The 54,360-nt window shown below is 71.0% G+C and carries 56 protein-coding genes and 1 pseudogene (2 of these 57 running past the window's edge); 30 read left to right on the top strand and 27 right to left on the bottom strand.

From position 1 onward, the window contains the following. From NL112_RS03130 to NL112_RS03115, 4 genes and pseudogenes are all read left to right on the top strand, one after another. Positions 1-275 (top strand): annotated as a pseudogene (locus NL112_RS03130) (glycosyltransferase family 2 protein) (its annotated part extends 1,147 nt beyond the left edge of the window); the annotation flags it as partial. A gap of 35 nt (positions 276-310) precedes the next feature. Then, complete coding sequence (locus tag NL112_RS03125) at positions 311-1,459, top strand: GAF domain-containing sensor histidine kinase (protein ID WP_255151175.1); 1,149 nt, start codon at positions 311-313, stop codon at positions 1,457-1,459. Positions 1,460-1,693: 234 nt separating this feature from the next. After that, on the top strand, positions 1,694-2,230 hold the full coding sequence (locus NL112_RS03120; protein ID WP_255151174.1) for a hypothetical protein: 537 nt from the start codon (positions 1,694-1,696) through the stop codon (positions 2,228-2,230). A gap of 46 nt (positions 2,231-2,276) precedes the next feature. Further along, positions 2,277-3,338, top strand: a complete 1,062-nt coding sequence (locus NL112_RS03115) for a pyridoxal-phosphate dependent enzyme (protein ID WP_255151173.1) — start codon at positions 2,277-2,279, stop codon at positions 3,336-3,338. Here NL112_RS03115 and NL112_RS03110 read toward each other — a convergent pair. Further along, positions 3,335-4,636, bottom strand: a complete 1,302-nt coding sequence (locus NL112_RS03110; protein WP_255151172.1) for a tRNA(Ile)(2)-agmatinylcytidine synthase — start codon at positions 4,634-4,636, stop codon at positions 3,335-3,337. The two genes, NL112_RS03115 and NL112_RS03110, sit on opposite strands and share 4 nt — an antisense overlap. 160 nt (positions 4,637-4,796) lie before the next feature. On the opposite strand from NL112_RS03110, the gene NL112_RS03105 reads away from it, so the two are divergent. Further along, entirely contained in the window at positions 4,797-5,756 is a 960-nt protein-coding gene (locus tag NL112_RS03105) for a transcriptional regulator (protein ID WP_255151171.1), read from the top strand. Here NL112_RS03105 and NL112_RS03100 read toward each other — a convergent pair whose 3' ends face one another. Then, positions 5,757-7,142 (bottom strand): aryl-sulfate sulfotransferase, encoded by a 1,386-nt coding sequence (locus NL112_RS03100; RefSeq protein WP_255151170.1) that lies wholly within the window; start codon positions 7,140-7,142, stop codon positions 5,757-5,759. Positions 7,143-7,229: 87 nt separating this feature from the next. Between NL112_RS03100 and NL112_RS03095 the strand changes: the two genes are divergently transcribed. Then, on the top strand, positions 7,230-7,487 hold the full coding sequence (locus NL112_RS03095; protein WP_255151169.1) for a DUF7536 family protein: 258 nt from the start codon (positions 7,230-7,232) through the stop codon (positions 7,485-7,487). Here the strand turns inward: NL112_RS03095 and NL112_RS03090 are convergent, their stop codons facing one another. Then, complete coding sequence (locus tag NL112_RS03090; RefSeq protein ID WP_255151168.1) at positions 7,488-8,690, bottom strand: potassium channel family protein; 1,203 nt, start codon at positions 8,688-8,690, stop codon at positions 7,488-7,490. A 158-nt stretch (positions 8,691-8,848) separates the two neighbouring features. Here NL112_RS03090 and citZ point away from each other — a divergent pair, with 158 nt between their 5' ends. Together citZ and NL112_RS03080 are read left to right on the top strand one after the other, a co-directional pair. After that, positions 8,849-10,000, top strand: coding sequence for a citrate synthase (citZ, locus tag NL112_RS03085; RefSeq protein ID WP_255151167.1), 1,152 nt, complete (start codon positions 8,849-8,851; stop codon positions 9,998-10,000). Between the two features lie 41 nt (positions 10,001-10,041). Further along, positions 10,042-10,557, top strand: a complete 516-nt coding sequence (locus NL112_RS03080) for a YqaA family protein (protein ID WP_255151166.1) — start codon at positions 10,042-10,044, stop codon at positions 10,555-10,557. Here the strand turns inward: NL112_RS03080 and NL112_RS03075 are convergent. Further along, positions 10,554-11,930 (bottom strand): MATE family efflux transporter, encoded by a 1,377-nt coding sequence (locus tag NL112_RS03075; RefSeq protein WP_255151165.1) that lies wholly within the window; start codon positions 11,928-11,930, stop codon positions 10,554-10,556. The two genes, NL112_RS03080 and NL112_RS03075, sit on opposite strands and share 4 nt — an antisense overlap. A 73-nt stretch (positions 11,931-12,003) precedes the next feature. On the opposite strand from NL112_RS03075, the gene NL112_RS03070 reads away from it, so the two are divergent. Beyond that, on the top strand, positions 12,004-12,393 hold the full coding sequence (locus NL112_RS03070) for a gamma-glutamylcyclotransferase family protein (protein WP_255151164.1): 390 nt from the start codon (positions 12,004-12,006) through the stop codon (positions 12,391-12,393). Next, positions 12,390-12,899, top strand: coding sequence for a GNAT family N-acetyltransferase (locus NL112_RS03065; RefSeq protein ID WP_255151163.1), 510 nt, complete (start codon positions 12,390-12,392; stop codon positions 12,897-12,899). The genes NL112_RS03070 and NL112_RS03065 overlap by 4 nt, the downstream gene beginning before the upstream one ends. Before the next feature lie 269 nt (positions 12,900-13,168). On the opposite strand, the gene NL112_RS03060 is transcribed toward NL112_RS03065, so the two are convergent. Then, entirely contained in the window at positions 13,169-13,717 is a 549-nt protein-coding gene (locus NL112_RS03060; RefSeq protein WP_255151162.1) for a CDP-2,3-bis-(O-geranylgeranyl)-sn-glycerol synthase, read from the bottom strand. Between the two features lie 127 nt (positions 13,718-13,844). Here NL112_RS03060 and NL112_RS03055 point away from each other — a divergent pair, with 127 nt between their 5' ends. Then, positions 13,845-14,675 carry a proline dehydrogenase family protein gene (locus NL112_RS03055; protein ID WP_255151161.1) on the top strand — a complete coding sequence of 277 codons (831 nt, stop codon included), beginning with the start codon at positions 13,845-13,847 and terminating at the stop codon, positions 14,673-14,675. On the opposite strand, the gene NL112_RS03050 is transcribed toward NL112_RS03055, so the two are convergent. Then, positions 14,672-15,310 (bottom strand): DUF502 domain-containing protein, encoded by a 639-nt coding sequence (locus NL112_RS03050; protein WP_255151160.1) that lies wholly within the window; start codon positions 15,308-15,310, stop codon positions 14,672-14,674. The two genes, NL112_RS03055 and NL112_RS03050, sit on opposite strands and share 4 nt — an antisense overlap. A 115-nt stretch (positions 15,311-15,425) precedes the next feature. Here NL112_RS03050 and hemL point away from each other — a divergent pair, with 115 nt between their 5' ends. After that, entirely contained in the window at positions 15,426-16,772 is a 1,347-nt protein-coding gene (gene hemL, locus NL112_RS03045) for a glutamate-1-semialdehyde 2,1-aminomutase (protein ID WP_255151159.1), read from the top strand. A gap of 251 nt (positions 16,773-17,023) precedes the next feature. Here the strand turns inward: hemL and NL112_RS03040 are convergent, their stop codons facing one another. Continuing rightward, the gene (locus NL112_RS03040) at positions 17,024-17,281 is read right to left on the bottom strand and encodes a glutathione S-transferase N-terminal domain-containing protein (RefSeq protein ID WP_255151158.1); all 258 of its coding nucleotides are present in this window, start codon (positions 17,279-17,281) and stop codon (positions 17,024-17,026) included. A gap of 169 nt (positions 17,282-17,450) precedes the next feature. Between NL112_RS03040 and hemC the strand changes: the two genes are divergently transcribed. From hemC to NL112_RS03020, 4 genes are read left to right on the top strand one after another with little or no spacing between them, the layout of a single operon-like run. Next, complete coding sequence (gene hemC, locus NL112_RS03035) at positions 17,451-18,515, top strand: hydroxymethylbilane synthase (protein ID WP_255151157.1); 1,065 nt, start codon at positions 17,451-17,453, stop codon at positions 18,513-18,515. Next, positions 18,512-19,282: a uroporphyrinogen-III C-methyltransferase gene (cobA, locus tag NL112_RS03030; RefSeq protein WP_255151156.1), complete on the top strand. Its 771-nt coding sequence runs from the start codon at positions 18,512-18,514 to the stop codon at positions 19,280-19,282. Before hemC ends, cobA begins: the two co-directional genes overlap by 4 nt. Positions 19,283-19,288: 6 nt before the next feature. Next, positions 19,289-20,026, top strand: coding sequence for a uroporphyrinogen-III synthase (locus tag NL112_RS03025; protein ID WP_255151155.1), 738 nt, complete (start codon positions 19,289-19,291; stop codon positions 20,024-20,026). A gap of 38 nt (positions 20,027-20,064) precedes the next feature. Beyond that, positions 20,065-21,225, top strand: coding sequence for an MFS transporter (locus tag NL112_RS03020; protein WP_255151154.1), 1,161 nt, complete (start codon positions 20,065-20,067; stop codon positions 21,223-21,225). Positions 21,226-21,228: 3 nt separating this feature from the next. Here NL112_RS03020 and scpC read toward each other — a convergent pair whose 3' ends face one another. From scpC to NL112_RS02990, 6 genes are all read right to left on the bottom strand, one after another. Beyond that, positions 21,229-22,680: a succinyl-CoA:acetate CoA-transferase ScpC gene (gene scpC / locus NL112_RS03015; protein ID WP_255151153.1), complete on the bottom strand. Its 1,452-nt coding sequence runs from the start codon at positions 22,678-22,680 to the stop codon at positions 21,229-21,231. Then, on the bottom strand, positions 22,677-23,228 hold the full coding sequence (locus tag NL112_RS03010; protein ID WP_255151152.1) for a MaoC family dehydratase: 552 nt from the start codon (positions 23,226-23,228) through the stop codon (positions 22,677-22,679). Before NL112_RS03010 ends, scpC begins: the two co-directional genes overlap by 4 nt. Before the next feature lie 40 nt (positions 23,229-23,268). Continuing rightward, positions 23,269-24,222, bottom strand: coding sequence for a WD40/YVTN/BNR-like repeat-containing protein (locus NL112_RS03005; RefSeq protein WP_434084193.1), 954 nt, complete (start codon positions 24,220-24,222; stop codon positions 23,269-23,271). 81 nt (positions 24,223-24,303) lie between these two features. Further along, positions 24,304-25,026, bottom strand: a complete 723-nt coding sequence (locus NL112_RS03000; protein WP_255151150.1) for a helix-turn-helix domain-containing protein — start codon at positions 25,024-25,026, stop codon at positions 24,304-24,306. A 40-nt stretch (positions 25,027-25,066) separates the two neighbouring features. Further along, the gene (locus NL112_RS02995; protein WP_255151149.1) at positions 25,067-25,783 is read right to left on the bottom strand and encodes a DUF5828 family protein; all 717 of its coding nucleotides are present in this window, start codon (positions 25,781-25,783) and stop codon (positions 25,067-25,069) included. Between the two features lie 51 nt (positions 25,784-25,834). Further along, positions 25,835-26,467 carry a response regulator gene (locus tag NL112_RS02990; protein WP_255151148.1) on the bottom strand — a complete coding sequence of 211 codons (633 nt, stop codon included), beginning with the start codon at positions 26,465-26,467 and terminating at the stop codon, positions 25,835-25,837. Positions 26,468-26,561: 94 nt separating this feature from the next. Here NL112_RS02990 and upp point away from each other — a divergent pair, with 94 nt between their 5' ends. Beyond that, positions 26,562-27,236 (top strand): uracil phosphoribosyltransferase, encoded by a 675-nt coding sequence (gene upp / locus NL112_RS02985; protein WP_255151147.1) that lies wholly within the window; start codon positions 26,562-26,564, stop codon positions 27,234-27,236. Positions 27,237-27,589: 353 nt separating this feature from the next. Here the strand turns inward: upp and NL112_RS02980 are convergent, their stop codons facing one another. Continuing rightward, entirely contained in the window at positions 27,590-28,201 is a 612-nt protein-coding gene (locus NL112_RS02980; protein ID WP_255151146.1) for an IMPACT family protein, read from the bottom strand. Between the two features lies 1 nt (position 28,202). Then, complete coding sequence (gene trpY, locus NL112_RS02975; RefSeq protein WP_255151145.1) at positions 28,203-28,706, bottom strand: TrpY family transcription regulator; 504 nt, start codon at positions 28,704-28,706, stop codon at positions 28,203-28,205. Between the two features lie 253 nt (positions 28,707-28,959). On the opposite strand from trpY, the gene NL112_RS02970 reads away from it, so the two are divergent. Beyond that, a complete protein-coding gene (locus NL112_RS02970; protein WP_255151144.1) occupies positions 28,960-29,517 on the top strand; it encodes a cysteine hydrolase family protein in 558 nt (185 codons plus the stop codon). Positions 29,518-29,611: 94 nt separating this feature from the next. Further along, entirely contained in the window at positions 29,612-31,066 is a 1,455-nt protein-coding gene (locus tag NL112_RS02965) for a cytochrome P450 (RefSeq protein ID WP_255151143.1), read from the top strand. Between the two features lie 72 nt (positions 31,067-31,138). On the opposite strand, the gene fer is transcribed toward NL112_RS02965, so the two are convergent. The 3 genes from fer to NL112_RS02950 all read right to left on the bottom strand — a co-directional run bounded on the left by fer (position 31,139) and on the right by NL112_RS02950 (position 34,006). Beyond that, positions 31,139-31,528: a ferredoxin Fer gene (gene fer, locus NL112_RS02960; protein WP_255151142.1), complete on the bottom strand. Its 390-nt coding sequence runs from the start codon at positions 31,526-31,528 to the stop codon at positions 31,139-31,141. 87 nt (positions 31,529-31,615) lie between these two features. Then, positions 31,616-32,740 (bottom strand): inorganic phosphate transporter, encoded by a 1,125-nt coding sequence (locus tag NL112_RS02955; protein WP_255151141.1) that lies wholly within the window; start codon positions 32,738-32,740, stop codon positions 31,616-31,618. Positions 32,741-32,815: 75 nt separating this feature from the next. Further along, the gene (locus NL112_RS02950; protein WP_255151140.1) at positions 32,816-34,006 is read right to left on the bottom strand and encodes an inorganic phosphate transporter; all 1,191 of its coding nucleotides are present in this window, start codon (positions 34,004-34,006) and stop codon (positions 32,816-32,818) included. Positions 34,007-34,135: 129 nt separating this feature from the next. On the opposite strand from NL112_RS02950, the gene hisA reads away from it, so the two are divergent. After that, entirely contained in the window at positions 34,136-34,861 is a 726-nt protein-coding gene (gene hisA, locus NL112_RS02945; RefSeq protein ID WP_255151139.1) for a 1-(5-phosphoribosyl)-5-[(5-phosphoribosylamino)methylideneamino]imidazole-4-carboxamide isomerase, read from the top strand. Here the strand turns inward: hisA and NL112_RS02940 are convergent. Together NL112_RS02940 and NL112_RS02935 are read right to left on the bottom strand one after the other, a co-directional pair. Then, positions 34,852-34,980 (bottom strand): hypothetical protein, encoded by a 129-nt coding sequence (locus tag NL112_RS02940; protein ID WP_255151138.1) that lies wholly within the window; start codon positions 34,978-34,980, stop codon positions 34,852-34,854. The genes hisA and NL112_RS02940 overlap by 10 nt on opposite strands. A 47-nt stretch (positions 34,981-35,027) precedes the next feature. Beyond that, positions 35,028-35,165: a hypothetical protein gene (locus NL112_RS02935; protein ID WP_255151137.1), complete on the bottom strand. Its 138-nt coding sequence runs from the start codon at positions 35,163-35,165 to the stop codon at positions 35,028-35,030. A 201-nt stretch (positions 35,166-35,366) separates the two neighbouring features. Between NL112_RS02935 and NL112_RS02930 the strand changes: the two genes are divergently transcribed. After that, a complete protein-coding gene (locus NL112_RS02930; protein ID WP_255151136.1) occupies positions 35,367-36,710 on the top strand; it encodes a tryptophanase in 1,344 nt (447 codons plus the stop codon). Here NL112_RS02930 and NL112_RS02925 read toward each other — a convergent pair whose 3' ends face one another. Continuing rightward, positions 36,711-37,514, bottom strand: coding sequence for a hypothetical protein (locus NL112_RS02925; RefSeq protein WP_255151135.1), 804 nt, complete (start codon positions 37,512-37,514; stop codon positions 36,711-36,713). Between the two features lie 73 nt (positions 37,515-37,587). Between NL112_RS02925 and hisB the strand changes: the two genes are divergently transcribed. After that, positions 37,588-38,175 (top strand): imidazoleglycerol-phosphate dehydratase HisB, encoded by a 588-nt coding sequence (hisB, locus tag NL112_RS02920; protein ID WP_255151134.1) that lies wholly within the window; start codon positions 37,588-37,590, stop codon positions 38,173-38,175. Between the two features lies 1 nt (position 38,176). Here the strand turns inward: hisB and NL112_RS02915 are convergent, their stop codons facing one another. Beyond that, on the bottom strand, positions 38,177-39,559 hold the full coding sequence (locus NL112_RS02915) for a PAS domain-containing sensor histidine kinase (RefSeq protein ID WP_255151133.1): 1,383 nt from the start codon (positions 39,557-39,559) through the stop codon (positions 38,177-38,179). A gap of 47 nt (positions 39,560-39,606) precedes the next feature. Beyond that, the gene (locus NL112_RS02910) at positions 39,607-40,236 is read right to left on the bottom strand and encodes a DUF8528 domain-containing protein (protein ID WP_255151132.1); all 630 of its coding nucleotides are present in this window, start codon (positions 40,234-40,236) and stop codon (positions 39,607-39,609) included. Positions 40,237-40,406: 170 nt separating this feature from the next. Between NL112_RS02910 and NL112_RS02905 the strand changes: the two genes are divergently transcribed. From NL112_RS02905 to NL112_RS02890, 4 genes are all read left to right on the top strand, one after another. Further along, positions 40,407-41,462 (top strand): A24 family peptidase, encoded by a 1,056-nt coding sequence (locus NL112_RS02905; protein WP_350356148.1) that lies wholly within the window; start codon positions 40,407-40,409, stop codon positions 41,460-41,462. Positions 41,463-41,504: 42 nt separating this feature from the next. Beyond that, positions 41,505-41,873, top strand: a complete 369-nt coding sequence (gene hisI / locus NL112_RS02900; RefSeq protein ID WP_255151131.1) for a phosphoribosyl-AMP cyclohydrolase — start codon at positions 41,505-41,507, stop codon at positions 41,871-41,873. Further along, the gene (locus NL112_RS02895; protein ID WP_255151130.1) at positions 41,863-42,987 is read left to right on the top strand and encodes a DUF7118 family protein; all 1,125 of its coding nucleotides are present in this window, start codon (positions 41,863-41,865) and stop codon (positions 42,985-42,987) included. Before hisI ends, NL112_RS02895 begins: the two co-directional genes overlap by 11 nt. A 156-nt stretch (positions 42,988-43,143) precedes the next feature. Further along, positions 43,144-44,007, top strand: a complete 864-nt coding sequence (locus NL112_RS02890; protein WP_255151129.1) for a spondin domain-containing protein — start codon at positions 43,144-43,146, stop codon at positions 44,005-44,007. On the opposite strand, the gene glmM is transcribed toward NL112_RS02890, so the two are convergent. Beyond that, positions 44,008-45,372, bottom strand: coding sequence for a phosphoglucosamine mutase (gene glmM, locus NL112_RS02885; RefSeq protein WP_255151128.1), 1,365 nt, complete (start codon positions 45,370-45,372; stop codon positions 44,008-44,010). It abuts the gene before it with no gap. A 451-nt stretch (positions 45,373-45,823) separates the two neighbouring features. Between glmM and NL112_RS02880 the strand changes: the two genes are divergently transcribed. The 3 genes from NL112_RS02880 to prs are packed head-to-tail and all read left to right on the top strand — an operon-like array spanning position 45,824 to position 48,339. Beyond that, positions 45,824-46,594: a helix-turn-helix transcriptional regulator gene (locus tag NL112_RS02880; protein WP_255151127.1), complete on the top strand. Its 771-nt coding sequence runs from the start codon at positions 45,824-45,826 to the stop codon at positions 46,592-46,594. A 32-nt stretch (positions 46,595-46,626) separates the two neighbouring features. Beyond that, on the top strand, positions 46,627-47,448 hold the full coding sequence (locus NL112_RS02875) for an HVO_0234 family beta-propeller protein (RefSeq protein ID WP_255151126.1): 822 nt from the start codon (positions 46,627-46,629) through the stop codon (positions 47,446-47,448). Between the two features lie 42 nt (positions 47,449-47,490). Continuing rightward, positions 47,491-48,339, top strand: a complete 849-nt coding sequence (gene prs, locus NL112_RS02870; protein ID WP_255151125.1) for a ribose-phosphate diphosphokinase — start codon at positions 47,491-47,493, stop codon at positions 48,337-48,339. A 1-nt stretch (position 48,340) separates the two neighbouring features. On the opposite strand, the gene NL112_RS02865 is transcribed toward prs, so the two are convergent. From NL112_RS02865 to ileS, 3 genes are read right to left on the bottom strand one after another with little or no spacing between them, the layout of a single operon-like run. Continuing rightward, positions 48,341-48,814: a hypothetical protein gene (locus NL112_RS02865; protein WP_255151124.1), complete on the bottom strand. Its 474-nt coding sequence runs from the start codon at positions 48,812-48,814 to the stop codon at positions 48,341-48,343. A gap of 49 nt (positions 48,815-48,863) precedes the next feature. After that, positions 48,864-50,897, bottom strand: coding sequence for a M61 metallopeptidase family protein (locus tag NL112_RS02860; RefSeq protein WP_255151123.1), 2,034 nt, complete (start codon positions 50,895-50,897; stop codon positions 48,864-48,866). Positions 50,898-50,935: 38 nt separating this feature from the next. Beyond that, a complete protein-coding gene (gene ileS, locus NL112_RS02855; RefSeq protein WP_255151122.1) occupies positions 50,936-54,148 on the bottom strand; it encodes an isoleucine--tRNA ligase in 3,213 nt (1,070 codons plus the stop codon). A gap of 95 nt (positions 54,149-54,243) precedes the next feature. Between ileS and NL112_RS02850 the strand changes: the two genes are divergently transcribed. Further along, positions 54,244-54,360 carry the 5' portion of a hypothetical protein gene (locus NL112_RS02850; RefSeq protein WP_255151121.1) on the top strand. It continues 114 nt past the right edge of the window, so 117 of the gene's 231 nt are visible here — the first part of the coding sequence; its start codon is at positions 54,244-54,246; its stop codon lies beyond the right edge, outside the window.

The raw sequence follows: 54,360 nt of genomic DNA, 5'->3' as shown, positions 1-54,360 counted from the left end.
TCGGCGTCCTCAACGTCGAGTTCCTCGTCGCCTTCTTCCTGCTGACGACCGGGTTCGGCGTGTTCCTGTCGTGGTTCGGCGTGTTCAGCGAGGTCTGGAGTTTCAACCGCTACGACGACCCCCGGCAGGTGGTCCGACTGCTGTGGTACGGCGTGCTGGAGAACTTCGGCTACCGACAGTGGAAGACACTCGTCGCGTGGCACGGCCTCGTCGAGTACCTGCGCGGCGTCGACGCCTGGGGCGCGATGGAGCGGTCCGGGTTCGGCGACGGCGACTAAGAGATAAATCCGAAGCGTGTGTCACCGGTGACATGGGCGACTCGGACGCGACCAACTACTTCCAGGACCTCTACGAACTGGGGGCGGACCCAACGCTCCCCATCGAGGAGAAGATACGGCGGGCGATAACCGTCGGCCGCGACCGTCTCGGCGTCGACTACGGCGTGCTGTCGTACACGGGCGGCGGCGAGTACGAGATAATCGACTCGACGGCCGTCGAAGGGGCGTACGTCGCTGGTTCGACCCACGACCTCGACGTGACGTGGTGTCGCCACGTCGTCGACGACGAGGAACTCATCGCGGTGTCGGACGCGGGGAACTCGCCGTTCAGCGACGACCGCGCGCGGGAGACGACCGGCCTGCAGTGTTACATCGGCGCGCCGGTGCTGGTCGACGGCGAGGTGTACGGCACGCTCTGTTACTCGGGGACCGAGCCCCGCGAGGAGCCGTTCGGTCCCGACGAGGAGCGGTTCGTGCGCCTGCTCACCCGCTGGGTCGGCTACGAACTCGAACGCCAGAAACACTACGCGGCGCTGGAGGCACAGAACGAGCGCCTGCTGGAGTTCGCGGGCGTGCTCGCCCACGACCTCCGGAACCCGTTGACGGCCGCGAAGGGGTACACCGAACTGGTCGCGGAGTCGGCGTCCCCGCCCCAACGCGAACACCTCGAGACCGTCGAGGACGCGCTCGACCGGATGGAGCGGCTCATCACCGAGACGCTGTCGCTGGCTCGGGAGGGCGCGGACGTGGGCGAACGGGAGCCGGTGGACCTGAGAGTGGTCGCCCGGCGTGCCTGGGACACCGTCTCGCCGCCGAACGCGACGCTGACCGTCGAGCGCGACCGGACGCTGATGGCCGACGAATCGCGGCTCGAACAGGTGTTCGAGAACCTGTTTCGGAACGTCGCCGAGCACTGCGGCGACGGCGTCACGGTGACGGTCCGGGGCACCGACGAAGGGTTCGTCGTCGCCGACGACGGCCCGGGACTGCCGCCGGCCATCGTCGACTCGCTGTTCGACGGCGACTTCGGCACCGACCGAAAAGGGCTGGGACTGCTCGTCGTCGAGCGGGTCGTCTCCGGCCACGGCTGGGCCGGCCGCGTCGAAGTCGACGACGGCACCACGTTCGTCTTCTCGGGAATCGACGTGGTGACCCAGCCTCCTCCGGAACTGCCCGAGTAGCCCCCCGCCCCAACGCTTTTGCCCCCGGAGAGCGAATTTCTATACGCGTAGAAACAGCCGAAATAAAATCGGCGCCTTTTTGTATCAGTTGCCGAATAGCGGTAGTTGCGACGCTCGCGGGCCGGACGCGTGCGTCGTCGAGACACGGCCACGCGACCAGCCACGTACCGCCCGCCGACGCCGGCCCTCCGTTCCGCCTGCGTCGACCACCGCCCGCACCGACGCCCTGCATCCATGACAGAGAACTCCCCCGCCGCGATGATGGACAGCCTCACCGACCCCGAACCGCTCGCCGACCGAGACGACGTCGACTACCGCGAACGGACCCACCACGTCGACGCCGACGAGTTCCCCGCCGTGCGCGATGACCTCGGCGACACCGCTGGATGGGCCGTGGTCGGCGTCGTGAACGGTGCGGGCCGCATCCTGCTGATGGACGACGGCTCGCACGGCTGGACCCTGCCTGCCGTCCCCGTCGCCTCCGGTGGGGACTGGGTGGCCGCCGCCGAGGGCGTCGTCGAGAGCCTCACGGGCGCGACGCCCGGCATCGGGCGCCCCGAGCGCGTCCGCCGGGTCGACTACCGCGAGAACGGCGGTGGCGGTCACGTCATCGTCCACCACGTCGTGCTCCCCGCGGCGCCGGTCGCTGGCGACCCGGTCGCCGACGACCCGACCGTCGGCTGTGACACCGCCGTCGCCGTCGACTGGGTCGACGCGCTCCCCGACGAACTGGAGGGAGCCGTCGCCGAGGACGCCCGCCTGTTCCTGTAACCGGGCGACCGACACCCACAAACCCCGACGCGCCCCACCCTCGCCCATGCTCGACTGTGCCGCCTGCGCCCGCACGTACCGCGACCGCTGGCGCTGTGCGTGCGGCGCGCCGCTCGACTTCGCGGACCCGCCCCGACCCGACGGCCCGCCCGACGTCGACGCCCGCGATGGACTGTGGGCGTTCGACGAGTTCCTGCCCGTCGACCGCGAGGTGACGCTCGGCGAGGGGTTCACGCCGCTGGTCGACGCGTCCGACTGGGACGCGACGTTCAAACTGGAGTACGTGTTCCCGACGGGGTCGTTCAAGGACCGGGGGGCGACCACGACGCTGTCGCGGGCCGCTGAACTCGGCGTCGACCGCGTCGTCGAGGACTCCTCGGGCAACGCTGGCGCGGCTATCGCCACCTACGCGGCCCGTGCCGGCATCGACGCCACCGTCTACGTCCCCGCGTCGGTCAAGCAGTCGAAACTGCGAGCCATCGAGCGGGCCGGCGCCGACGTGGAACGGGTCGAGGGGACGCGCGCCGACGTGACCGACGCCTGCATCGACGCGGTCGAGTCGGGGGAGGGCTGGTACGCCTCCCACGCGTGGAACCCCGCCTTCTTCGCCGGCACTGCGACGTTCGCCATGGAGGTGGCCGCACAGCGCGGCTGGTCCGTTCCGGACGCCATCGTCACGCCGCTCGGCCACGGAACCCTGTTTCTCGGTGCCTATCGCGGCTTCCGCGCCCTCCGGGAGGCAGGCTGGACCGACCGGATGCCCCGCCTGCTGGGCGCGCAGGCGGCCGGCTACGCGCCCATCGTCGAGGAACTCCACGGCCGGGCGGCGGCCGCCGGCGACAACGCGACCGCCGACGGCATCCAGATTCGGGACCCCGTCCGGAAGAGGCAGATTCTCGACGCCATCGAGGCGACGGACGGCGATGCCATCGCGCTCGACGCGGCGGCCGTCGAGTCGGCGCTCGACCGCCTGCACCGCGGCGGCTTCTACACCGAACCGACCTGCGCGGTCGCGCCCGCGGCGCTCGACGTCTATCGGGAGCGTGGCGTCCTCGACGCCGACGCGGACGTGGTCGTCCCCCTCACCGGGTCGGGGCTGAAGAGCTAGCGCTCCGGGTGGGTCGGGGCATCGAACCCGCCGCGGACGAGCGGCTTGGCGACGTGGCGGCGCGCGCTCGGCGGCACCTCGTACCAGCCCGGTTCGAGCGCACGGTCCAGTTCGCGTTCGACCTTGCCGGGCGCCGAGGTGCCGCAGTCCCGACAGCGGTAGCCCTGATTCCGTCCCGCCGAACTCATCGACCGCCCGCAGTCGGGACACGTCGGCGTCACCAGTTCCGCCCGGTCGAGCGCGCGGACGCCGAACTTCTCCAGTTTCAGGGTGCCGTCCGCGAGTTCGCCACAGACCGTCAGGTCGTCGCCGACCCGGAGCGCCCGCACCCTGTCGCGGAACCGGCCGGTCGGTTCGAACGCCGCCGCGTCGACCGTCGCGTCGCCATCGCGGAGTTCGAGGAAGACGTGACCGCCGCGCCGGGTCTCGGGTGCACCCGAAACGGTGGCGTCGAGTCGGTAGCTCCGCCCCTCGCGTGCACCTGAAACGGTGGCCTCGGCGAGGTGGGCGTCGGTGCCCTGGTTCGTCACGAACGTCTCGCGCCGCTCGACCGGTTCGCTCTCGACGGCCGCCGCGCAGGCGCGGGTCGCCTCCGGGTCGTCGCCCCTGATGCCGTGGAGCACCGGGCCGGGCGTGTGCGGGACACAGACCGTCTCGCGTTCCACCCGGTCGACGGTGTCCCACACCGCCGGGTAGTGGTCGTCCGCGGCGGCGAACACGCTCCGGGCGTCCACGTCCCGGTCGGTCCCCCACCGGTCGCGCGGGCGGTAGGAGATGGTCTCGTACGTCGGGTCGGCGTCGTCTCCGAGGCCGGGCGCGGTGCCGTCCCGCTCCCACGCTCGCCACGCGCCGACGGCCGCGAGCGCACCGACGACGCCCTGCCCCGACTGCCACGCCTCGACGCGGTAGCCGGCATCGGCCGCGAGCGCGCGGGCGTCGTCGGCGTCCAGCAACTCGCGGAGCGCCCGCTCCGACCAGTCGGCGACGGCCTCGGGCACCGCCCCGGGGTCGCCGGGCGCGACGACCAGCCCCGGGTTCGTGCGGTCGTCGCCGGCCATCGCCTCCTCCGCGACCACCTCCTCCGCGACCGAAAACGCCGTCTCCGGGTCGGCGTCGGTGTGGACCGCAAGCGCCGCGTTCCCGCGGGTCTTGTACGGGACCGCGGGGTTCAGACGGACGAGAAGCAGGCGCTCGACGCTGGCACGGGCGCGCAGTCGCTCGGCGACCAGCGCGGCCGCGTACGTCGTACACATCCCCTGGGTCCGGGAGTCGGTGTCGTCGAGGCCGATGACCGTCATGCGGTTCGGATACCGGAGATACGCCGACGCCGGGCAAGGCGGTTTCGGCTCGCGGCGCCCGCCTCACTTAGGTGTATCGCCAGCGGTCCCGTCAATCGCCCGAAGGCAAGGTTTCGGGCCCCCACAACGTATATAACCGAGAAAACGATTATGTACGCCTATGTCCCGGGAGGCACTCGTAGGGAACATCACCGCGATGCTCGGGGACGCGGGGTTCCTCGTCAGCGACCGGTGTGCCGTCCGGCCCAAGAGCTTCGATTTGGCCGCGCGGCGCGACGACGACGTCCTCCTGGTGAAGGTGCTCGCGAACATCGACGCGTTCGACGCCGCCACCGGCGCCGAGATGCGGCGGCTCGGCACCTATCTCGGCGCCACGCCGCTCGTGCTCGGGCTCCGGACCCGCGACGAGGAGCTCAAACCCGGCGTCGTCTACTTCCGACACGGCGTGCCCGTGCTCTCGCCCGACACCGCCGTCGAACTGTTCGTCGAGGGCGTCCCGCCGCTCATCTACGCGGCGCCCGGCGGGCTGTACGTCAACATCGACGGCGAGGTGCTCGCGGACGCCCGCGAGGACCGCGAGTGGTCGCTCGGCCAGCTCGCCCAGGAGCTCGGCGTCTCGCGGCGCACCGTCTCGAAGTACGAAGACGGGATGAACGCCAGCGTCGAGGTGGCCGCACAGCTAGAGGAGCTGTTCGAGCAGGAGCTGTCCGCGCCCGTCGAGGTACTCGACGGCGCCGAGGAGGTCCGCGACGGCGAGCCCGAGCCGGACGACCCGGAGCCCGACCCGACCGACGAGGCGGTCGTCACCGTCCTGACGCGGGTCGGCTACACGGTCCACCCGACCCAGCGCGCGCCGTTCAAGGCCGTCTCCGAGGACGCCAGCGAGTCGATGCTGACGGGCCACTCGGAGTTCACCCGCACCGCCGAGAAGCGCGCTCGCATCATGTCCTCGGTCGGGGAGGTGACCCGCACCCGGTCGGTGTACGTCGTCGACCGGACGAACCGCGAGAACGTCGACGGGACGGCGCTCATCGAGCGCGAGGAGCTCGCCGACGTCGAGGACGCCGACGACCTGCGCGACCTCATCCAGGACCGCATCGACCTTGAGGAGCCGGCCTGACTACCGGGCCAGCCGGCGTACGCGCCGCCGTATCTCGCCGCGGTGGAGCGCCATCTCCGTCACGCCCCAGCCGACGAGCACCAGCCCCGCAAGCACCGTCGTGACGAACGCCCACCCGCCCATCCAGATGGGCTTGGCCCACGGCGTGACGTGCGACCACGTTCGCGACAGGTCCGTGAACCCGAGGCTCGCCAGCATCGCGCCGGGGCCGCTCTCCGACTCGGTGGCGACCGGCGGGTCGTTCGCGCTCCCGGTCACGTCGTACGTCCCGCCCGCGTCCATGTCGGCGATGGTCGGGCCCTTCGAGGAGCCCCCCATCGACACCCGCTCGGCGTCGTAGGGCCCCCACGTCGCGTAGTACTCCCAGACGATTTCGCCGTCGGGGGTTATCTCGACGACGCGGTGGTTCAGCGAGTCCGTCACCAGGGTGTTGCCGTTCGGGAGGCGGTCGGCGTCGCGCGGCCAGTTGAACTGGTCGCTACCGACCGACCACGTCCGGTTCCACGAGCAGTCCTCGGGCGGCGCATCCATCGGGTCGCCCGTACAGCGCCGCTCGTACTCGACGACGCGGTCGTTCTCGGAGTCGGCGACGACGATAGTGGGGTTGCCCTCGGCGCTGACCAGCCAGTCGGGGTTGTGCTGCTCGTGCAGGACGGAGTAGTCGTCGTCGCTCCCCAGCCGCATGTCTATCTCCTTGGTCGTGCGGTTGATGAGGATGACCTGGTCGAAGTTCCGCGGCGACACGAGGAAGTGGTCGTCGCCGACGCGGTCGACGTCGTTGACGTGGCTCCAGTCGGAGTTGAAGCCGCCGTCGGTCGAGTTGGGGTAGTGGTTGCGGAACAGCCACTCCCACGTGATTTCGTCGGTCGAGCGGTTGTAGACGAACACGCGGTCGTTCGAGACGCCCGTCGTCTCGTTGTACTGGCGCATGTTGGCGACCACGAGGTCACCGTTCGGCAGTTTGTCCACGTCGTGGGTGTCGTGGATGTCGAACCGCTCGGTCCAGACGGCCTCCTTGCGTTCGGGGTCGAACTCGTAGACGATGGTCCCGTCCTGGTTCGTCGAGACGACGAGCAGGTTGCCGTTCTCCAGCGGGTCGACGTCGTAGAACCAGCGGGCGCCGACGGCCGACCCGTCGAACTGCCAGTTCAGCGAGCCGTTCGGACCGATGGAGGCGAGGCGGGCGGGCTTCTTCTTTGCGCCCTGCCCCTGGAAGTGGAACCCCTGGATGCCGACGACGGTCGACCCGTTCGCGGGCTCCTCGATGTGGCCGCGCTGGAAGTCGGTCGGGTCGTACGTCACGGCCGACACGCCCGCGGGGACGAGCAACGCGACGACGAGGAGGGCGGTCACACCCCGGGCGAGGGTGCGGCGAGACTGCTCCATATCTGCCCGGAGGGGTCCACCGGGGTACGTTTTGTGGTTCGCGTCGGCTTCCAAATCGCTTTGCCGTCGGAGCGCCTACGGTCCGGCGTGTCACAGTCACCGCCCGACCGCCCGGGGACGGCCGCGCTGGTCGACGCGCTCGCGGTCCGTCGCAACGCCGCCATCGGGTTCGCGCTCGGGACCGTGCTCGCGGCGGTTCTCGTCTACGGCCAGGTGACCAGCGCCGGTCACCTCTACTCGCCGGCGTGGTACGTCGCGCTCGGGTTCGTGCTCGCCGTCGGCGTCGGCCTGCTCGTCACCCTGATTCTGACGGCCGGCAGTGCCTACCGACTCGCCCGGAGCTGACTACACCGTGGCGTCGGCCAGCTCCGCGAGCCGCTCCGCGCCCGTGCGGGTCCCCTTGGCGATGACCACGTCGTCGCCGTGGAGCGCCGTCGCCGGCCCGGGCGAGACGACCCAGTCGCCACCCTCCCGGTCGGGGCCGCGCCGCACCGCGATGACGCGCATCCCCGTCTCCGTCTTGACGGCCACGTCGCCCAGCGTCGCGCCGTCGAGCCGCGAGCCCGGGGCGACGGCCAACCGGACGATGACCTCGTCCGACTCGAGGACGGCCTCTTCGATGACCGGATGGGTACCCAGCCCGCGGAGCACGCCCTCCGAGATTTCGAGGGCGGCATCGGAGATGACCTCCGTCGCCGCGGCGAGATGCATCAGACCGCGCAGGGAGACGGGGTCGTCGACGTCCGCGGCGGCCCGGAGCGTCCACGCCTCGAACCGCGACTGGAGCGCGTCCACCTCCGCTTCCAGTTCCAGCACCTCCTCCGCGAGACCGTCGGAGTCGAACAGGACTGCCCCGTACGCCAAATCCACCGCGAGTTCCGAGATGTCCTTCATCAGGACGATGGAGTCCATCGCGCGGTCGAGGTCGGTGACCCCCTCTGCGGGCGGCTCCGGGGGGTCGTACCGGTCGCCGGTGAGCCGCTCGTACACCTCGGCGATGCCGTCCTCGGGGCCGCGCAACAGCGTCACGTCGCCGGCCCGGAGCGCGGTGTCGACGCCGGGGTTGAGAAGCCAGTCGCCCCCCCGGCGGATGGCGATGACCCGCACGCCGGTTTCGGTTTCGAGGTTGCTCTCGCCGAGCGTCGGCCCCGCCAGCGACGAGTCGGCCTCGACGCCCGCTCGCACCAGCGACTCGACCGACTCGGGGAGCGCAGTTCGCATCGCCTCGGGCAGGCCGATGTCCTCCAAGACGACCTTGGCGATGTCGCCGGCGGCGTCGCTTATCTTCTCGGCGGCGCCGACGATGCCGAGGACGGGCGCCAGCGCCTCGGCGTCCTCCGTCGTCCGTGCGGCCATCAGTAGCCCCATCCGGGCGCGCAACTGGAGCACGTCCATCCGCTCCTCGAGTTCGAGCACCTCCTCGGCCACCTGGTCGGAGCGGAGCAGTACCGCCGAGTACGAGAGGTCGATGAGCAGTTCGGCGGTGTCCTTCATCTCCGCCAACACCGCCTTCACGCTCACCGGTTCGTACTCGACCTCCCGTGACATACCTCTCGCTTCCGTGGCCGGGGGTAAAAACCTACGCGGCGGCAGGGCGGCGACGGGGTCACCCACGCATGGGTTCGCGGGAGGGCGAGCGCGTCCGCGCCCGAGCGCGGATGCGTGAACGATAATGCTTTTCCCGGGACGCTCGGAAGGTTCACGACATGTCCGAGGAACTCAAGAAGGGGCTCGAGGGCGTGGTCGTCGCCGAGTCGTCGCTCAGCTATATCGACGGTGACGCCGGGCGGCTCATCTACCGCGGCTACGACATCGAGGACCTCGCCGAGGGCGCCACCTTCGAGGAGGTCGTCTACCTGCTGTGGCACGGCGAACTCCCCACCGAGTCGGAGCTGTCGGAGTTCAACGAGTCGCTCGTTGCGGCCCGGTCCGTCGACGACGCCGTCCTCGACACCGTTCGGGCGCTGGCCGAGGCCGACGAGGAGCCGATGGCCGCGCTCCGGACGCTCACTTCCTATCTCTCGGCGGAGGACGACGCCGACCCCGAAGGCGGCGACCTCGAGGCGGCCCGCCGCATCGGCCGCAAGGTGACGGCGAAGATGCCCACCGTGCTGGCCGCGTTCGACCGCGTCCGTCGGGGCGAGGAGCCGCTGGAGCCCCGCGACGACCTGAGCCACGCCGCCAACTTCCTCTACATGCTCACCGGCGCGGAGCCGGACCCGGTCGCCGAAGAGACGTTCGACATGGCGTTGACCCTGCACGCCGACCACGGGCTGAACGCCTCCACGTTCACCGCGATGGTCATCGGCTCGACACTGGCGGACCTCTACTCGTCGGTCACGGGCGGTATCGGCGCGCTCTCGGGGCCGCTCCACGGCGGCGCCAACCAGGACGTCATGGAGATGCTGTTGGAGATAGACGACAGCGGCGAGGACCCCGTCGAGTTCGTCGAGCGCGCCCGCGAGGAGCGCGAGAACTGGCGCGTGCCCGGGATGGGCCACCGCGTCTACAACGTGAAGGACCCCCGCGCGAAGATTCTGGAGACGAAATCGAAGGAGCTGGGGGAGGCCTCCGGCGACACCAAATGGTACGACATGGCCGACGCCATCGAGGGGTACTTCGCGGAGAAGGGGCTCGTCGAGAAGGGTATCGCCCCGAACGTCGACTTCTACTCCGGCACGGTCTACTACCAGCTCGGCATCGCCGTCGACATGTTCACCCCCATCTTCGCCATGTCGCGGGTCGGCGGCTGGATCGGTCACACGCTCGAGTATCAGGAGGACAACCGCCTCATTCGCCCCCGCGCCCACTACACGGGCGAGACCGACCGCGAGTTCCCGGCGCTCGGCGACCGGTAAGCCGAAACCGTTACTCTACCCCTCCTCGAACGACCGGTAGCGTGCCCTCCATCGCGCTTGAACCCATCGAGACGCTCGTCCGTACCGCGACCGGCCCCGCGGGGCTGGTCGTCGTCTTCGTCTACTCGTTTCTCGTCGCGTTCGTCCTGCCGTTACCAGGGGAAATCGTCCTCGCCGCGCCGCTCCGGCTCGGGCTGTCGTACCCCGTGACGCTCGCGGTCATCGTGCTCGTCTCCAGCGTCGGGAAGGCGCTCGGGAGCGTCGTCGCACTGCACGTCAGCCGGAGCGTCACCGAGTTCGCCGCCCTTCAGCGAATCACCGCACGACTGCCGGGACTCCCCCGGTTCATGGAGCTCCGGGGGTTCGTCCAGCGACACGGCTACGTCGGGTTGGCGCTGACGCTGTGCGTGCCGCTGTTGCCCGACACCACCTCGGTGTACGCATTCTCGGTACTCGACCCCGACTACCGGAAGTTCGCCGTTGCGGCGTTCGTCGGCAACCTCGGTCGCCTGCTGGTGACCCTGCTGGTCGTCGGCGGCCTGCTGTCGCTGTTCTAATCCGTGGGGCTACTCCCCCGCTCGGCCATCATCTCGGCGGCTCGGCCCGCCCAGTCGGAGCGCTCGAATCCTCCGGCGACGACGACGGCCATCCACCCGTAGGCGGCGGCGACGCCGACGTACGCGCCCGCCGGACCGTAGCCGAGCGTCCGGCCGAGGAGCCACGACAGCCCGAGGAACAGCCCGAACATCCCCGTGGTGCGCGCGAGGAAGGGGATGCGGGTCTCGCTTGCGCCCTGCAGGCCGCCGGACAGCGCCGAGAACGTGACGAGCGCGACGCCCGAGACGCCGTACACGCGGGCGAACGCCGTCGCGTAGCGTGCCGTCGCAGGGTCGTCGGTGAACAGCCCGACGGCCGACGGCGCCGCGACGACGAGCAGGACGCCGACGGTGCCGACGGTCACGACGCCAAGCGCCGCGACCGCGCGGCCGTCGTACCGCGCCTCGTCGGGCGCGCCCTCGCCGAGCGACTGGCCGACCAGCACCGAGGCGGCGACGTTGTAGCCGCGCGACAGCGGGCCGGTGACCTGCTGGTAGACGCGGCGGCCTATCTGGAAACCGGCGTTGACCGCGCGGCCGTTCGGGAAGCCGAGCAACAGGGCGTTGAACGGGAACTCGGCGAGTTCGGAGGCGAACCCCTCGGCGATTCGGGGCGCGCTCACCTGCAACAACTGACGGACGACGACGAGTTGGCGGGGCAGGGTGAACGACGCCGCCGTGTACGACGAGGCGATGGCCGCGAGCAACAGGACGGCGGTGACGACGTTCGCCGTCGCGGTGGCGAGGCCGACGCCGACGATTTCGAGGCGCGGAGCGCCGAACAGCCCCAGTCCGAGGACGACGCTCCCGGCGATGTTCAGTGAGTTGGCGAACACGTTGACGTACATCGGGGTGCGGGTGTCGCCGGTGCCCTGTAGCGAACGGGCACCGACGAGCGCGACCAGCCGCGCGGGCGCGGTGGCGAACACGATGGCGAGGTACGTCGCGCCGAGGCGAACGACGTCGTCGCTCGCGCCGAACACGCGGATGGCCGTCTCGCCGAACAGGCCGCCGACGGCGACGAACGGCACCCCCAGCAGGAAGGCGACGACGAGGGCCTGCGTCACCGCCTCGTCGCGGTTCTCGACGCTCGCGGCGCCGGTGTCCTGCGAGGAGAGCGCGATGGCGCCGCCGCCGAGGCCGAGTCCGATGCGGAGCGGGAACCGCGCGTACAGGTCCGCGAGGCCGATGGCGACGACCGCGGCCGGCGAGAACAGCGCCGTCACCAGCACGTCCGTCGTCCGCATCGCCGTGCGGAACGTCTGCTCGGCCATCACGGGCCACGCCAGCGCGAACACGCGCGTCCACACCGCACGGAGCCGGCGCGTGTCCATACCCGTGGCTCGGGCGACTACCCATTCAGCGTACCGGAGTCGGAACTTTGGTGCGGGCGCCCGTCCGGCCGGTATGGACGTGTTCGTCTACGGCACGCTACTCGACCCGCATCAGGCACTCGCGGTCGTGCCGGACGCCACCTTCGGCGCGGACGCGACCCTCCATGGCGTCCACGCCGTCGAGGGCGAGTACCCGACGCTCGCGCCGGGCGGCACCGTCGAGGGGCAACTGCTCACCACCGAGCAGATGGAGGCGCTCGACCGCTACGAGGGCGTGGACTCGGGGCTGTACGTCCGGGTGTCCGTCCCGACCGACGACGGCCGGACGGCCGAGGTGTACGTCGGCGACCCCGACCGACTGGACAGCGAGGAAGCCGTCGGCTGGCCGGGCGACGGCACGCTCGCCGAGCGGGTCGAACGCTACGTCGACAGCGAGGGCGTCGTGGTCCAGGTCGAGTCGTGACCAGGGACCTGACGGTCCGCCGGTATCGGTCCGACGACGAGCGGGCGGTCAAACGCCTCCACGCCGCGGCGATGCGGGACGCCGGCGGGTTCGCCGAAGACGCCGAGGACCCCGATCTCGACGACGTCGAGGGGACGTATCTCGACGGCGGGGCGTTCTTGGTCGGAACGCTCGCCGACGAGGTGGTCGCCATGGGTGCGTACCGGCCGCTGGACGGCGGGACGGAGCCGCTGTTCGGCGACCTGCCGGACCGGACGGCCGAGATAAAGCGGATGCGCGTCGCTCCCGACCACCAGCGCCGGGGGTTCGGCCAGCGCCTCTACGACGAACTCGAAGCCCGCGCCCGGGACGCGGGGTTCGACGCGCTCGTGCTCGACACGATGCCGCGGTTGACCGCGGCCCAGCGGCTCTACGAGACGAACGGGTTCGTCCACGAACGGGACGCCGAGGTGACGTTCGCCGGGGAGGCGCTGACGCTACGGCTCTACCGGAAGGAACTGGGCTGACAGGCGACCCCCTGCTCGGCGGGGCGGTGGGTCGCGCAACCGCCTCGTTCGCCCCGCCGCGACGGCTACGTCACGGGGCGGGTGGCCGCGTTCCCCTACTTGAACCTTCGTGGGCGCACGGAACGGGGTAGCGCGAAGCGCCGCGGGGGAGCACGCCCGCGTACTCTCCTCCGGTTTTGCGCAACCGGGTGGCTCCATCGTCTCGGGCCGTGCGGGCGAACTGCTTGCTCGCCCGTAGACGGCCGCAGGCTCGACGTGAAGAAACTGGACTAGTAGGGCTCGTCTTTCAGCCCCAGCACGTACGCGCCGGCGTTCGTTACCAGATGCAACAGCGGCGTAGCCACGAGCACCACGACCAGCCGAAGCGGCTCCGACAGGAACACACCCCGGAACCACGTGGGTGCCACCAGCGCGACCAGCAGGAGCGAGACCACCACGAAGTCGAGTTGGTCGAGTCCCGGGAACGCCGCGCCCCGGTCGCGGCCGGTGCGGCGCTTGAGGAACGACGCGAGGATGTCACCGAGCATCGCACCCGCGGCAAGCGCCGCGCCGACGGCAAGCGGGAACCCCGGGATGTCGAAGCCGGTGGCGCCGGAGACGGCGGGCTGGACGGCGTCGAGGACGATGGCGAGCGCGACGCCCGCGGCGATACCGACGGCGGTACCTCGCCACGTCTTCCCGTCACCGAGCAGACGGCGGCCGCGCCACTCCCGGCCGCCGTCGATGGGCGCCCCGCCGCCGAACAGCACCGCGGCGTTGTTCGGGACGTACGCGGGTAGCATCGCCCACAGCGCGACCACGACCGTCTCGACGACCATACCGGCGTGTCGGCGGCCGACACAAAAACGAACCGGGTTCGACGGCGCCGTCAGACGGAGGTTCGGAGCGTTCCCCGACGAGCCGTATCCGGAAAGCGTCATAACCCTGCCGGCAGTATTTGCGGGCATGATTCCCCCTGTAGCGAACAACTTCGTCGCGGGCGAGGACGCGCCCGCGGCGCTCGACCACGTACGGGAGTTGAACGCCGACGGCGTGGGGGCCATCCTCAACCTCCTCGGGGAACATTACGACGACCCGGCGAAGGCGGCCGACGACGCCGCCGCCTACTGCGACTTGGTCGACGACATCGCGGACGCGGGCGTCGACGCCTGCATCTCGGTGAAGCCGAGCCAACTGGGCATCGACGTCGGCGAAGACGTGTTCCGCGAGAACCTTGCGGACGTGGTCGCGCGCGCCGAGGTCCGCGGCGTGTTCGTCTGGCTGGACATGGAGGACCACACGACGACGGACGCGACGCTCGACGCCTTCGAGCACCACGTCACCGACCACGCGGCGATGGGCGTCTGCGTGCAGGCGAACCTGCGGCGGACGCGCGAGGACCTCGAACGCCTCGTCGAGCTTCCGGGAACCGTCCGGCTGGTGAAGGGGGCCTACGACCCGCCGAAGGAGGTCGCGTACAGGGGGAAGGCGACGGTGAACGAGCGCTACCGCGAGGAACTGGAGTACCTGTTCGAGCACGCCGACCACGTCGCCGTCGGGAGCCACGACCCGGAGATGGTCGGGTACGCACTGGACCTCCACGACGAGTACGGCACCGAGTTCGAGATACAGATGCTGATGGGCGTCCGAGAGGAAGCACAGTTCCAGCTCGCCGAGGCGGGCTACGACGTGAACCAGTACGTCCCGTACGGCGACAAGTGGCTGTCGTACTTCTACCGGCGCGTCCGCGAGCGCAAGGAGAACGCGCTGTTCGCGCTCCGTGCGATTCTAGGCTAGTCGTCGCCGCTCCCGTCGCTGGCGACGACGCCGTCCTCCTCGGTGATGTCGATGGGGATGGACTGGTCGCGCGACTCACCGAACCCCGCAGAGAGGATGCGCGTCAGCGCGTCCTCGACGCTCTCGTCGGTCTCCTCGTACTCGCCGGGGTCCACCTCGATGACGAACCCGGTGGTGATGTTCGGTGCGGTCGGCAAAAAGAGGACGTCGCGGCCGTCGCGGGTCGACTTCCCCGTCTTGAACGCGGTCATCCGCATCCCGTTCCATGTCTCCAGTTTCACGGGCGCTTGCAGGTCGTCGGTGCCGGAAAGCGCCGTCTCGGCGGCCATCTTCGAGGCGTTGTAGACGATGCGCAGGCCGGGCAGGCGGTTGAACAGGCTGTCGAGCCCCGCCTCCATGAGGTCACCCAGCGTCGTCCGCATCAGGTAGCCGATGGACAGCACGACGAGCACGAAGATGACCAGCGTGACCAGGACGATGGTGTAGCCCTTGGTGCCCTGGGGAAACACGTCCGAGAGGATGCCGATGCTCAGGATGGCCGTGTACACGTAGGCGACGACGAACGCCGTCACGAGTATCGGCACGAGCACGACGAGCCCGCTTGCGAAGTCCCGTTTCCACGAGGAGGGCAGCATCTACCCGCTAGTTGCCGGCCGGCGTTATCAGCCCTTCGGGGTGGCGTCCGCGCGCCGAGCGGTCACTCGCGCGCAACGAGAAAGGACTAACCGGTGGCCGGCCCAACGCCCGCCCATGAATCACGACCGCTCGCGGGAGCTGTACGACCGTGCCCTCTCCGTCCTCCCCGGTGGAGTCAACAGCGCGGTGCGTGCCGCTCCCCAGCCGTACCCAGTCTTCGCCCGCACGGGCGACGGTGGCCACGTCGTCGACGCCGACGGCAACCGCTACGTCGACTGGATACAGGGGCTCGGTCCCCTGCTCCTCGGCCACGACTTGCCCGAATCGGTGACCGCCGCCGTCCAGAAGCGCGTCGCCGACGGCCCGCTGTTCGGGATGCCGACGGAACTCGAGGTCGACCACGCCGAGTTCGTCGCCCGGCACGTCCCCTCCGTCGAGATGCTCCGGTTCGTCAACAGCGGCACCGAGGCCACCGTCTCGGCGGTGCGACTCGCCCGCGCGGTCACCGGCCGGAACAAGGTGGTCGTGATGCAGGGCGGCTACCACGGCGCTCAGGAGTCGACGCTCGTCGAGGGCGACGCCGACCACCCGCGGCCGTCGACGAACGGCATCCCCCAGTCGTTCGCCGAGCACACGCTCCCGGTGCCGTTCAACGACGCCGACGCCGCCAAGCGCGTGTTCGAGGAGCACGGCGACGACATCGCCTGCGTGCTCGTCGAACCCGTGCAGGCGAACGCCGGCATCGCCTACCCCGTGGACGGCTACCACGAGACGCTCCGCGACCTCTGTACGGGCGCGGGCGCGCTCCTCGTCTGGGACGAGGTCATCACCGGGTTCCGGGTCGGCGGCCTCCAGTGTGCACAGGGGAAGTTCGGCATCGACCCCGATCTGACGACGTTCGGGAAGATAATCGGCGGCGGCTTCCCCGTCGGCGCCATCGGCGGCAAGACGGAGTACGTCGAGCAGTTCACCCCCTCGGGCGAGGTGTTCCAGGCGGGAACGTTCTCGGGGCATCCGGCGACGATGGCCGCGGGGCTGGAGACGCTGAAGTTCGCCGCCGAGAACGACGTGTACGACCACGTGAACGACATCGGCCGCCAACTCCGGGAGGGGCTGACCGACATCGTCGCCGAGCAGGCGCCCGGGTACACCGTCGTCGGCACCGACTCCATCTTCAAGGTGGCGTTCACGCGGGCCGACAGCCCACCACAGGCGGAGGGCGACACGTGCACGAACGGCTGTCGGCAGAACCCCGACTGCCCGCGGTTCGAGGAGTGCCCGAAGGGTGGCCGGGACGTGAGCCGGATGGAGACGGACCGCTACGCGCGGCTGTTCCGGCCGGCGATGCGCGAGGCGGGCGTACTCGTCTCGCAGAACCAGTACGAGGCGAACTTCGTCTCCTATGCCCACACCGAGGAGGACGTTGAGCGGACGCTGGACGCGTACAGGGAGTGTCTCTGAACGGCGCCGTCGTGGGTCCCCGCGGGGAGACCGCTCACGGCGGCCGAAGCCGCCGTCCGCCCGGGAGCGACTGTCCCGGGACGCGATGTCGGCGCACGACGCGAGCGTCATCGCGAACGTGAAAGAGGGTCCGCCTGCGAGGCAGGCGTGTGACCCTCGCGAGTCCCGCTCGCAGTACGAACCCGCTACTGGGTGGGAATAAGGTTTGTGGCAAAACGGCGGTCAGCGGCCGAGTACCCGGCGCTCGGGGCTCAGGCGCTCGCTTCCTGTCCGTACGTCTTCTCGAGGTACGCGACGATGTCGTCGCTCTCGGACATCCCCTCGACGCCGTGGTCGGTGTCGACCAGGACGGGCACGCCCGTCTGTCCGCTGACTTCCTTCACTTCGGTCCGCTCGTCGTGCGAGCGGGGCACCATGTGCGACTCGTACTCCAGGTCGAGTTCGTCGAGTTTCTGTTTCACCTTCGCGCAGTACGGACAGCCCTCCAGTTCGTACAGTTCCAGCGTCATCGCCGCCGGCTACGGTCGCCGGACGGAAAGGCGTACCGAGGCGATGCGCCGCGTTCGCGCAGGCGCGAAACGGTGGGACACGCCCCACGGGGCCGATTTCCTATCGCGGCATGCAGTTCATCGCGCCCGACCCGAAGGGGGTTTCACGGTGGGACGCCGAGGGCGACACATGACCGACATTCGCCTCGCCACGCGCGGGTCACAGCTCGCGCTTCGGCAGGCCGCGACGGTACAGGAGGCGCTCTCGACCCGTCGCCGGCCCGTCGAGCTCGTGGAGGTAGCCACCGAGGGCGACCGCGTGCGCGACGAACTCGTCCACCGGCTCGGCAAGACCGGGGCGTTCGTCCGCGCGCTCGACGAGCGCGTCCTCGAGGGCGACTGTGACGCCGCCGTCCACTCGATGAAGGACATGCCGACGGAGTTCCCCGACGACCTGGTGGTCGCGGGCGTCCCCGAGCGGGCCGCCCCGGGCGACCTGCTGGTGACACCCGACGGCCGGAGCCTCGACGAGTTGCCCGACGGCGCGACGGTCGGCACCGGGAGCCTCCGCCGGCGCGCCCAACTGCTCGCCGAGCGGCCGGACCTCACCGTCGAACCCGTCCGCGGCAACGTCGACACGCGCATCGAGAAACTGCTCGCGCCGTCGCTTCAGCGGGAGCACGCCGACCGCGTCGACAGCGAGGACGGGGAGGGCGCGTACGAGCAGTCCGTCGAGGCGTGGTTCGACGCGCTCGCGGAAATCGAGCGGCGTGCGCTCGAACGCGAGGTCGACACCGAGTTCGACGCGATGGTGATGGCCGAGGCCGGCCTCGACCGCGCGGGCCTGCTCCACCACCTCGACTACCAGCGACTCGACGCCGAGCGGTTCGTCCCCGCGCCCGGACAGGGCGCGCTCGCGGTCACCGCTCGCGACGGCGACCTCGCCGACAGCATCCACGACCGGGTCGACCACGCCCGGACCCGGGTCGAGACCACCGTCGAGCGGACCGTCCTCGGGGCACTGAACGGTGGCTGTGTCGCTCCCATCGGCGTCTACGCGACGCTCCGGGGCGCGTACGTCCACACCGTCGTGCGGGTGCTCGACCGCGACGGCACCGAGGAGGTCCGGGAGGTGCGTGACATCCCGGTCGAGCGCCACGCCGAGATGGCCCGCGAGTTCGCCGCCGACCTCGCCGAGCGTGGGGCCGACGAGCTAATCGCCGAGGCGAAACGCGAGGCCGGCGCCGAGGAATGACCGGGCGCGTCTACCTGGTCGGCTCCGGCCCCGGCGACCCCGAGTTGCTGACGGTGAAGGCCAAACGGCTCATCGAGGAGGCCGACGTGGTGCTCCACGACAAGCTTCCGGGGCCGGCACTGGCGCTAGTGCCCGACGAGAAGGCCGAGGACGTCGGCAAGCGCGCGGGCGGCGACCGCACCTCCCAGCAGTACACCAACGACCGGCTTGTCGAACTCGCCGAGCAGGGGAAGACGGTCGTCCGCCTGAAGGGCGGCGACCCGTTCGTGTTCGGACGCGGTGGCGAGGAGATGGAACATCTCGCGGACCACGGCGTCGAGTTCGAGTACGTCCCCGGCGTGACCGCGGGCGTCGCCGGGCCGGGCGTCGCCGGCATCCCGGTCACCCACCGCGACCACAACTCCTCGGTGTCGTTCGTCACCGGCCACGAAGACCCCACGAAAGACGAGTCGGCGGTCGACTGGGGCGCGCTGGCGGCGACGGGCGGCACCATCGTCGTCTACATGGGCGTCGGCCGGCTCCCGGACTACACGCGAGTCCTGATGGAGGAGGGGATGGACCCCGAGACGCCCGTCGCGCTCGTCGAGCGGGCGACCTGGCCCGACCAGCAGGTCGCGGTCGGCACGCTCGACACCATCGTCGAGGTGCGCGACGAGGAAGGCATCGAACCGCCCGCGATAACCGTCATCGGCCCGGTCGCGGCCACCAGAGAGCGCGTGGAGGCGTTCCTGCGGACGGGTGGTGAGCCGCCCACGGAGGGGGAGTAAACCGCCATGGACGATACGAAACCGACGGTCGCCGTCTTCCGGCCCGCCGACGAACGGCTCGACGCCGCGGTCGAACTGCTGGCGTCGCTCGGGGCTGAGCCCCTGCCGGACCCGATGTTGCAGGTGGAGCCGACCGGCGCCACGCCTCGCGAAGACGCCGACTACACGGTCCTGACGTCGAAGACGGGCGTGGAACTCGCCGCCGCCGGCTGGTCACCGTCGGGTGCGGTGTGTGCCATCGGCGCGTCGACCGCCGACGCGCTCCGTGCGGCCGGCTACGCGGTCGACGTGGTGCCCGAGGAGTTCTCCTCGGCGGGGCTGGTCGACCGACTCGCCGACGAGGTTGCGGGCGCCCGCGTCGAGGTGGCCCGCTCGGACCACGGGAGCGCCGTCCTGCTCGACGGACTCGAGGATGCGGGCGCGTACGTCCACGAGACGGTCCTCTACCGGCTGACCCGGCCCGCCGACAGCGGCGTCTCCGCGGAGCGGGCGGCCGCCGGCGACCTCGACGTGGCGCTGTTCACCTCATCGCTCACCGTCGAGAACGCCCTCGCCGCGGCCGACGAGCGGGGCGTCCGCGAGGCCGCTATTGCCGGGCTGAACGACGCCATCGTCGGCTGTATCGGCGCTCCGACCCGCGAGACGGCCGAGTCGCACGGCATCGCGGTCGACGTGGTGCCCGACGAGGCCGACTTCGAGGCGCTGGCCCGGGCGGCTGTCGGTCGCGCCCGGGATTGCCGGTGACCAATCGCTTTCACCACCGGGCCGGGTAGCCCGACCGGATGAACGCGGGGTGGCGCTCTGTGCTCGCGGTCGCCGGCTGGCAGACGGCCGCGTCGCTGTGTTACTACTCGCTTTTCGCCGCCACCTCCTACTTCCGTGGGACGTTCGGCGTCTCGCGGACGCTGGTGGGCGTGCTGGTGACGGTGGCGACGCTCGGCTACACGCTGAACCTGTTTCCCAGCGGCGCGGCCGTCGACGGGTTCGGCGAGAAGCGCGTGATGCTCCTCGGTCTCGGGGGGCTGGCGGTCGCGGCCGGCCTGCTCGGCGTCGCGCCCACCTTCGCCGCCCTGCTCGGGGTCGCGTTCCTGCTGGGTGCTTTCTACGCGACGGCGATGCCGGCCTCGAACCGCGGCATCGTCACGAGCGCGCCGCCCGGCCGCGAGAACTTCGCCATGGGGCTCAAGCAGGTCGGCGTCACCGTCGGCTCCGGCACCGCGTCGCTGGCTATCGCGGCCGTCGCCAGCGTCGCCGCCTGGCAGTGGGGGTTCGGCGTCGTCGCGGGCGCCGCGGCCGCCTACGTCGCCGTGTTCGCGGTCACCTACAGCGGCGCGGGGAGCGCCGGCGCGTGGTCGCTCCCCGACGTGGGGAGCCTCCGGGGGAACCGCGCGTACCTCCTGCTCGTGGCGGCGGGGCTGTTCATCGGCGCGGGCGTGTTCACGACGACCGGCTACACCCTGCTGTACGTCGACGAGGCGGTCGGCACCTCGCCGGCCGTGGCGGGCGTCGTGCTCGCGGGGACACAGGCGGCGGGGAGCGCGGGTCGGCTCGGCGCCGGCGCGCTCGCGGACCGGCTCGGCGGCGGGCGCGGCGCCGCGACCGTCACGGCCGTACAGACCGCGGTCGGCGGCCTCCTGCTCGTGGCGCTCGCGCTCGGGACGCCGCCGCTCCCGGTCGCGGTGGCGCTACTCCTCGGCATCGGCGTCACCGTCCTCGGCTCCGCGGGTGTGTTCTACTCCTGTCTCGCCGCGCTCGTCGGCGAGGGGGAGATAGGCGCGGCCACCGCGGGCGGCCAGACCGCCGCCAACGTGGGAGGCCTGCTCGCGCCGCCGCTGTTCGGCTATCTCGCGGACACGGCGGGCTACGGCGCCGGCTGGGCGATGCTCGCCGGCTGTATGGCGCTGGTGGTGGTCGTCCTCGTCGCGGTGCGGCGGCTGGCCTGACGCTCACTCCCGCTCGAGCGGGTCGAACGCCGTCTCGAGGTCGTGGGGGGTGTGGCCGCCCGACTCGAGGCCCCGTTCGAGGTAGCGGTCGAGCGCCGGGCGGAACGCGGGATGGGCCACGTCGACCATCTCCCGGGCGCGCTCGCGTGGCGACAGCCCCCGCAGGTCCGCGACGCCGTGTTCGGTGACGACGACGCCCGCGTCGTGTTCGGTGTGGTCGACGTGGGTCGCCATCGGGACGACCCGGGAGGCGTCGCCGCCCGCCGCCGTCGACGGCACCGCGACGACGCTCACCAGCCCGCTCCGGGTGAAGTCGCCGCTCCCGCCGATTCCGTTCACCATCCGCGTCCCTCGCAGGTGCGTGGAGTTGACGTGGCCCGTCAGGTCCACCTCGACGGCGGCGTTCACGGCGACCACGCCGAACCGGCGGACGACGCCCGGCGCGTTCGACACGTCCGAGGGCCGCAGGACGACCCGCTCGGCGTAGTGGTCGAGGTCACCGAACAGCCGATTCTGTCCTTCCGCGGACAGCGCCAGCGAGGTGGCGCTGGCGGCCGTCAGCCCGCCCGCGTCCACGGCGTCGAGCACCGAATCCTGGATGACCTCGCCGACGTACGCCACCTCGCGGTCGCCGAACGCCACGTCCTCGATAGCGAGCGCCGCGGCGTTGCCGACGCTCCCGACGCCGAACTGGAGGTTGACCGCCTCCGCGAGTGCGGGGTTGCGCTCGATTTCCTCGCTCAGGAAATTCGCGAGGTTCGCGGCCACCTGCCGGTCCTCGGCGGTCGGGTCGCGGAACTCGTAGGTGGCGTCCGGGCGGTCGACGCGGACGACGGCGTCCAGTTTCCCGGGGTCGAACGCGACGCGGGTGTCGCCGATGCGCTCGCCCGCCTCGGTCAGCGGGATGGGGTCGCGGCCGGGCGGTGCTCCCGGCCGGTAGACGTCGTGGAGCGCCTCGAGTCCCCGGGGCTGGGCGTCGTTCACTTCGACGACCAGCCGGTCGGCCGCCTCGACGAGCGCCGGGGTCGCACCCAGCGACGTGGAAGGGGCAAGCCAGCCGTCGCCCACCGCGACGGCCTCAACGACCGTCAGGTCGGGGGCGGGGAGACCGCCGTACAGCAGTTCGTCGGCCACCTGCGAGACGTGTCGGTCGTGAAAGGCGAGGCGGCCGTCGTTGACCCGGGCGTTCGCTTCGTCGCTCCCCTGGTACGGGTAGCGCCGGGCGATTGCGCCGGTCGCCATCAGCGTCTCGTCTATCTCCGCGCCGACGTTGCCGCCGCTGACGACCGTCAGCCCGAGGTCGGCGGCGTCCCCGCGCTCGGCGAGCGCCAGCGGGACGGCCTTCGGGTAGCCGACGCTCCCGAACCCCGAGACGCCGAGCACCGTGCCGGGTTCGACGGCGGCGGCGACGCTCTCGGCCGCACGGACGGGCACCCCGGCCTCGATTCGGCTCACAGCTCCTCCGGCTGGGTGCCGACGCCCGCCGGCCAGCCCGGAGGCCGCGCCGCCGAGGGCTCGGCGTGCTCCCGTTTGAGCACCATCGGCGTCCGCCGCAGGGTGAGCACCTGCTCGTCGTCCTGGTTGTACGCGCGCAGTTCCGTCTCGACGATGCCGACGTGGTCGCGGGAGTCGCTCTCCCGCTTCGAGAGCACCTCGCTCTCCGCGAACAGCGTGTCGCCGTGGAACACGGGGCCGGTGTGGCGCACGTCGTCGTAGCCGAGGTTGGCGGTGGCGTTCGCGCTCACGTCGACGACGCTCATGCCGACGGCGAGCGCGATGACGAACGTGCCGTCGACGAGACGCTCGCCGAACTCCGTCTCCGACGCGTACGCCTCGTTGAAATGCATCGGGTTGCTGTTCATCGTCAGGTTGGTGAACCAGACGTTGTCCGTCTCGGTCACCGTCCTGCCGTACGGGTGTTTGTACACGTCCCCGACGGCGAAATCCTCGTAGAAGCGACCCTGCCACCCCTCGACGAGGCGGCGGTCGGTGTCCGGTGTCATACGCCCCGGAGGGTGCCGGGGACCAAAAAGCTCGGCCGCGTCAGTTCTCGATGACGGTGCCGCCCGCGCCGACCGCGATCTCGACGTTGCCGCGCAGTACCGACTTCAGGTTGTCCCCGACCGGGGTCTGCTCCTGGGTCCACCCGGTTTCGCCGCGGCGGAACACCGCCCCGCCGCCGCCGACGGTGAGGCCGGGCGTGCCCGTGACCTCGAGGTCGCGCAGGCTCGCGTCGCCGGTGTCCTGACGGACCCACTGGCTCCCCGTCCAGTTGTAGACGGTGCCGCCGCCGCCCGAGACGGTCACGTCGTCGAACCCGTCGCTGTCGACGCCGTAGAAGTTGTGGTCGGCGTTCTCGATGCCGAGCGTGTCCCACGTCGAGCCGTCGCGGGTGTAGAACACCGTCTTGTTGCCGTCGACGGCGTGGCCGTAGCGGTCGCCGAAGAAGTCGAGCGCGTTGATCGCCGACCCCGACCCGGGGGTGACGCTGTTCCACGTGCCCGTCTTCCCGCCGTCGAACGAGTAGTATATCTTCCCGGAGTCGCCGGCGACGTACACGTTGGCGCTGTCGCCGGTGCCCCTGACGGCGACGTCGTTGAAGTTGTTCGTCACGTCGTTGGGCGCCGAGTGGTCGTAGAGGACGCCCGCCTCGACGTCGTACTCGCCGATGGCGCCCGACGAGCCGACGAACCAGAGCCGGGTGCCGTAGTCGGTGGTGTCGGCGCCGTACAGGCCGTTGCCGTTGCCGGTCGGCCCCCCGTCGATGACCTTCCGGTAGCCCTCGGGGGCCCGCTCCAGCACGACGCCGCCCCCGCCGACCGCGTAGGCGCCGTCCGTCGTCATCTCGATGCCGTACAGCGTGTTGCCCGTCGGCGTCGCGCGGGTCGTCCACTCGCTTTCCGCCGCGGTGGCGCTCCCGATGCCGACGGCGGCCGCCGCGACGGCCGCCCCGCCCATCTTGAGGACGCCGCGCCTCGTGGTCTCTCGTCGCATCACAGGTGGACACAGCGGGCTTTCCGGATTGGTGCTGGTGGCGAACAGTTCGGCGCTTTAAGTGTGGGGTCGCGCCGTCGCCGGTCACGCCTCGGTGAACGTCTGCCGGAGGAGTTCCCGCTGGACGACCCGGAGGTGTTCAGAGAGGGTGGACTTCGAGACGCCGAGTTCCTCGGCGACCGTCGCCGCGGTCGGGCCGTCGGGGTCGAAGTACCCCCGTTCGGCGGCCGCCGCGGCCACCTCGCGCTGGCGGTCGGTGAGCCGGTCGAGGTCCACCACGGCGGTGTGGCCGCCGGCGCCCCCGTCCGCGTCGCCGCTCTGGACGAGCTGTTGGAGCTTCACCACGAAGTCGGCGTCGCCGAGCGCGTGGACCGCGGCCTCGATTTCGCCGGTGTCGAGCGCGGCGAACGAGCAGTGGAGGTGGTCGTCCTCCCAGCGGACGTGGTAGGGGTCGATGGGGAGGAAGCCGAACCCGTGGGCCAGACAGTGGTCGTGGCCGCAGGCCGGCGCGGTCACGTCGCCGGTCGACCGCTCCAGCGTCGGGAGCCGACACACCGTCACGTCGCCGGCACGAACGACCGGATGCGCGCCCAACTCGCGGAGCCGAGCCGTCTCGGTCGTCTCGACGACGGCCTGTGGCGCACGGTCGAACCGGTCGGGCGTGACGAGCGTCCGCAGGCCGTACTCGGCGGCGAGCCGGGTGACCGGACAGTCGCGGACCGGGTAGACGACGACGCGCCCGTGGACCGTCGAGGCGCTCGCCATCCCCTGCGGCTCGCCGACCGTTTCGTTCCCACCCTCGGCCATACGTGCGACCGAGCGACGGGTGTAGTAAGTGTCTTCGGGCTCAGTTCGAGGTGGGCCGGGACTCGCCGTTCGTGAGCCCCTCGTCGCCCTCGTCCTGTTCGTCGGGCGTCTCGACCCCTTCGACGGCCTCGACCACCTCGGTCCCCTTCTCGGTGTCGACGTGCCAGCGGTCGACGCTCGACTCGTAGTCGGCGAGCCGGTTCGAGACGTGAATCTTCAGGTCGTCGTCGTTGACGTTCACCTCGAGGCGGTAGTCGTCGGTGCCGAGCCGCTTGACGTTCGCGCTGACGAGTTCGTTGTCGAAGTAGTACGGCGCTATCTGGGTCATCACGTTCTTGTAGACGGCACCCTCGACCTTCCGGAGTGCCTTCCGGCCGGCGGAGTCGGCGGCCCGGGCGAGATAGTCGACCGACCGGCGGGCGTCCTCGACGGCCTCCTCCGGGTCGTCGAGCCCCTCGTAGGAGTCGGCGAGCTTGTCGCCGGCGTTCTTCAGGTCCTCGTCGGGGTCGACGCCCTCCTGCTCGCCGGTGCCCTCCCGGACGCTGGCCTGTTCCGCGGTCTTCTCGTTGACGTCCTCGTCGAGCCGCTCGTGCTGTTTGGGGCGCCACTCGTCCCACTCCGCGAGCGCGGCATCGGACAGCTCCACGTCCTCGCGCGCCCGGCGCACGTCACGCATCGCTCGCGTGACGCGCTCGCCGTGTTCGACCACGTCACCCCACGACCCCCGCTCGCTGAATCCCGAGACGCTCTCCTCCATTCGCTTGTGCCGCGTACGGTCTCGGGGAATATACGTGTTGAGGCTGGGGCGTCAGTCGTCGGGGTCGAACTCCCTGGCCCGCTCCGGGAGCGAGTCGACCACCCGTTCGATGTCGTCGAGCGCCTCGCGCAGTCGCTCGGCGCTCTCCCCGTCGGGGTCGAGCAGGTCGAGTCGGCCCTGCGCGACCGACAGCGGCGTCCGCAGGTCGTGGGTCACCTCCGCGGCGAACGCGGTCAGGTGGTCCTCCGTCGCCTCGGTGCCCTCGGGCTCGGCCGGCCGGTCACGGAGGTCGGTGAGAACGTGTTCGGCCAGCCGGCTCAGCTGTGTCGCGTCCCCCTTCTCGACGACGGCGGTGACGCCGGCGGCGTCGGCCTCCCGCCGTACTTCGTCGTCGACGAGCGCCGAGTACAGCAGGAACGGCATCCCCGGGTCGACGTCGCGGGCGTCGCCGACCAGCTCCAGCCCCGTGCCGTTGGGGAACCGGTAGTCGGCCACGACCGCGTCGAACGACTCCTCGGAGAGCCGCTCGCCGGCGTCGTCGAGCGAGAACGCAACCGACACGTCGAACCGGCTGTCGTGGCGCTCGAGCCACTCGCGGACCAGCGGCCCCGTCTGGTCGTTGTCCTCGACGTAGAGGACACGAATCGTCCCGCTCGGCTCGCTCGGTGGGTCGCGGCTGGTCATCACCCGCTGTTCAGCCCCCGGGGCCTTAATCCCGGCCTCGGTTTCGAGCGCGGTGTCGGCGGGGTTTAAGACGACAGCGACACGTCCCCCGAGTATGACCATCGAGGACCGCGACGACGCCTACGTGGTGGGCCACGCGCTGGCGAAACACACCCTCTCGCGGCTCCGCTCGGTCGAGACCGAACAGGTCGGGTTCCGGAAGGGGCTCGTCAAACTGGGGCGCATCTGCGGCTACGAAATCATCGACGGGCTGATGGAGACCGAGTACGTCTCCATCACGACCCCGCTGGCGGAGACGACCGGCGAGCGCGTGAAGGGGCTCGACGACGTCGTCATCGTCAACGTCCTGCGGGCGGCGACGCCGTTCGTCGAGGGGCTGTTGAAGGCGTTCCCCCGCGCGAAGCAGGGGGTCATCTCGGCGGGCCGCGACGAGGCGGCCGGGATGAACGACGACGGCGAGTTTCCCATCACCATCGACTACGTGAAACTCCCCGACATCAAACCGGACGACACCGTCATCGTCGCGGACCCGATGCTCGCCACCGGGTCGACGATGGTCGCCGTGCTCGACGAAATCATGGCGAACGGCGACCCCGAACGCCTGCTGGTGCTGTCGGCCGTCGCCGCGCCGCCGGGCCTCGTCCGCGTCGGCGAGGAGTTCCCGGCGGCCGACGTGCTCACCGTCGCCATCGACGAGCGACTCGACGACGACGGGTTCATCGTTCCCGGTCTCGGCGACGCGGGGGACCGCGCGTTCAGGACGACGTAGAGGAGGCCGACCGAAGGGGGGCCTCGGAATAGTGACCGGTGAGCGAAGCGAACCGTGAACAGCGAGATTCGACCGAAGGGAGAACCTCGGTCCTGCGACCGAAGGAAGAGCCTGGTACCGCGAGCGACGAGGCGCGCAGTGGAGCTCTCGTCGGTGACCGACGAGTCGGTTCTTTCAAGTGACGGGCCCGGGTAGCGGGAGGTCCCGACGCCCGCTCGACGCCAGCGACGCCGTCGAGCGCTTGAACCCCCTCTCTTCGTGTGGAAATCCCACGGACTGCGACCGGAACCTATCTCCAGCGGAATTTTCGCACGACAGCCGTCTGACGCCGCGCCCTCGTGCGATTCGGCTCGCTACCGCTCGATGTCGGCTCGCCCGCTCGTCGCCGACCGAATCCGGTCGCGGAGACCGCCCGCCTCGGCGACGGGCGCCCGCACATCGAACTGGACGTCCTCGCCGTAGTCGGCGTCGAACTCGACGCCCGCGGACTCGAGGAGGCCCCGGACGGTGCCGGAGTCGTCGTACGCGACGGTGACGCCGAACCGCTCGTGTGGCACCGCCTCGACGACGCCCGCCGCGGCGACTGCCTCCTTCACAGCACGGCCGTAGGCGCTGACCAGCCCGCCGACGCCGAGGTTCGTGCCGCCGTAGTAGCGCGTGACGACGACGGCGACGTTCTCCAGTTCCTGCCCCTGGAGGACGTTCAGCGTCGGCTTGCCGGCGCTCCCCGAGGGTTCGCCGTCGTCGCTCGAATACTCCCGGAACGGCGACGCCCGAACGCGGTAGGCCGGGACGTTGTGGGTCGCGTCGTCGTACTCCGCCTCGATGTCGGCGAGGAACGCCTCCGCGGCCTCGACCGTTTCGACTGGCCGGGCGTGGCCGATGAACTCCGAGCCCTGGACGGTGAAGGAGGCGCGCCCCGGCCCCGCGAGCGTCCGATAGCTGTCGTCGTCGTCGTCGGCCACGCTACTCCAGTTCGACCTTCCGGACGAACGGCAGGTCGGTGAGGTCGTTCAGTAGGTCGCCCGGGAGCGGTTCGTCCGTGATGACGTACAGCTTCGGCTCGTCGGTGAACTCGGGGTCCTCGCTGACGGTCTGGCGGATGGAGATGTCGCGGTCCGCGATGAGCGTCGTCACCTGCGCGACGATACCGGGTTCGTCCGCCTCGACGACGTGGACGGTGAGAACGGTCAAATCGAGGACGGGCGCGAGGTCCATAAGCGACGGAATCGAGGAGATGTTGCGGAATATCTCCTCCAGTTCCGGGTCCTCGAGGATGGCGCTGGTGGTGGCGTCGACGACCCGCCGGTCGACGCCCACCTCGCGGGCGATGCCGGTGTTGGGTATCTCGATGCCGCCCGAGACGACCCGCCCCTCGTCGTTGACGGAGAAGCCCCGTTCGAGCAAGAGCCGGACCACCTCCCGCTGGCCGGGGGAGTCGGCGAACTTCTCCATTATCTCGTCGAACATGCCCGAGTCGTGGCGGCCCGGGGTTTTGTCGCTTCCGGGCGAGGTGGGACGCGGAGACGGTAGTGTCGACCGCGGTAACGACGGCGTCCCCGACCGCCCGACGCGCTCGCTCCGCTCGTTCTCGGGTCGGCCGACCGACCCCGCACCGCCGACGGAAGGGCCGTGGTGCGTTCGAGTCGGTGCCGGCCACGCCGTCGCCTACCGATTCGTAGCCATCGCAGTCGTTTTGCCCGGCGGGCCCCTCCGTCCGGGCATGCTCCCCGAGCGCGCGGCGCTGGTCGTCGTCGACGTCCAACAGGGGTTCGACGACCCCGCGTGGGGCCAGCGCAACAACCCCGACGCCGAACAGCGGGTCGCGGACCTGCTCGCGGCGTGGCGCGCCGCCGGCTGGCCGCTGTTCCACGTCCACCACGACTCCACCGAAGACGGGTCGCCGCTCCGGGGCGACCACCCCGGCTTCGCCCCCAAACCCGAGGCCGAGCCGCGCGAGGGCGAACCCGTGATACGCAAGCGGGTCAACAGCGCGTTCGTCGGGACGGACCTCGAAGCGCGACTGCGCGACGCGGGCGTCGACAGCGTCGTCGTCTGCGGGCTGACGACCGACCACTGCGTGTCGACGACCACACGGATGGCCGAGAACCTCGGATTCGAGACGGTCGTCGTGCGGGACGCGACGGCGACGTTCGACCGCGAGTTCGACGGCGAGACGATAGCCGCGAGCGAGACCCACCGGACGGCACTCGCCCACCTCTCGGGGGAGTTCGCCGACGTGGTGACCACCGCCGACCTGCTTTCGGCGGTCGACGGCTGAGCATGCGACCGTCCTCGGCCGCCAGCGTTGCGGTAAATACTGTCCTTCGATGGGAGGCACGACCGTCAACTCTCGACGTGGCAACGGGTGACGTATGAGTTCGGAGACCGGCCCGACTGGTGGCCGCGTCGACACGGTCGACGACGGCGCGACCGACGTCGCCGAGGAGACGGCGGACGCGACGGCCGCCGACCCGACGACACAGCCGCTACCGCCGTACCCGTCGACGCTCGACCACCGGCTCGTCCACTCGCTCCACTACATGCGCGACCCGGTCCGACTGCTGGAGCGGGGCGCGTCCGAGAGCGACGTGTTCCGCGTCCATCTCGCGGGCGTCGGCGACTGGTATCAGCTCTGTCACCCCGACCACTCCAAGCGCGTGTTCCTCACCGAGCGCGACCGGTTCCGGAAGTCCGACGACTTCGGCATCGCGTTCGGCGACGGCCTCTTGACCGTGGAGGGAGAGCAGTGGCGCGACCAGCGGGGGACGCTCCAGCCACTCTTCGTCCGCGAGAGCGTCCAGGGGTACGCCGACACGATGGTCGAGCAGGTACAGCGCCGCGTCGACGGCTGGCAGGATGGCCAGCGACTCGACCTGCAAAGCGAGATGACCGACATGACGCTCGACGTGCTGTTTGCGGCCATCCTCGGGCGGGAGCTCGAACTCAACGGCGACGAGCAGGTTCGCCGCGCGGCCGAACGGCTCCACGACTGGTTCGTCCCCACGTCGTACGCGCTCCCCGACTGGGTGCCGACGCCCGCCCGCCGCCGGTTCGCCGAGGGGAAGGAGACGCTCCAGCGGGAGGCGGACCGACTGCTCGCAGAGGCGGCCGAGGACCCGCCGAGCGACCCGACGGAAGCGGACGACCTGATGTCGTTGCTGGTCGGTCTCCGCGAGTCGGGGCTGGTCGATTCGGGCATGTTGACCGACGACGACCTCCGCGACCAGATGGTGACCATCATCTTCGCCGGCCACGACACCACCACCACGTCGCTCACGTTCGCGCTGTGGGCGCTCGCGGAGCATCCGGAGGTCCGCGAGCGGTTCCAGGCGGAGGTGGACGACCTCGACGGGCCGCCGACCGCCGCGGACGTGGAGGCCGGGCGGCTGTCGGTCACCGACCGGGTCGTGACCGAGACGCTTCGGCTGTTCCCGCCGGTGTACGCGCTCCCCCGCGTGGCCGACGACGACGTGGCCTTCGACGGCTACCGCGTCCCCGAGGGCGAGCGGCTCAACGTCGCGCTCCACGTCATCCAGCGCGACGACCGATACTTCGACCGCCCGCACACGTTCGACCCGAGCCGCTGGACGCCCGAGTTCCGCCAGCAGTTACACGACTTCGCGTACGCGCCGTTCGGCGGCGGCCCGCGCATCTGCATCGGCCGCCAGTTCGCCTTGCTGGAGGCGAAACTCGCCTTGGCGACCATCGGCCGCGAGTACGACCTCTACTATCTCGGCGAGGAGGGGCGACACGGCGGCCCGCCGCTGTCGCCGGAGATGACGCTCCGGATGGAGCCGGGCCAGGAGTTCCTCGTCACGGAGCGGTGACGCCCCGTATCGGGGACAGAGCCGATAGCAGAAAACGTCGAATCCCGGGCCGTCGCGTTCGGCCGCGAGCCGTCAGATGACGCGGTTCTGGAGGTAGTCGAGGTGCTTGGCGTTGTAGACGATTTTGACCGTGTCGGCGGCGGGCGAGCCGATGCAGGTCAGGCGGACGTTCTTGTCCTCGACCTCCTCGTCGGAGAGGATCTGTTGCATGTCCATGTCGATGTCGCCCTCCTTGACGATGGCCGCGCAGTTCGCACACGCGCCGGCACGACAGGAGAAGGGCCAATCGTACCCCTGCGCCTCGGCGGCCTCGAGGATGTACTCGCCCTCGTTGACGTCGAGCGTCCCGTAGTCCTCGTCGTCGAGGCCGGCATCGGCCGCCTCGTCGAAGAGGCCGTCGTCGTCGAGCGACCAGCCGTGGTCGTCCAGCACTTCGTAGTTGAGGTATTCTACCGTGGGCATCAAGCCGGCGGTACGCCCCCCGGCCTGTTAAAGGGTGCCGTTTCGCGGCCCGTACCCCATGAAAAACCGGGTGCGACCGTCGGTCAGTTACAGCAGGAACCGGAACACGAGATACGAGGCGACTGCCGACATGGTCGGCGTGAGTATCCACAGGCCGATGACCCGGCCGGTCGTCGAGGGGTCGAACAGGTCCCGGGGCGAGACGTCGTCGGGGTCCTCGTCGCCGATGCGCGGCACCGCCGCGTCGTCGGGCTCGTCGCTCGCGCCGTCGCCGCGGCCGTCTGCGGCCACGTCGTCCTCGTCCGGCGGGCCACGCATCGCGGAGGTGGCCGCATCCGAGAGCCGCGTGGTCCGGCTCGCCCGCCCCCAGCCGAGGCCGACGATGCACATCGTCGCCGACACCGCAAGCGACGCGGGGATGCCGATCTGCGAGAGGAACGTGATGAGGCTCGCCGACACCGTCTCGACGACCAGCGCCGCCAGAAGCGGGAGGTCCGTGAGGTCGTTGCCGACGGTGTCGAGCGTCCGGCGGGCGATGGTGAAGGCGCCGAGGCCGATGGCGCCGCCCGCCAACAGGACGCCCACGTCGACCGAGATGACGCCGCTTCCCACGAGCGGCGCGACGGCGTTGGCGACGTTCGACGCGCCCGCGGAAAAGGCCATGTAACAGCCGATGCCGACGACGAGGAGTTTCGTGACGGCCGCCTTGGCGCCGGTCGCTTCCTCGAGTTCGAACCAGGCGTCGAGATACGGGTAGAGGTAGCGACCGATGACCGCACACACCCAGAACGCGATGATGGGCGCGACGAGCCACCACGAGACGATGCGGCCCATCACCTCCCAGTTGAGCGCGTCCGAGGCGACGCCGAGACCGGCGATGGCACCCACCGCCGTCATGGAGGTGGAGGCGGGGACGCCGAACAGGTTCGACACCAGAAGCGCCAGCCCTATGAAGAAGAGGATGGCGACGCTGGCGGCCAGCGTGAAGTAGGAGGCGGGGACGATGTCGCCGCCCATCGTCTCGATGACGTTGCGGCCGACCGTCCACCCGCCCAGCAGGGCGAACCCGGTCATCAGGGCGGCGGCGGCCGTCTTCTTGACGGTACCGCTCCCGACCGCCGGCCCGAACGCCACGCCCGTCGAGGAGCCGCCGATGTTGAACCCGACGAACGCGGCGACCCCGACCCCGACGACGAGCAGTACCGAGAGCATACTCGGGGTTAGATGGCCGAGGGGATTAAGTCGTGGTTCTTCCCAGCGGGGCCAGGGCAGGAGCGCCCGGCGGGCTCAAAGCAGGACGGAGAACACCGCGTACGCGCCCGCCGTCGCCACGGAGGGGACGAGATTCTGCATCAGGATGACGCGGGCCGTCCGGTGGGGTTCGAACAGGTCGTCGGAGTCGGGTAGGTCCTCGGGCTCCTCGGCGCCGATGGGCGGCGCCTCGTCGCCGCGTCCATCCGCCTCGTTGCCCACCCGCGGCGTCTCGTCGGCGTCGAGCGCCCCCAGCGACACCGCGGGCTCCTCGCCGCGGACCGTCCCCGGGAGCGTCGCGGTCCGGGTCGCACGCCCCCACCCCAGCCCGACGATGCTCATGGTGGCGACGACGACGAAACTCGCGGGGATGCCCAGCGCCGACAGCGCCGAGATGATGGTCGCGGAGATGACCGCGACGACGATGGCCGCGGTGATGGGGAGGTCAGTGAGGTCGTTGCCGACCGTCTCCAGGGTCCGGCGGGCGATGGTCACGGCGCCGAGACCGGTGGCGACGCCGGCAAGCAGGATGGCCGGCTCCATCGCCACCGCCTCCGACCCCACGAGCGGCGCGACGGCGTTTGCCGTGTTCGACGCGCCCGAACTGAACGCCATGTAACAGCCGATGAGCACGACGAGTACGGCCCCGGTCGCCTCCCGGCGGGTCGTCCCCGGGCCGAGCGCCGGCCGCGGAACCGCTCCCGACTGGTCGAGAGCGAACAGTCCGCCGCCGCTCCGGTCGATGGCGACCCAGCGGTCGATGGCCGGGTAGAAGTACCGGCCGACGACGGCGCTGACCCAGAACGCGATGATGGGCGCGACGAACCACCACGAGACGATGCGACCCATCACCGCCCAGTCGAGCCGCCCGGTCGCCAGCCCCAGTCCGGCGATGGCACCCACGGCTGTCATCGAGGTGGAGGCGGGGACGCCGAACATGTTCGACACCAGAAGCGCGACCCCGATGAAGAAGAGGACGCCGATGCTCACCTCCAGGGTGAACAGTTCAGCGGGGACGATGCGGCCGCCCAGCGTCTCGACGACGTTGCGGCCCAGCGTCCAGCCGCCGGCGAAGAAGCAGACGGCCATCAACACCCCGGCGACGAGTTTCGAGACGACGCCGGCGCCGACGGCCGGGCCGAACGCCACCCCCGTGGTCGCGCCGCCCACGTTGTACCCGACGAAGGCGGCGACGGCGATTCCGACGAGCAACAGGAGCGACGACACGCGATGGTGGTCGCAGGCCCGCGACTTAACTCCACGCTCGAACGGGCACGTCGACTCCGGCGCGGGAACCGGACGCCCGACGCCTCGGCCATCCGACGGCTTTACCCGCTCGCTCCCGAATCGTCGGCCATGTTCGAGCAGTTCGAGGTGGTCCCCGCCGTCGACATGCAGGACGGGCAGGTGGTCCAACTGGTGGGCGGCGAGCGCGGCACCGGGACGACGTACGGCGACCCCGTGGAGGCGGCCGAGCGGTGGGTCGAGGCCGGCGCCGACACGCTCCATCTCGTCGACCTCGACGGCGCGTTCGAGGGCGAGCGGGCGAACGCGCCGGCCGTCGAGCGCATCGTCGAGGCCGTCGACGTCGACGTGCAACTGGGCGGCGGCATCCGCACCGCCGAGGACGCGGTCGGCCTGCTCGATGCGGGCGTCGACCGGGTCATCCTCGGCACCGCCGCCGTCGAGACCCCCGACATCGTCGCCGACATCTCCGCGGAGCATCCGGGGAGCGTGATGGTGAGCCTCGACGCGAAGGACGGCGAAGTCGTCGTCTCCGGCTGGACCGAGGGGACGGGACTCGACCCTGCCGAGGCCGCGGCCCGCTACGAGGAACTCGGTGCGGGCGCCATCCTGTTTACCGACGTGGACGTCGAAGGACAGCTAGATGGTGTCCGCACCGGGCCGGTCGAGCGGGTCGTGGACGCGGTCGACGTGCCGGTCGTCGCGTCGGGCGGCGTGGCGACGCTTTCGGACGTGCGCGCGCTCGCCGACGCGGGTGCCGCCGCCGTCGTCGTGGGGACGGCACTGTACGAGGGCCGGTTCACGCTGGAGGAGGCCGCGGCCGCGGTTCAGGCGTAACTGCCGACGGCGAGCGCGAGCAGGCCGACGGCCGCCGCCGTCCCCGGAGCCGCCCCCGACAGCGCGAACGCCGTGCCGGTGAGCCGGACCGTGAGCCGGGTCCCGTAGCTCGTCGCCATCTTCTCCCGGCGTTTCGGAGCAACTACAATAAACGTACGGGTAGTTTTCAGCGCTCCTGCCGCGTGACGAGGTAGTAGAGGGCGACCAGCGTCGCCAGCAGGCCGAGAAGTCGACGGGGGTGGAGCCGCGGCAGGTGGCGGCCGCCCAGCGCGAGCCCCGTGGGAAGTGCGTCTCTGGCGCTCATCCCCGCCGGATGCGACCGCCGGGGAGGTAAACCCTCGTCAGACGGCCGCACGTCGGGCGTCACGCGCCCGGGCGGGCGGCGGCCGTCGCCCCACGCGCCCGTCCATCGCTGTCGGCGTCCGGCGAGGGACGGACAGCTTCGGACGCTCGTGTACGGGCCTGCCCGGGGCGAGACTAAGGCGCTCGACCCGCTGGTCCGGATATGCGCTCGTACAAGGCCAAGGCGGTCGAGCCCATCCACCTGCCCCCGCGGGACGACCGGGGGGCCGCGCTCGACGCGGCCGGCCACAACGTCTTCAACCTCGCCAGCGAGGACGTGTTCGTCGACCTGTTGACCGACTCCGGCACCGGCACGATGAGCGACGCCCAGTGGGCCGGGCTGATGCGCGGCGACGAGTCGTACGCCGGCTCCCGCTCGTTCCAGCGGTTCCGGGAGGCGGTCGCGGAGGTGATGGGGTTCGACCGCGTCGTCCCGACCCACCAGGGCCGGGGCGCCGAGAACGTCCTGTTCGGCACGCTCCTCGAGGAGGGCGACGCCGTGTTGAACAACACCCACTTCGACACGACGCGGGCCCACGTCGCCAATCAGGGTGCCGACGCCGTCGACTGCCCCGTCGAGGCGCCGTGGTCCGCCGGCGAGTCCGGCCAGTTCGCCGGCAACTTCTCCATCGAGGCCGGCTGGGAGACCGTCGAGGAGTACGGCCGCGACGCCATCCCCGTGGTCGTACTCACCATCACGAACAACTCCGCGGCCGGCCAGCCGGTGTCGATGGCGAACGTCCGCGAGACGGCGGCGTTCGCCGAGGAAATCGACGCCCTGTTCGTCATCGACGCCTGCCGGTTCGCGGAGAACGCCCACTTCATCAAGACCCGGGAGGCCGAGTACGCCGACGCCCCGCTGGCGGATATCGCCCGCGAACAGCTATCCCACGCCGACGCCATCACGATGAGCGGGAAGAAGGACGCCCTCTCAAACATCGGCGGCTTCGTCGGCGTCCGCGACGCCGACCTGTTCGAGCGGTGCAAACAGCGGGCCATCCTCTACGAGGGCTTTCCCACGTACGGCGGTCTCGCGGGCCGGGACCTGGAGGCGATGGCCGTCGGTCTCCGGGAGGCGGTCGAACCGCCGTACGTGCAGGAGCGCGTCGAGCAGGTCGCCACCCTCGGGGGCCTGCTCGCCGAGCGCGGTGTGCCCATCGTCACGCCCACCGGCGGCCACGCGGTGTACGTCGACGCCGCCGAGATGTTCCCGCAGATTCCGGCCGACCAGTTCCCCGGCCAGCGGTTCGTCTGTGAGCTGTACCGGGAGGGTGGCGTCCGCGCCGTCGAACTCGGCTCCTTCGCGTTCCCCGACGCCGACCGCCCGGAGTTCGTCCGGCTGGCGCTCCCACGACGGACGTACTGGCGCGAACATCTCGAACACGTCGCGGAGACGGCCGCCACCGTCCGCGAGAAGGCCGACGAGTACGTCGGTCTGGAGGTGACGTGGGAGCCGCCGATGGAGGAGCTACGCCACTTCTCGGCGGAGTTGGAGCCAGTGGCGTAGTCACCCCGGCGAGAACACCGGCCCGTGAAGCAGGTCGCGGAGCAGGAGGCCCGGGCTGACCCGCGGCACGCCGTCGGGCCGCTCGACCGTCGTGTCGCCGTACCGCTCGTAGCGGATGGTCAGTCGGACCGCCGACGGCGACTCGTTTGCCGAAGGCGGGCGCACGATGCGGACGCGCTCGACCAGCCCCGTGTCGGCGTCGACGCTGACGGTCACGCGGGGCTCACCACGGTCGGTGAACGGCTCGCCGACGACGGTCGTTATCGGCGCGGTCTCGTTGTGCAGGTCGTAGACGACGGTGCCGTTCGCGGTGGCGCGACGGGAGACTGTGGCGTTCGCCAGCGCGCCGGTCTCGAACGCCGTCACGTCGGCGTACGTCGTGCCGGCACGCCGGAGTTCCCAACCGCCGTCGGCGGTGAGCCGCGTCCACTGGGCGTCGCCGGTCGTGTAGCTCACCCACCGCGGGTCGGCGCCGGGCGGCCTCGGCTGGAACCCGGCGGTGACGAGTTCGCTGTCGCCGGGTTCGTAGGCCATCCGCGCGTAGTCGTCGGCCGCGGTGCCCCACGCGTCGGTCGACGCGTTCCACCCCTCGCGGGCCTCGCGCTGGACGTGACTTGTCGATTCGGTCGTCCGCATCGCGTCCGCGAGGGCCGCGGCGGGGCCGTCGAGGTCGGTCGGCGGGTCGTCCGCCGGCGGGTAGCCGGGGTCGGCGAGTTGCAGGCCGGCGACGACCAGCAGGCCGACGGCGAGACCGAGCGCCGCCTGCCGGGCGCGCGACTCGGGGAGGGAGGGCGGCTGGACCATACCGACACGACGCAGGGATGCCACGAGTAGCTTCCCCCGAAACGGGCTTGTGCGAGCGCCCACAGGGGGGGATATGAGCGACCGCACGGCCGCCGTGACACGGGAGACGGCCGAGACCGACATCGAGGTGACCGTCGACGTCGACGGCGACGGCGACGCCACCGTCGACACGGGCGTCGGTTTCTTCGACCACATGCTCGAATCGTTCGCCAAACACGGCCTGTTCGACCTCACCGTCCGGTGTGACGGCGACCTCGCCATCGACGACCACCACACCGTCGAGGACGTCGCCATTACGCTCGGCGAGGCGTTCGCGGAGGCGCTGGGCGAGAAGCGCGCCATCACGCGGTACGCCGACCGGCGCGTCCCGCTCGACGAGGCCGTCGCCTCGGTCGTCCTGGACATCTCCGGGCGCCCCTACTTCCAGTGGGACGGCGCGTTCTCACAGCCGACGGTCGGGGAGTTCACCAGCGACATGGCCCGCCACTTCTGGGAGTCGTTCGCGATGCACGCGGACGTGACGCTTCACGCCGCCGTCGACGGGCAGAACGCCCACCACGAGGTGGAGGCGCTGTTCAAGTCGGCGGCGCGAGCCCTCGACGACGCGACCCGACTCGACGACCGGCGCTCGGACACCCCGAGCACGAAGGGCGAACTCTGAGTCAGCGGTCGGGGAGCGTGACGACGACGCGGTTGCCGCCGTCCCCCCGGTCGAACGAGAGGTCGCCGTCGGCGAGGTCGACGACCCAGTAGACGACCCACAGCCCCATCCCGGTGCCGTGGTTGACGTCGCTCGCGCGTCCCTCGAACAGCATCTCGAACTCGTTGTCCGGGATGGGCGGTCCCGGGTCGGTCACCGCTATCACGACGGTGTCGTCGCGCCGCTCGACCGCGAGCGACACGGTCGGCGCGTCGGTTCCGGCGTGTCTGACGGCGTTGTCGAGCAGTTCCTCGATCGCCAGCTCCAGCTCCGGCGCCGTCGACAGCTCGAGACGTTCGGGCACCGACAGCTCGACCGTCGTCGCCGGGTACGTCTCGCGCACCGTCTCGACGGCGTCGCGGACGACCGAAGCGACGTCGACGCGGCGCCGCTCCGACGGCGTCGACAGCACCCGGAGTATCTCCCGGCTCTTCGCGGCCGTCGATAGCAGTCCCTCGACCGTCTCCACGACCCGCTCCATGCTCTCGGACACCTGCTCGTCACCGTGCTCGTTGGCTATCTCCGCGTGACCGAGGACGACGTTCATGTCGTTGCGGAGGTTGTGACGCAACAGCCGGTCCATCACCCGCAACTGCCGCTCGCGGCGGCGGCGGTCGGTCACGTCGCGCGTGAACCCGACGATGCGGGCGACCTCGCCGTCCTCGTAGACGGGCGCGCCCTTCACCCAGACCCACCGGCTCCCCGCCGGTTCGGCGTCGATGCGGTACTCCACCTCGGCGCGCTCACCGGCCGACACCCGGGCCATCGCCTCGTGGACCCGCTCGCGGTCCTCCGGGTGGACGTCCTCGAGGAACGTGCTCGGGTTCTCGTACAGTTCTTCGACCGAGCGACCCCAGATGTCCTCGTAGGCGTCGTTGACGAACAGCAGGTCCTCCCAGTCGGCCGAGAACATCCACAGCACGTCGTCGGTGCTGGCGGCGATTTCCTGGAGCCGCGACCGGGTCACCTCCCGCTCGCGTTCGGCCTCCTTCCGGCCGGTCACGTCCCGGGAACTGACGACGTAGCCGTTCAGGTCGGGGAGCGCCGACCCCTCCATCCGGCTCTCGAGCCACACGCACGAGCCGTCGGCCGCGTAGGTGCGGTGGGTCACCTCGCCGACGGCCCCCTCGCTGACCACGAGATGAGCGAACGTCTGGCGCGTCTTCGTCCGGTCGGCGGGATGGACGTACTCGAACGCGTCCTCGCCGAGGAGGTCGGCGGGCTCGTAGCCGAGGAGCCGCTCGACGGCCGCGTTGGCGAACCGTATCTCCCCGCCCGGCGACAGTACGAAGAAGATGTCCTGCGCGTGGTCGAGCAGCGCCGTACACCGCTCGGGCGGGCGCATAGCCTCACCGTTTATCCGCCGGATGCAATAATGTGGTGGGCGATTGTTCAGGCCCGGCGGAGTTCGCCGTCGTACGCCTTGAGGCGCCCGTGGCTGACGGCGTGCTCGATGGCCGCGTCGACCGCCTCCTCGTCGAGTCCGTACGCGTCGGCGGTCATCTCGACGGCCTCGGTCCGCTCGATGGGGAACTCGCGGTTCTCGAGGAACCGGAGCACCTTCCGGTACCCCTTCGGCACGCGCGACGAGGAGCCCGCGCCCGTCGACGCCATCTCGGCGTCGCCCGGGTCCGCGGCGCCGTCAGACTCGGCCGAGTCAGCGCCCGCGTCGGGCGCGTCGGCGTCCGGTCCCGAGTCGGACGCGTCGTCGCCGGCGTCCACGGCGTCGCCGCGGCCGGGGTCGCCGGTCGCCTCCGTGGCGCTGACGGGGCCGTCGTCGGGGTCTGCCCCGTCGGCAGGTGCGCCGGTCGCACCCACCTCCGGCTCCACGTCCCGGGGCTCCACGTCGGCCGCGCCCGTCGAATCGAGCAGGGGGTCGAGGATGGACGCGAGCGCGTCCCGGCAGTGGTCACAGAGAAGCATCCGCTTGCCGTCGCCCTCGGGGTCGTGCTCCGGAGGGAGGACCTCGAACGTGCCGCTTGCCGTGCCGCCACAGAAATCACAGCCGGAGAGCTGGCGCATGGGGGGTGATTGACGGCGCGCGTGAAAACGGCATCGGCCCGGGGGTCACGGTAGCGCGTCGCCGGGTCCGGGGCGTCGACGCGCATCGACGGCCGACGGCGCCGGCAGTGCCGAAAACCACTGCCCCCGGCGACCGAAACCTCTTGTACGGTCGCCCGGCCAGTAGGGGTGTGCAATCGGTGTCGGCCGTCGAGACGCTGGTGTCGAGCCCGCTCGCGGACCTGCTCCGTCTGCTCGCCGTCCCCGTGTTCGCGTGGGCCGCCTACCGCGACGTGGCGACCCGGCGGGTGCCAAACGAGACGTGGCTCCCGCTCGTTGCCGTGGGCCTGCTCGCGCTCGCGCTCGACGGTCTGCAGGTGCTGTCGGCGGACCCGTACCGCCAGCAGTTGTTCGCCGTCCACGTCGCCGTCAGCGTCGGCATCGTCGCGCCGCTGGGCTACCTGTTCTGGCGGCTCGGCGGCTTCGGCGGCGCCGACGCGAAGGCGATGATGGTGCTGGCGTTGCTGTTCCCGGAGTTCCCGCAGTTCTTCCTGCCGGGCGAGGTGTTGCCGCTCGTCCGGCCGCCGCTGGGCGTGTTCTCGCTCACCATCGTCTCGAACACGGTGCTCGTCGGACTCGCGTACCCGGTGGTGCTGGCGGCGCGCAACGCCGTCGCGGGCCATCGCTCGCCCGCGATGTTCGTCGGGAAGCCGGTCCCCGTCGAGGACATCGCCACCGAGTACGGGAGCCTGCTGGAGACGCCCGACGGGTTCACTCGCTCGGGGCTCGACCTCGACGCCCTCCGGATGTATCTCCGGTGGCGGGGGCTGACGCTGTCGGACCTCCGTGCGGCCCCTGACCGCTACCGCGACCCCGACTCGCTCCCGCCGGCCGAGGAGCGCGGCGACCCCGGCGACGGCGCGCTCGCCGACGGGCCGCCCGTGGCCGACGGCGGGACGCGCGTCGACGACTCTCGGGCGGAGACCGGGACGGCCGACGCGCCGGCCACCGAGACGCCCACGGACGAGTGGGGAGCGGCGGCGTTCCTCGCCGAACTGGACGGCGACGCCTACGGCACCACGCCCGAGGGCCTCCGCGAGGGACTGGAGGTGGTCACGAGCGATGAGTCGGTGTGGATGACGCCCGGCCTGCCGTTCATCGTCCCGATGTTCGTGGGGCTGGTGGTGGCGCTGACGTACGGCGACCTGCTGTACGCGGCGATGCGGCTCGTCGGGCTGGTGCCGTGAGGCGACAGAAGGCCTATCCGCGACCCCACCGTCCGTCCGCGTATGACCGTGGACGTCGACTTCGGCGACGACGGGCTCGTCCCCGCCGTCGCACAGGACGCCGACTCCGGCGAGGTGTTGATGCTGGCGTACGTCGACCGGGAGGCGCTGGCGCGGACCCGCGAGACTGGGTACGCCCACTACTACTCCCGGTCGCGCGACGAACTGTGGAAGAAGGGCGGCTCGTCGGGCCACACCCAGGAAATCGAGGAGGTGCGCGTCGACTGCGACGCCGACTCGCTCCTCTATCTCGTGGACCAGACGGCCGGCGCCTGTCACACCGGCTACCGCTCGTGTTTCCACCGGACCGTCGAAGGGGAGACGGTCGGCGAGCGGGTGTTCGACCCCGACGACGTGTACGATGACGAGTGAGCCGCGGCGCGCGCGGGCGGCCCTAGAGCGGGCCGCCGACGAGTACGAGCGCGTTCGCGAGCAGGTCGAGGAGGCGGGCGGCGAGAGCGCGGTCCGCAAGACGACGGGCGCGTTCCGGACGTTCCACCGCCTGCTCGACGACCACGAGGAGTCCGCGACCGGGTCCGGGTTCGAGGCGTACATCGAGTTCCAGGAGGCCGTCGCGGACCACGTCGACGACCTCGACGACGCCGTGCCCGCCTACGACGCCTTCGAGGCGGCCGACGAGGCCATCCACAAGAAGCGGCTCTCCTCGTCGGACTTCGACCGTGCCCGCGAGTTGCTCGACCCGGCCCGCGAGTACGCCGACCTGCTCGTGGAGTGGGAGGCCGCCCAGGCCCTGCTCCGGGAGGCGCGGAGCGACGCGTGGTCGCAGGTGTCGGCACTCGACGACGACATCGACCGGCTCGAACGCCTGCAGGAACTCGCGGACGTGGACCTCGACGCACCGGTCGGGCGGCTCCGCGACCCCATCGAGGCGTACAACGACGCCGTCGGGGAGGCGTTCCGGGCGTTCAAACGGGAGGCGTCGGCCCGGGAGGTGCTCGACGTGGTCGAGGCGGCCGACTCCTACCCGCTGGTCGAGTTCCGTGACCCGCCGACGCGGCTGGCGACCTACCTGCGGGAGACGCCCGCCGGCGAGGAGTCCATCTCGACGCTACTGGAGTACGCCGACTACTCCGCGGAGAAGCTCTCGCATTACGTCGACGAACCGGGCGACCTGAAACGCCACGTCGCCACCAACACCACCTACCTGCGGAACCTCGACGCCGGGCCGCTCTCCGTCGCGTTCCCGCCGCCGGCCGCGGAGACGCTCCGCTACGAGTGCAAGGAGTACGCCTCGGTCTGCAACCGGTTCGCCGACGAGTCGGTGCTGTCGGCGCTCCGGACGGTCCGGTCGCTCCCGGAGTCGACCGACTACGCGCGACTGCGGGCCGCCGCCGAGGCGAACGATGAACTGGACGCCGAGGAGCGGGACCGCCTCGCCGCGGGCGACGTCGACGAGCGCCTCGCCCGCCGTCGGGCGGCCCGCGAGCGACTCTGCGACGCGCTCGACTCGGCGCCGGAGCCGTAGCAGTAAGCCCGACATCCGGCGCGCTACGGCCGCGTTATCGCCGACTACGGCCGGCTTAGTCCGCAGTTTCTCGGGTCCGTACCGCGACAACGCCGACGTTACCCGACGCTACCGCTGTCATAACGAAGAGCCCGTGGTCCGCACCCTCGGACGGCCATGACCGACCCAGACGACACGACCGAGACGGAGGAGCGACCGACCGACCGAGACGACGGGCCCCACGAGTTCCCGGTCACGCGACGCGACGCGCTCGGCCTCGGGGGCGCGACGCTGGGTGGCGTCGCGCTCGCCGGTGGCGCGGTGGCGACGCAGAGCGACGACCCCGAAGACGGCGACGAGAGCGGCGACGACGACGGCGGGGACGACGGCGGCGACGGCGCCCGGCGCTACCGCGTGACGGTGACGAACCTCACCTCCGGCCAGCCGTTCACGCCGCCGGCGGTGGCGGCCCACCGGCCGAGCGTCGAGGTGTTCTCGGTGGGCGACCCGGCGAACGAGCCGACCCGGCAGGTCGCCGAGAACGGCGACCTCGGGCCGCTGGTCGAGTTGGTCGAGAGCACCGAGGCCATCCGCGGGGCGGCGGTGGGCGACGCGCCGCTCGTTCCGAAGGCCGACCCCGGCGACACGGGCAACCCGTACTACGCGAGCCTCGAACTGTCCGCGGACGCCAGCGCGACCCACCTCACGTTCCTCTCGATGCTGGTCGCCACGAACGACGGCATCGTCGGCCTCGACACGGTGCCGCTTCCGGACGCGGTCAACGCCTCGTACACGTACTACGCCAACGGCTACGACGTGGGGACCGAGCAGAACACCGAACTGTTCGCGGACCTCGTGCCGCCGGCGAAGACGCTCATCCTCGGCGGCGAACCCGAGGGGACGGCCGAGAGCGACCCCGAACTCGCGGAGGACGGCGTCATCGCGCCCCACCCCGGAATCAGCGGCGTCGGCAACCTCCCGCCCGAGGTGTACGACTGGGACGAACCCGCCGCCGTCCTTCAGGTCGAGCGGCTGTCGTAGTCAGGCGTCTTCGCGGGCGTCGGACAGCGCCGCCGTCACCGCGTCGGCGAGTTCCTCTGCGCGGCTCCGGTCGCGGGCCTCCGCGTACACGCGGACCACGGGTTCGGTGCCGGAGGGGCGCGCGAGCACCCAGGCGTCGCCGTAGTCGAGCCGGTAGCCGTCGATGGTCGTCGGCGTCGCGTCGGCGTCGGCGGCGAACCGCTCGGCGGCGGCCAGCATCGCCTCGCGCTCGTCGTCCGACCCGTACGCGAGGTTTCGGCGGACGTTCTCGTAGCCGTCGTACGGGGCGACCACCTCGCTTGCGGGCGCGTCGGCCAGCAGTTCGAGGAACGCCGCGGCGGTGTAGGCGCCGTCGCGGGCCAGCCGGTAGTCGGGAAACAGGACGCCGCCGTTCCCCTCGCCGGCGACGGGGACGTGCTCGCCGGCCGCGAGCAGTTCCCGGATGTGGGTGATGATGTCCGTCGAGCCGATGGGCGTCAGCTCCAGAGTCGCCTCTCGCTCGTCGGCCACGTCGACGAGTCGCTGTGAGACGTTGACCGCCGAGACGGTTGTGTCGCCCGGCTCCAGCGTCGCGGCCGCCAGCGCCGCCAGCGTCGCGTCGCCCTCGACGTACTCGCCGCTCTCGTCGAAGAAGATGGCGCGGTCGGCGTCGCCGTCGTGGGCGATGCCCACGTCGGCGTCGGTCGCGCGGACGAGCCGGCCGAGGTCACCGAGGTTCTCGGGAACGGGTTCGGGGTCGCGCCCGGGGAAGTGGCCGTCGGGCTGGCTGTTGACGGTGACGACTCGACAGCCCAACTCGCGGAAGAACTCGGGGGAGGTGAACGAGCCGGCGCCGTGGCCGGGGTCCAGCGCCACCGTCAGGTCGGCGTCAGCGATGCGGTCGCGGTCGACGTCGTCGAGCAGTCCCTCGACGTACTCGCGGCGGGCGGACTCGACGCGGGTCGCGTCGCCCGTCTCGTCCCACGGGGCCTCGTCGTAGCGGTCCGCGAGCAGGCGCTCCTCGACGCGTTCGAGGTCGCCGGTCGATAGCTCGATGCCGTCACCGCCGACGAGCTTCACGCCGTTGTACTCCGGCGGGTTGTGGCTCGCCGTTATCATCACGACGGGCGTGCCGGCCCGCTCGGCGTACGCCTGTGCGCCCGGCGTGGGGACGACTCCGAGCCGGTGGACGTCTCGCCCGGTCGCGGCGAGGCCGGCGGCCGCGCTGTCGGCCAGCATCTCCCCGGTGGTGCGGGTGTCGCGGGCGACGGCGGCCGCCTCGGCGTCCCAGACCGACCCGGCGGCGAGCGCCACGCGGTGGACGAACGCGGGCGTCACCTCCTCGTTGGCGACGCCGCGGACCCCGCTCGACCCGAAGACCTTCATGTGCGGGGTTCGGTCGCGGGTACTCAAAGTGGTGTCGGGTGCGTGCCGCGAGCGGAGCGAGCGGCACGTTTCTGCGAGCGGTGACCGGAGGGAACTGCGAGCCGAGAGCGCCACGGAGCCGCGCGTGGTCGTCGCCTGAGTAGCGGTCACCGTGTCTGCACGTCGGGGTTCGTCTCGCGGGTTCCTATCGCGGTTCGACGCTCACCCGTGAGACGGTCCGGCTGTCACCGTGTGCAGTCGCGGGCGCCGCGACGGCACGAGGACAGATGTCTTGGAGGGCCGACGGCGGCTGTCAGCGGGTGCGGTTCCACCTGTGGGGGTCGGACGGTTTACCTCACCGCCTGCGCGACCGTTCGGTGCCGACAACCGCGTTCGAGCCACGAATAAACCGACGGACGTAGGCGATGTATATAAAAATATTATTGTATCCCGACACGAATGGTATGTCAGTATGTCGTGGATGGACCCCGACGGCGGCGCCGACGGCGTCGTGTCGACGCTCTCGAACCGGTGGGCGCTGGTGGAGGCGCTGGCCGACGGCCCGCGCTCGAAGGCGGACCTGGAGGCGTCGCTCGGCGTCGCCCGCTCTACCGTCTACAAGGGGCTCCGCGAACTGGAGGGGGCCGGCGTCGTCCGGGCGACGAGCGAGGGCTACGCGCTGACGCAGTTCGGTCGCCTCGCCCGCCGGAAACACGACGACTACCGGGCGACTGTGGCGCGGTTGTGTGCTCTGCGGAGCGTGCTCGATGCGGTGCCCCGTGACGCCGACCTGCCGCTGTCGGTCGTCGAGCGGTCGCGGGTGGTGGTGCCCGACCGACACGCGCCCGAGCGGCCGCTGACGCGGTTCGAGACGCTCGCGGACGGGGCGCGTCGGATACGGACGCTCTCGCCGGTCGCCATCCCGCGGTTCATGCCCGACATCCACGACAGCGTCGCGGCCGGCGACCGCGACATCGAGATGGTCGTCGAGTCGGGCGTGCTCGACGCCATCGACCGGCGGTACGACGGGTTCGAGGCGGCGCTCGACGACGGACTCGGGGTGTACGCGGCCGAGGGGTCGCTCCCGTTCGGCCTGGCGCTGTTCGACGACGAGGCGGTGACGCTCACGGCCCACGCCACCGACGGCTCCATGCAGGGGCTTCTGCTGTGTGACTGCCCGGACGTCTGTGCGTGGGCCGACGGCGTGTACGACCGCCATCGCCGGGCGGCGACCGAGGTGTAAACGCTTTCCCCGGTGGGCACCGACCCGGAGGTATGAGTGCCGAGAAGGACATCACCTTAGACGAGAAGCGCGTCTACGGCGCGAAGGCGGGGTCGACGCCCGCGTTCGTCGCCACCGGCGCCGGCCTCGCCCGCGTCGAGGTGTCGGCCGACCTCGTCGGCGAGTTCTCGCTGGTCCATCGGGGCGACGTGCGCGACGTCGTCGGGAGCGAGGGGCGCCTCGCCGTCGCCGGCGACGACGCGCTCGTCGGCACCGGGGACGGCTTCGAGCCCACGGAGTTCGGCCCCGCGACCGCGGTCGGCTTCCACGACGGCCTCGTGGCCGCCGGCGCTGGCCGCGTGGCGCGTCACGACGGCGACGCGTGGGTCGACCTGGCGGCCGTCGAGGACGTGCGCACCATCGCCGGCGGGATGCTCGCGGCCGCTGGCGGCGTGGTCCGACTCGACGGTACCCACGTCGGCCTCGACGACGCCCGCGACGTGACGACGGACGGCGAGATACTGGCCGCGACGGCGGACGGGCTCTACTATCTGGCGAACGGCTGGATGGACGCGCTCGACGGCGGGTTCCGCGCCGTCGCCGCGGACGGCGACCGGGCGTACGCCGTCAGCGACGAGGGGACGCTCTACCGGCGCACGGACGACGAGTGGGTCGATACCGGCGCGCCCGGCGACGTGGCCGACGTGGCGCTTTCCGACGACGCCGTCTACGCCGTGACGACGGGCGGGACGTTTCTGGCGAACGCGGGCGAGGTCTCCGGGCGTGGCCCGGATGCTCGTGAGGCGGAGCCTCACGGTGGGTGGCGCGACCGGATGCTCGGCCTGCCGGAGGCGCGGCGGGTCGCGGTGCCGTAGGCGAAGGAAACGCTTGTTACCTTCCGCGGGGGACGCTCGCGTATGATACTCCCGGGGTCGGCGTCCCAGTCGCTTTCGGCGTCGCTTGCGGCCGAACTGGACGCGCCGCTGGCGACCGTCGAGACGGACCGCTTCGCCGACGGCGAGTTCAAGGTTCGGGTGCCCGACGCGGGCGGCGACCGCGCCGTCGTCGTCGCCGCGACCGTCTCGGCGCGGGCCCACGTCGAACTGCTCCAGTTGCAGGACCTCGCGCGCGAGGCGTTCGACGAGGTGGTGACGGTGCTCCCGTACATGGGCTACGCGCGACAGGACCGGGCGTTCCGCGAGGGGGAACCCGTCTCGGCGCGGGCCGTCGCCCGCGCCGTCGGGTCGGGCACCGACCGCGTGCTGACGGTCAATCCGCACGAACCCGGGGTCTGTGAGTTCTTCGACGTGCCCGCCGAGCCGCTCGACGCCGCGCCCCGTCTCGCCGACCCCCTGCCCGACCTGTCGGACCCGCTGTTCCTCGCGCCCGACGAGGGCGCAATCGAGTTGGCCGCGAGCGTCCGGGACGCGTACGGCGCCGGCGACACCGACTACTTCGAGAAGACGCGCGACTACGACACCGGCGAGGTGTCGGTCGAGCCGTCGGACGCCGCCGCCGCCGGCCGCGACGTAGTGCTGGTCGACGACATCATCGCCACCGGGTCGACGATGGCGTCGGCCATCGAGCAGTTGCACGCGAGCGGTCCGGCGTCGGTCCACGTCACCTGCGTCCACCCGATGCTCGCGGACAACGCCCGGAGCAAACTGGCGAACGCGGGCGTCGACTCGCTCCACGGCACCGACACCGTGGAGCGACCCGTCAGTTCGGTGTCGGTCGCGCCGGTCGTCGCCGACGCCCTGGAGTGAGCTACTCGTCCTCGACCTCGGGGAAGCAGTTGAACTGGACGGTCACCGTGTCGACCACCTCGTCGTCGCCGTTCCGGGCCGCGACGGTGTACCGGCCGTGGAACGGCCGCTCGCCGAGATACTGCTCGTAGTACAGTTGTCCTTCGCTCACGCCGGGCTTGTTCGCCATCAGGTCGGCGTCGTTGGGCGAGACGGGGATGATGTACCCCTCCGCACCAACGTCGTCGTACACCTCGAGGACGGCGACGTTCTGCTCCCGGACCGCATCGACCGACAGCGGCACGACGAGCCGGACGTCCTCGCCGTCGACGCGCGCCATCGCGCCGCCGTCGAGGACGTCGCCGTCGCCGTGCGAGACCGCGCTGGTGTGGCAGTCGACCGTGTCCGAGCCGCCGCTGTTCGACCCGCTACAGCCGGCGAGGCCGGCGACTGCACCGCTACCGAGCGCCGCGAGGAGTCGTCGTCTGGAGGGCATCGGTCGGACTACCCGGACCGGAAACTAAGATGTGTCGAACGGCCGACGACTACCACCGATGGCACAGCCTCCCCACCGCGAGCGCCGCAAGCGCGGCAAGCGCCGTGGTGAGTCCGGCCCCCGCGCCGTCACCGGCCGTCGGCGTGCGCGGCTCCGTGGGGGGTGCCGTCCGCGCCTCCGTCGGCGAGTGGGAGGCCCCCGGCGCGGTGACCGTCTCCGACCCCGTGGCCGTCGCGGGCGTCGCCGTTGTCGCCCGGACGGTCCGCTCGCGGCCACCCGCAGTGACGCGGTGGATGCCGGCGTCGAGCGTCGTGGTCGCGGTCAGCGTCGCCGTCCCGTTCGCTCGGAGCCGCACCCGCTCGGTTGCGACCGCGCGGCCGTCGACGGAAAGCGTCACCGTCCCGTTCGCGGGCCGACCTGCGGGGTTGCCGACGGTCGCCCGGAGCCGCACCTGCTCGCCGGGAGTGACGCGCCGCGGGGCGTCGAGACCGGTGACGCGCACGTCGGCCGGCGCGCGGACGCTCACCCGCTCGGTGGCTCGGGCGACGGTGAACCGCACGTCCTCGGGCGACGCGAACCGGCGGTCGAACGCCAGCACGTCGCGGCCCCCCGGCTGGAGCCGGCCGGTCCGCGTGGCGACCCGGCGGCCGTTCGCCCGGAGGACGGCCTCGTACTCGCCGGCCGCGCCGCCGGTGTTCTCGACGGCGACGCGGAGCCGGAGCGACTCGCCCACGACGACCGTCGGAGTCGCGCCCGCGGCGTCGGTCCGGTACGGCCCCGACCGCTCGTACGGCGGGACGAACTCGTAGGCGAACGCCGCCCGGTCGCCGCCGAACGCCGCGCGGTGTTGCTGTCGGCTCCACGTCTCCGGCACGGCGTCCGTTTCCGTGTGCCGGCGGGCGTACTCGCGGGAGTCGTCGCCGCCGACTGCGTCGACGGCCGCCAGCAGGTCCGACTGGTCGGCGCTCCCGTTCAGCCGGCGGACGACTCCCTGGAGGGAGCCGCCGCCGTCGGTCGCCAGCCGTATCCGGCGGTCGAGGGCCGCGGCCACCAGCGCCCCCTTGTCGTACGGGACGAGCACGTCGCCCCACGTCTCCGGCTCCGCGAGGACCGACCCGTCGAACCGCTGGCCGCGTTCGAGGTGGCGGCGGTAGCGGTCGTAGTCGATGCGGCCCTGCTGGTACGTCAGGAGCGCGGCGTAGTAGTCGGCGAACCCCTCGACGGTCCACTCCGCGGCGTCGGTCGTCCGGTAGGCCTGCTGGGTGTGGACGTACTCGTGGACCCAGACGTTGCCCGGTGCGTCGACGCCGCGGGTCGCCAGCACCCAGAAGTCGCTCTCGCCGCGCTGGAGCCCGGTCGACCCCCACTCGACGCTCGTGGGCGCGGCGATGGCGACCACCTCGGGGTCGCGGGGGCCGACCGACAGCGACTCGGCCGCGTCGGTCACCGAACCGAGGACCGCATCGGGCGGCGACGCCATCTCGGCGGCCGCGGGGACGACGAGGCGGAACCGCTGGCCGGCGGCGGACTGGCGATGCTCCTCGTACGGACCGAGATACAGCATGTCGCCCGAGGTGGCGCCCGACCCGGTGAACGCGTACTCCGTGACGAGTTCTGGCCGCGTCCCGGTGCCGGAGTAGGTGACGCCCGACCGTGGGGCGGGCGTGATGGCCCACGGCCCGGCGTCGACGTAGAGGTAGCCGCCCGTCGCCTCGCCCTCGATGCCGCGGGTGACCGTCCGGTTCACCGCGAGGTCGTAGGTGACGGTCGGGCGGTCGGTCGTCCGCGTCCACGAGTACGTGTTGCCGGAGCGGCGCTGGAACCCGTCGGTCGACCGCACGGTGGCGTCCTCCGGGAGCCGCGTCGACAGCGTCGTCACGCCCTCGGGCACGGTGTAACGGAGTTCGACGCGTATCTCGCCCGGCTCCGCGGGGGTCAGCGACGCCGTGAACGTCCGGTCGAGCGTCCCCGGGCCGGTTACGGTGGCGTTCGCCGCGGCGCTCCCGGCGTCGGCCGCGACCGGGCCGGTGAGCGCCACGAGCGCGACGAGACACGACAGCGCGACCAGCGACGACCGTGACACGGGCTGACAACGGGCCGCCCGGAGTTATCGTTTCGGGCTCAGTCCTCGGCGGAGGCCGCCGCCAGCGGCTCGACGGCGATGGTCATCTCGACGCCCTCGACGTCCCACTGCTTGCGGTGGCCGTCCGAGACGGGGCCGAACTCGGCGGCCCGAACCTCGCCGGCGATGAGGTCCTGGTGGTCGCGCACGAGGTCCGCAATCCGGTCGTCGGCCAAGTCGAGTTCCAGCCGGATTTCGGCGTCGATGTCGAGTTCGAGGTCCTTGCGCATCTCCTGGACCCGGCGGATGACCTCGCGGGCGTACCCCTCCGACTCGATGTCGTCGGTGAGCGTGGTGTCGACGTAGACGACGCCGCCCGACTCGCGGTCGTCGGAGGCGCTCGCGACGCGGAACTCCGTGCCCTCGACGCCCTCGGGGGTCTGGGTGACGAACTCGACCATCTCGCGGTCGAGGTCGACCGCGCGACCGAGTTCGTCGGCGACCGCGGCCTCCAGTTCGTCGAGCGACTGGCTGTCGACCGCGACGGCGTTGAGCGCGTTCATCACCTCGCCGGCCTCGTCGCCGAACGCCGGCCCGAGCACCGACATGTCGGCGCGGGCGCCGTACGCGAGTTCCGCCCAGCTCTCGCCCGGCTCGACGAGTTCGATCTCGCGGGCGTTCAGCCGCTCGCGCAGGAGGTCGCGCTGGCGGTCGACCGCGGCGGCCGTCTCGTCGTCGTCCGCGGCGACGACGACCCGCTGGACGGGCCACCGAAGTTTGCGTTCGGCCTGCTGGCGGGCGTTCGCGCCCGCCTCCTCGACGGCGCGGGCCACGTCCACGTCCGCCTCCAGTTGCGGCTCGTACCACCGTTCGTCGAACTCGGGCCAGTCGCACATGTGGACCGTCGGGTGGCCCGCGTCGCCGGTGAGCGTCCCGTACACCTCCTCGGAGATGAACGGCGCGTAGGGGGCGAACAGTTTGACCGTCTCCGTGAGCACGTGGTAGAAGGTGGCGTAGGCGGCCTCCTTCGAGGCGGAGTCGGCCTCTTCCCACATCCGCTCGCGGACGACCTGGATGTAGAACCGGGAGACGTCCTCGACGAGGAACTCGAGCAGGACGTCGAGTGCCTGGTCCTGTCGGTAGTCGTCCCACGCGGCGTCCATCTCCTCGATTACGGTCTGGAGCCGCGAGAGGAGCCAGCGGTCGACGAGTTCCAACTCGCAGTCCTCGAGGGCGACGGCCTCGGGGTCGAACCCGTCCATCCGCATGTACGGGAGCGGGAACCGGAACACGTTCCAGAGGATGTTGAGGTCCCGCTGGAGATTCTCCGTCTCGTCCCACGAGAACCGCATGTCCTCGCCCTGCGGGTTCCGCGACAGCAGGAACAGCCGCATCGGGTCCGTCCCGTACTTCTCGATGACCTCCTTCGGGTCGACGAGGATGCCCTTCGATTTCGACATCGTGCGGCCGTCGGGCATCAGCGCCCAGCCGTGCATCAGCACGTCCTCGTAGGGAATCTCGCCGAGTGCGGCGGTCCCCATGCCGAGTTGCGACCAGAACCAGCCGCGGGTCTGGTCCTGCGCTTCCATGATGAGGTCCGCGGGCCACAGCTCATCGAACGCCTCCGTCTCGCTGGGATAATCGAGGGTGCCCCACGAGGCGACCGAGGAGTCGAGCCACACGTCGAACACGTCGGGGACGCGGGTGTAGGTGGTGCCGTCCTCGGTGATGGTGAGGTCGTCGACGGTCGGCCGGTGGAGGTCCACCTCGTCGGGGTCTACGTCCTGGTCGACCCGCTCGGCGAGTTCCTCACGCGTCGAGACGACCACCACGTCGTCCATCTCGCCCGACCAGTCCTCGGGCGTCCAGATGGGGATGGGGATACCCCAGTAGCGCTGGCGGGAGACGTTCCAGTCGGGCGACTCCTCGACGAAGTTCTTGAACCGGCTGTCCCGCGCCTCCGACGGATACCACTCGCTGTGGTCGATGTTCTCGAGGAGTTCGTCCTTGATGTCGGTGACCGTGATGAACCACTGGTCGGTGGCGAGGAAGATGATGTCCGTGTCACAGCGCCAACACTGGCCGTAGTCGTGGACGTACGACTCCTCGGCGAGCAGGTGGCCGTTCGCGTCCAGGTCCGCGATGATGTCGTCGTTGGCGTCGCGGACGAACTGGCCGGCGTACGCGCCGGCGCGCTCGTCGTAGACGCCGTCGCTCCCGACGGGACAGAAGATTTCGAGGCCGAGTTCCTGCCCGCGCTCGAAGTCCTCCTGGCCGTGGCCGGGCGCCGAGTGGACCAGTCCCGTCCGGTCGACCTCGACGTAGTCGGCGTGGTACACCTGGCCGGCACCCTCGAAGTCCGGGTGGTCGGGCACCTCCTCGGCCAGCGGATGGTCGTACGTCCAGCCGAGCATCTCCGAGCCCTGCAGGCTCTCCTCGATTTCGTAATCGGTGTAGCGACCCTTCTTCAGCACCTCCTCGACGACGCCCTCCGCGAGATACAGCACGTCTTCTTCACCGTCTTTCTCGGCGCGGACCTTCTGGTAGGTGACGTCCTCGTCGACCGCCACGAACGAGTTGGCGGGGATGGTCCACGGGGTAGTCGTCCAGATGACGAGGCTCCCCTCGCGCTCCGTCAGCGGGAACTGCACGTAGATGGAGGGGTCCTCGACCTCGTGGTACTCGACCTCGTTCTTGGCGATGGCCGTCTCACACCGGGGACACTGGGTGATTGAACGTTTCCCCTGCTCGACGAGCCCCCGCTCGTGGGCCTGCGCGAACCCCCACCACGCGGCCTCCATGTACTCGGGCGTGACCGTCTTGTACGGGTTCTCCCAGTCCATCCAGACGCCGAACGACTGGAAATCCTCCTGGAGGCCGTCGAGTTGCGACTCCGCGAACTGCTTGCACTCGCGGATGAAGTTCTCCATCCCGAACTGCTCGATGTCCTTCTTGTTCTCGAAGCCGAGTTCCTCCTCGACTTTCGTCTCGATGGGAAGCCCGTGCATGTCGTAGCCCGGGCGGTCGGTGACGTCGTACCCCTGCATCCGGTGGAACCGGATGTAGGCGTCCTTCAGCGTCTTGTTCCACGTCGTCCCCATGTGGGCCGCGCCGGAGGTGTACGGCGGGCCGTCGACGAAGAAGAACTCCTCGTTGCCCTCGCGGTGTGCGACGGTCTTCTCGTAGGCGTCGACTTCGTCCCAGTAGTCGAACACGCGGTCCTCGACCGCGTCGGGGTCGTACTGGTCGTCGACCTCGGCGAACCGGTCCATACCCCGAGGGTGTTTCCCCGCACTAAAAGGCGAATCGGTCTTGCAGGTGACCGCGAGTCGGGGGGTTCATCTCACGCCGCCGTGACTCCCCACCGATGCCCTCCGAACATCTGTTGCGGTCGATTCGCCGCTGGCTGGTCGTCGTCGCCGGTCTGCTCGGACTCGCGCTGGTCGCGCTCGCGTCCATCGGCTACGAACTGTCCGGCGCGACC

Source organism: Halorarius halobius (genome assembly GCF_024298865.1).
In the GTDB taxonomy this organism is placed as follows: Archaea; Halobacteriota; Halobacteria; order Halobacteriales; family Haloarculaceae; genus Halorarius; species Halorarius halobius.
Note: the sequence above shows the minus strand (reverse complement) of the source record. Positions and strands in the feature narration are given on the sequence as shown.

What these genes read in the sequence shown, in the direction of transcription:
- trpY (WP_255151145.1), bottom strand. Translation starts at nt 28,706, where the DNA reads ATGTTCGACGAGATAATGGAGAAGTTCGCCGACTCCCCCGGCCAGCGG.
- NL112_RS03025 (WP_255151155.1), top strand. Translation starts at nt 19,289, where the DNA reads ATGGACGATACGAAACCGACGGTCGCCGTCTTCCGGCCCGCCGACGAA.
- NL112_RS03125 (WP_255151175.1), top strand. Translation starts at nt 311, where the DNA reads ATGGGCGACTCGGACGCGACCAACTACTTCCAGGACCTCTACGAACTG.
- NL112_RS02965 (WP_255151143.1), top strand. Translation starts at nt 29,612, where the DNA reads ATGAGTTCGGAGACCGGCCCGACTGGTGGCCGCGTCGACACGGTCGAC.
- NL112_RS02915 (WP_255151133.1), bottom strand. Translation starts at nt 39,559, where the DNA reads ATGCGCCCGCCCGAGCGGTGTACGGCGCTGCTCGACCACGCGCAGGAC.
- citZ (WP_255151167.1), top strand. Translation starts at nt 8,849, where the DNA reads ATGTCCGAGGAACTCAAGAAGGGGCTCGAGGGCGTGGTCGTCGCCGAG.
- upp (WP_255151147.1), top strand. Translation starts at nt 26,562, where the DNA reads ATGACCATCGAGGACCGCGACGACGCCTACGTGGTGGGCCACGCGCTG.
- NL112_RS03040 (WP_255151158.1), bottom strand. Translation starts at nt 17,281, where the DNA reads ATGACGCTGGAACTGTACGAACTGGAGGGCTGTCCGTACTGCGCGAAG.
- NL112_RS02995 (WP_255151149.1), bottom strand. Translation starts at nt 25,783, where the DNA reads ATGGAGGAGAGCGTCTCGGGATTCAGCGAGCGGGGGTCGTGGGGTGAC.
- hisA (WP_255151139.1), top strand. Translation starts at nt 34,136, where the DNA reads ATGTTCGAGCAGTTCGAGGTGGTCCCCGCCGTCGACATGCAGGACGGG.
- cobA (WP_255151156.1), top strand. Translation starts at nt 18,512, where the DNA reads ATGACCGGGCGCGTCTACCTGGTCGGCTCCGGCCCCGGCGACCCCGAG.
- hisI (WP_255151131.1), top strand. Translation starts at nt 41,505, where the DNA reads ATGACCGTGGACGTCGACTTCGGCGACGACGGGCTCGTCCCCGCCGTC.
- ileS (WP_255151122.1), bottom strand. Translation starts at nt 54,148, where the DNA reads ATGGACCGGTTCGCCGAGGTCGACGACCAGTACGACCCCGACGCGGTC.
- NL112_RS03050 (WP_255151160.1), bottom strand. Translation starts at nt 15,310, where the DNA reads ATGCTGCCCTCCTCGTGGAAACGGGACTTCGCAAGCGGGCTCGTCGTG.
- NL112_RS02895 (WP_255151130.1), top strand. Translation starts at nt 41,863, where the DNA reads ATGACGAGTGAGCCGCGGCGCGCGCGGGCGGCCCTAGAGCGGGCCGCC.
- NL112_RS03010 (WP_255151152.1), bottom strand. Translation starts at nt 23,228, where the DNA reads ATGACACCGGACACCGACCGCCGCCTCGTCGAGGGGTGGCAGGGTCGC.
- NL112_RS02875 (WP_255151126.1), top strand. Translation starts at nt 46,627, where the DNA reads ATGAGTGCCGAGAAGGACATCACCTTAGACGAGAAGCGCGTCTACGGC.
- NL112_RS03020 (WP_255151154.1), top strand. Translation starts at nt 20,065, where the DNA reads ATGAACGCGGGGTGGCGCTCTGTGCTCGCGGTCGCCGGCTGGCAGACG.
- NL112_RS03110 (WP_255151172.1), bottom strand. Translation starts at nt 4,636, where the DNA reads ATGACGGTCATCGGCCTCGACGACACCGACTCCCGGACCCAGGGGATG.
- NL112_RS02925 (WP_255151135.1), bottom strand. Translation starts at nt 37,514, where the DNA reads ATGGTCCAGCCGCCCTCCCTCCCCGAGTCGCGCGCCCGGCAGGCGGCG.
- NL112_RS03115 (WP_255151173.1), top strand. Translation starts at nt 2,277, where the DNA reads ATGCTCGACTGTGCCGCCTGCGCCCGCACGTACCGCGACCGCTGGCGC.
- fer (WP_255151142.1), bottom strand. Translation starts at nt 31,528, where the DNA reads ATGCCCACGGTAGAATACCTCAACTACGAAGTGCTGGACGACCACGGC.
- NL112_RS02990 (WP_255151148.1), bottom strand. Translation starts at nt 26,467, where the DNA reads ATGACCAGCCGCGACCCACCGAGCGAGCCGAGCGGGACGATTCGTGTC.
- hemC (WP_255151157.1), top strand. Translation starts at nt 17,451, where the DNA reads ATGACCGACATTCGCCTCGCCACGCGCGGGTCACAGCTCGCGCTTCGG.
- NL112_RS02930 (WP_255151136.1), top strand. Translation starts at nt 35,367, where the DNA reads ATGCGCTCGTACAAGGCCAAGGCGGTCGAGCCCATCCACCTGCCCCCG.
- NL112_RS02955 (WP_255151141.1), bottom strand. Translation starts at nt 32,740, where the DNA reads ATGCTCTCGGTACTGCTCGTCGTCGGGGTCGGGGTCGCCGCGTTCGTC.
- NL112_RS02865 (WP_255151124.1), bottom strand. Translation starts at nt 48,814, where the DNA reads ATGCCCTCCAGACGACGACTCCTCGCGGCGCTCGGTAGCGGTGCAGTC.
- hemL (WP_255151159.1), top strand. Translation starts at nt 15,426, where the DNA reads ATGAATCACGACCGCTCGCGGGAGCTGTACGACCGTGCCCTCTCCGTC.
- NL112_RS02935 (WP_255151137.1), bottom strand. Translation starts at nt 35,165, where the DNA reads ATGAGCGCCAGAGACGCACTTCCCACGGGGCTCGCGCTGGGCGGCCGC.
- NL112_RS03120 (WP_255151174.1), top strand. Translation starts at nt 1,694, where the DNA reads ATGACAGAGAACTCCCCCGCCGCGATGATGGACAGCCTCACCGACCCC.
- NL112_RS02880 (WP_255151127.1), top strand. Translation starts at nt 45,824, where the DNA reads ATGTCGTGGATGGACCCCGACGGCGGCGCCGACGGCGTCGTGTCGACG.
- NL112_RS03000 (WP_255151150.1), bottom strand. Translation starts at nt 25,026, where the DNA reads ATGGCCGAGGGTGGGAACGAAACGGTCGGCGAGCCGCAGGGGATGGCG.
- NL112_RS03090 (WP_255151168.1), bottom strand. Translation starts at nt 8,690, where the DNA reads ATGTCACGGGAGGTCGAGTACGAACCGGTGAGCGTGAAGGCGGTGTTG.
- NL112_RS03100 (WP_255151170.1), bottom strand. Translation starts at nt 7,142, where the DNA reads ATGGAGCAGTCTCGCCGCACCCTCGCCCGGGGTGTGACCGCCCTCCTC.
- NL112_RS02910 (WP_255151132.1), bottom strand. Translation starts at nt 40,236, where the DNA reads ATGCGCCAGCTCTCCGGCTGTGATTTCTGTGGCGGCACGGCAAGCGGC.
- NL112_RS03070 (WP_255151164.1), top strand. Translation starts at nt 12,004, where the DNA reads ATGGACGTGTTCGTCTACGGCACGCTACTCGACCCGCATCAGGCACTC.
- NL112_RS02970 (WP_255151144.1), top strand. Translation starts at nt 28,960, where the DNA reads ATGCTCCCCGAGCGCGCGGCGCTGGTCGTCGTCGACGTCCAACAGGGG.
- prs (WP_255151125.1), top strand. Translation starts at nt 47,491, where the DNA reads ATGATACTCCCGGGGTCGGCGTCCCAGTCGCTTTCGGCGTCGCTTGCG.
- NL112_RS02940 (WP_255151138.1), bottom strand. Translation starts at nt 34,980, where the DNA reads ATGGCGACGAGCTACGGGACCCGGCTCACGGTCCGGCTCACCGGCACG.
- NL112_RS03105 (WP_255151171.1), top strand. Translation starts at nt 4,797, where the DNA reads ATGTCCCGGGAGGCACTCGTAGGGAACATCACCGCGATGCTCGGGGAC.
- NL112_RS03075 (WP_255151165.1), bottom strand. Translation starts at nt 11,930, where the DNA reads ATGGACACGCGCCGGCTCCGTGCGGTGTGGACGCGCGTGTTCGCGCTG.
- glmM (WP_255151128.1), bottom strand. Translation starts at nt 45,372, where the DNA reads ATGAAGGTCTTCGGGTCGAGCGGGGTCCGCGGCGTCGCCAACGAGGAG.
- hisB (WP_255151134.1), top strand. Translation starts at nt 37,588, where the DNA reads ATGAGCGACCGCACGGCCGCCGTGACACGGGAGACGGCCGAGACCGAC.
- NL112_RS03060 (WP_255151162.1), bottom strand. Translation starts at nt 13,717, where the DNA reads ATGGTCGTCGAGACGGTCGTGGTCGCGCTGTGGGCGATGCTACCCGCG.
- NL112_RS02890 (WP_255151129.1), top strand. Translation starts at nt 43,144, where the DNA reads ATGACCGACCCAGACGACACGACCGAGACGGAGGAGCGACCGACCGAC.
- NL112_RS03055 (WP_255151161.1), top strand. Translation starts at nt 13,845, where the DNA reads ATGATTCCCCCTGTAGCGAACAACTTCGTCGCGGGCGAGGACGCGCCC.